This is a genomic window from Chroogloeocystis siderophila 5.2 s.c.1, from assembly GCF_001904655.1.
In the GTDB taxonomy this organism is placed as follows: Bacteria; Cyanobacteriota; Cyanobacteriia; order Cyanobacteriales; family Chroococcidiopsidaceae; genus Chroogloeocystis; species Chroogloeocystis siderophila.
Genome location: NZ_MRCC01000018.1, coordinates 1 through 57671, shown reverse-complemented (window position 1 = coordinate 57671; position 57671 = coordinate 1). Strand labels below are relative to the sequence as shown.

At 42.9% G+C, this 57671-nt stretch carries 54 protein-coding genes (1 of these 54 running past the window's edge); 28 read left to right on the top strand and 26 right to left on the bottom strand.

Going from position 1 to position 57671, the window contains the following annotated elements; all coding sequences use genetic code 11:
- Positions 1 to 234, top strand: partial view of a recombinase RecA gene (gene recA, locus NIES1031_RS19195; RefSeq protein ID WP_015187325.1) — the final stretch only. 834 nt of this gene lie to the left of the window's left edge; 234 of the gene's 1068 nt are visible here — the last part of the coding sequence; its start codon lies off the left edge, out of view; the stop codon is at positions 232 to 234.
- A 143-nt stretch (positions 235 to 377) separates the two neighbouring features.
- Here the strand turns inward: recA and NIES1031_RS19190 are convergent, their stop codons facing one another.
- The 4 genes from NIES1031_RS19190 to NIES1031_RS19175 form a co-directional block, all read right to left on the bottom strand.
- Positions 378 to 722, bottom strand: coding sequence for a DUF1815 family protein (locus tag NIES1031_RS19190; RefSeq protein ID WP_073551084.1), 345 nt, complete (start codon positions 720 to 722; stop codon positions 378 to 380).
- Between the two features lie 347 nt (positions 723 to 1069).
- On the bottom strand, positions 1070 to 1282 hold the full coding sequence (locus NIES1031_RS19185) for a DUF2839 domain-containing protein (RefSeq protein WP_015187327.1): 213 nt from the start codon (positions 1280 to 1282) through the stop codon (positions 1070 to 1072).
- 256 nt (positions 1283 to 1538) lie between these two features.
- Positions 1539 to 3116, bottom strand: a complete 1578-nt coding sequence (locus NIES1031_RS19180) for a helicase C-terminal domain-containing protein (protein ID WP_073551083.1) — start codon at positions 3114 to 3116, stop codon at positions 1539 to 1541.
- 235 nt (positions 3117 to 3351) lie between these two features.
- Positions 3352 to 4692: a cytochrome P450 gene (locus NIES1031_RS19175; protein ID WP_073551082.1), complete on the bottom strand. Its 1341-nt coding sequence runs from the start codon at positions 4690 to 4692 to the stop codon at positions 3352 to 3354.
- A 303-nt stretch (positions 4693 to 4995) separates the two neighbouring features.
- Here NIES1031_RS19175 and lysS point away from each other — a divergent pair, with 303 nt between their 5' ends.
- Together lysS and NIES1031_RS26430 are read left to right on the top strand one after the other, a co-directional pair.
- Complete coding sequence (lysS, locus tag NIES1031_RS19170) at positions 4996 to 6726, top strand: lysine--tRNA ligase (RefSeq protein ID WP_073551081.1); 1731 nt, start codon at positions 4996 to 4998, stop codon at positions 6724 to 6726.
- A 260-nt stretch (positions 6727 to 6986) separates the two neighbouring features.
- A complete protein-coding gene (locus tag NIES1031_RS26430) occupies positions 6987 to 7238 on the top strand; it encodes a GNAT family N-acetyltransferase (RefSeq protein WP_407919511.1) in 252 nt (83 codons plus the stop codon).
- Positions 7239 to 7524: 286 nt separating this feature from the next.
- Here the strand turns inward: NIES1031_RS26430 and NIES1031_RS19160 are convergent, their stop codons facing one another.
- From NIES1031_RS19160 to NIES1031_RS19135, 6 genes are all read right to left on the bottom strand, one after another.
- Entirely contained in the window at positions 7525 to 8094 is a 570-nt protein-coding gene (locus NIES1031_RS19160; RefSeq protein WP_236738914.1) for a glyoxalase-like domain protein, read from the bottom strand.
- A 348-nt stretch (positions 8095 to 8442) separates the two neighbouring features.
- Entirely contained in the window at positions 8443 to 9120 is a 678-nt protein-coding gene (locus NIES1031_RS19155; protein ID WP_073551079.1) for a hypothetical protein, read from the bottom strand.
- Positions 9121 to 9311: 191 nt separating this feature from the next.
- A complete protein-coding gene (locus tag NIES1031_RS19150; RefSeq protein WP_073551078.1) occupies positions 9312 to 10199 on the bottom strand; it encodes a DUF2267 domain-containing protein in 888 nt (295 codons plus the stop codon).
- 358 nt (positions 10200 to 10557) lie between these two features.
- Positions 10558 to 11955 carry a sensor histidine kinase gene (locus NIES1031_RS19145; protein WP_073551077.1) on the bottom strand — a complete coding sequence of 466 codons (1398 nt, stop codon included), beginning with the start codon at positions 11953 to 11955 and terminating at the stop codon, positions 10558 to 10560.
- 178 nt (positions 11956 to 12133) lie between these two features.
- A complete protein-coding gene (locus NIES1031_RS19140; RefSeq protein WP_073551076.1) occupies positions 12134 to 12619 on the bottom strand; it encodes an anthrone oxygenase family protein in 486 nt (161 codons plus the stop codon).
- Between the two features lie 16 nt (positions 12620 to 12635).
- Positions 12636 to 13295: an FMN-dependent NADH-azoreductase gene (locus tag NIES1031_RS19135; RefSeq protein WP_073551075.1), complete on the bottom strand. Its 660-nt coding sequence runs from the start codon at positions 13293 to 13295 to the stop codon at positions 12636 to 12638.
- Between the two features lie 130 nt (positions 13296 to 13425).
- Between NIES1031_RS19135 and NIES1031_RS19130 the strand changes: the two genes are divergently transcribed.
- Together NIES1031_RS19130 and NIES1031_RS19125 are read left to right on the top strand one after the other, a co-directional pair.
- Positions 13426 to 14298, top strand: a complete 873-nt coding sequence (locus tag NIES1031_RS19130) for a helix-turn-helix domain-containing protein (RefSeq protein ID WP_073551074.1) — start codon at positions 13426 to 13428, stop codon at positions 14296 to 14298.
- Positions 14299 to 14408: 110 nt separating this feature from the next.
- Complete coding sequence (locus NIES1031_RS19125) at positions 14409 to 15149, top strand: WecB/TagA/CpsF family glycosyltransferase (protein ID WP_073551073.1); 741 nt, start codon at positions 14409 to 14411, stop codon at positions 15147 to 15149.
- A 54-nt stretch (positions 15150 to 15203) separates the two neighbouring features.
- Here the strand turns inward: NIES1031_RS19125 and NIES1031_RS19120 are convergent, their stop codons facing one another.
- The 3 genes from NIES1031_RS19120 to NIES1031_RS24500 all read right to left on the bottom strand — a co-directional run bounded on the left by NIES1031_RS19120 (position 15204) and on the right by NIES1031_RS24500 (position 17016).
- A complete protein-coding gene (locus NIES1031_RS19120; protein ID WP_073551072.1) occupies positions 15204 to 16070 on the bottom strand; it encodes a phytanoyl-CoA dioxygenase family protein in 867 nt (288 codons plus the stop codon).
- Positions 16071 to 16500: 430 nt separating this feature from the next.
- Entirely contained in the window at positions 16501 to 16635 is a 135-nt protein-coding gene (locus NIES1031_RS26125) for a hypothetical protein (protein WP_269086032.1), read from the bottom strand.
- Between the two features lie 204 nt (positions 16636 to 16839).
- Complete coding sequence (locus NIES1031_RS24500; RefSeq protein ID WP_178378187.1) at positions 16840 to 17016, bottom strand: hypothetical protein; 177 nt, start codon at positions 17014 to 17016, stop codon at positions 16840 to 16842.
- Between the two features lie 332 nt (positions 17017 to 17348).
- On the opposite strand from NIES1031_RS24500, the gene dxs reads away from it, so the two are divergent.
- From dxs to NIES1031_RS19105, 3 genes are all read left to right on the top strand, one after another.
- A complete protein-coding gene (gene dxs / locus NIES1031_RS19115) occupies positions 17349 to 19256 on the top strand; it encodes a 1-deoxy-D-xylulose-5-phosphate synthase (RefSeq protein ID WP_073551071.1) in 1908 nt (635 codons plus the stop codon).
- A gap of 113 nt (positions 19257 to 19369) precedes the next feature.
- Positions 19370 to 20431: an S-methyl-5-thioribose-1-phosphate isomerase gene (gene mtnA, locus NIES1031_RS19110; protein ID WP_073551070.1), complete on the top strand. Its 1062-nt coding sequence runs from the start codon at positions 19370 to 19372 to the stop codon at positions 20429 to 20431.
- A gap of 122 nt (positions 20432 to 20553) precedes the next feature.
- Positions 20554 to 20859 (top strand): hypothetical protein, encoded by a 306-nt coding sequence (locus NIES1031_RS19105; RefSeq protein ID WP_073551069.1) that lies wholly within the window; start codon positions 20554 to 20556, stop codon positions 20857 to 20859.
- A 149-nt stretch (positions 20860 to 21008) separates the two neighbouring features.
- Here the strand turns inward: NIES1031_RS19105 and NIES1031_RS19100 are convergent, their stop codons facing one another.
- Positions 21009 to 22106, bottom strand: coding sequence for an ABC transporter ATP-binding protein (locus NIES1031_RS19100; RefSeq protein ID WP_073551068.1), 1098 nt, complete (start codon positions 22104 to 22106; stop codon positions 21009 to 21011).
- Between the two features lie 888 nt (positions 22107 to 22994).
- On the opposite strand from NIES1031_RS19100, the gene hepA reads away from it, so the two are divergent.
- From hepA to NIES1031_RS19070, 6 genes are all read left to right on the top strand, one after another.
- Positions 22995 to 24845: a heterocyst formation ABC transporter subunit HepA gene (hepA, locus tag NIES1031_RS19095; RefSeq protein ID WP_073551067.1), complete on the top strand. Its 1851-nt coding sequence runs from the start codon at positions 22995 to 22997 to the stop codon at positions 24843 to 24845.
- Positions 24846 to 24923: 78 nt separating this feature from the next.
- Positions 24924 to 26000: a glycosyltransferase family 2 protein gene (locus tag NIES1031_RS19090; RefSeq protein WP_073551066.1), complete on the top strand. Its 1077-nt coding sequence runs from the start codon at positions 24924 to 24926 to the stop codon at positions 25998 to 26000.
- A gap of 50 nt (positions 26001 to 26050) precedes the next feature.
- Positions 26051 to 27253 (top strand): glycosyltransferase family 4 protein, encoded by a 1203-nt coding sequence (locus tag NIES1031_RS19085; protein WP_073551065.1) that lies wholly within the window; start codon positions 26051 to 26053, stop codon positions 27251 to 27253.
- A 26-nt stretch (positions 27254 to 27279) separates the two neighbouring features.
- Complete coding sequence (locus NIES1031_RS19080; protein WP_073551064.1) at positions 27280 to 28506, top strand: glycosyltransferase family 4 protein; 1227 nt, start codon at positions 27280 to 27282, stop codon at positions 28504 to 28506.
- A gap of 16 nt (positions 28507 to 28522) precedes the next feature.
- The gene (locus NIES1031_RS19075) at positions 28523 to 29437 is read left to right on the top strand and encodes a sulfotransferase (RefSeq protein ID WP_073551063.1); all 915 of its coding nucleotides are present in this window, start codon (positions 28523 to 28525) and stop codon (positions 29435 to 29437) included.
- A gap of 300 nt (positions 29438 to 29737) precedes the next feature.
- A complete protein-coding gene (locus tag NIES1031_RS19070; protein ID WP_084544402.1) occupies positions 29738 to 30319 on the top strand; it encodes a hypothetical protein in 582 nt (193 codons plus the stop codon).
- A 25-nt stretch (positions 30320 to 30344) separates the two neighbouring features.
- Here NIES1031_RS19070 and cobO read toward each other — a convergent pair whose 3' ends face one another.
- Positions 30345 to 31022, bottom strand: coding sequence for a cob(I)yrinic acid a,c-diamide adenosyltransferase (gene cobO / locus NIES1031_RS19065; protein WP_073551062.1), 678 nt, complete (start codon positions 31020 to 31022; stop codon positions 30345 to 30347).
- A gap of 361 nt (positions 31023 to 31383) precedes the next feature.
- On the opposite strand from cobO, the gene NIES1031_RS25810 reads away from it, so the two are divergent.
- The 3 genes from NIES1031_RS25810 to NIES1031_RS19050 all read left to right on the top strand — a co-directional run bounded on the left by NIES1031_RS25810 (position 31384) and on the right by NIES1031_RS19050 (position 33894).
- Positions 31384 to 31737: a macro domain-containing protein gene (locus NIES1031_RS25810; protein ID WP_330219976.1), complete on the top strand. Its 354-nt coding sequence runs from the start codon at positions 31384 to 31386 to the stop codon at positions 31735 to 31737.
- Positions 31738 to 31864: 127 nt separating this feature from the next.
- On the top strand, positions 31865 to 32980 hold the full coding sequence (locus NIES1031_RS19055; protein WP_073551061.1) for a homospermidine biosynthesis protein: 1116 nt from the start codon (positions 31865 to 31867) through the stop codon (positions 32978 to 32980).
- A gap of 449 nt (positions 32981 to 33429) precedes the next feature.
- Complete coding sequence (locus tag NIES1031_RS19050) at positions 33430 to 33894, top strand: hypothetical protein (RefSeq protein ID WP_073551060.1); 465 nt, start codon at positions 33430 to 33432, stop codon at positions 33892 to 33894.
- Positions 33895 to 34023: 129 nt separating this feature from the next.
- On the opposite strand, the gene argZ is transcribed toward NIES1031_RS19050, so the two are convergent.
- From argZ to NIES1031_RS25805, 4 genes are all read right to left on the bottom strand, one after another.
- The gene (gene argZ, locus NIES1031_RS19045) at positions 34024 to 36138 is read right to left on the bottom strand and encodes a bifunctional arginine dihydrolase/ornithine cyclodeaminase (protein ID WP_073551059.1); all 2115 of its coding nucleotides are present in this window, start codon (positions 36136 to 36138) and stop codon (positions 34024 to 34026) included.
- 352 nt (positions 36139 to 36490) lie between these two features.
- Positions 36491 to 36787, bottom strand: coding sequence for a hypothetical protein (locus tag NIES1031_RS19040; protein ID WP_073551058.1), 297 nt, complete (start codon positions 36785 to 36787; stop codon positions 36491 to 36493).
- A gap of 2 nt (positions 36788 to 36789) precedes the next feature.
- Positions 36790 to 37275: a calcium-binding protein gene (locus tag NIES1031_RS19035; RefSeq protein WP_073551057.1), complete on the bottom strand. Its 486-nt coding sequence runs from the start codon at positions 37273 to 37275 to the stop codon at positions 36790 to 36792.
- A gap of 158 nt (positions 37276 to 37433) precedes the next feature.
- Positions 37434 to 37568, bottom strand: a complete 135-nt coding sequence (locus tag NIES1031_RS25805; protein ID WP_084544401.1) for a hypothetical protein — start codon at positions 37566 to 37568, stop codon at positions 37434 to 37436.
- 332 nt (positions 37569 to 37900) lie between these two features.
- On the opposite strand from NIES1031_RS25805, the gene NIES1031_RS19020 reads away from it, so the two are divergent.
- Complete coding sequence (locus NIES1031_RS19020; protein ID WP_073551056.1) at positions 37901 to 39712, top strand: aspartate kinase; 1812 nt, start codon at positions 37901 to 37903, stop codon at positions 39710 to 39712.
- A gap of 168 nt (positions 39713 to 39880) precedes the next feature.
- Here the strand turns inward: NIES1031_RS19020 and NIES1031_RS19015 are convergent, their stop codons facing one another.
- The 3 genes from NIES1031_RS19015 to NIES1031_RS19005 form a co-directional block, all read right to left on the bottom strand.
- Entirely contained in the window at positions 39881 to 40240 is a 360-nt protein-coding gene (locus NIES1031_RS19015; RefSeq protein ID WP_015187366.1) for a phage holin family protein, read from the bottom strand.
- 134 nt (positions 40241 to 40374) lie between these two features.
- Positions 40375 to 40953 (bottom strand): ExbD/TolR family protein, encoded by a 579-nt coding sequence (locus tag NIES1031_RS19010; protein ID WP_073551055.1) that lies wholly within the window; start codon positions 40951 to 40953, stop codon positions 40375 to 40377.
- A 110-nt stretch (positions 40954 to 41063) separates the two neighbouring features.
- Positions 41064 to 41804: a MotA/TolQ/ExbB proton channel family protein gene (locus NIES1031_RS19005; protein ID WP_073551054.1), complete on the bottom strand. Its 741-nt coding sequence runs from the start codon at positions 41802 to 41804 to the stop codon at positions 41064 to 41066.
- A gap of 509 nt (positions 41805 to 42313) precedes the next feature.
- Here NIES1031_RS19005 and NIES1031_RS19000 point away from each other — a divergent pair.
- A complete protein-coding gene (locus tag NIES1031_RS19000; protein WP_073551053.1) occupies positions 42314 to 42622 on the top strand; it encodes a YkvA family protein in 309 nt (102 codons plus the stop codon).
- Positions 42623 to 42757: 135 nt separating this feature from the next.
- On the top strand, positions 42758 to 42937 hold the full coding sequence (locus NIES1031_RS18995) for a hypothetical protein (RefSeq protein WP_073551052.1): 180 nt from the start codon (positions 42758 to 42760) through the stop codon (positions 42935 to 42937).
- A 38-nt stretch (positions 42938 to 42975) separates the two neighbouring features.
- On the opposite strand, the gene NIES1031_RS18990 is transcribed toward NIES1031_RS18995, so the two are convergent.
- A complete protein-coding gene (locus NIES1031_RS18990; RefSeq protein ID WP_073551051.1) occupies positions 42976 to 44451 on the bottom strand; it encodes a leucyl aminopeptidase in 1476 nt (491 codons plus the stop codon).
- Between the two features lie 125 nt (positions 44452 to 44576).
- The gene (locus tag NIES1031_RS18985) at positions 44577 to 44972 is read right to left on the bottom strand and encodes a hypothetical protein (protein ID WP_073551050.1); all 396 of its coding nucleotides are present in this window, start codon (positions 44970 to 44972) and stop codon (positions 44577 to 44579) included.
- A 659-nt stretch (positions 44973 to 45631) separates the two neighbouring features.
- Here NIES1031_RS18985 and psbO point away from each other — a divergent pair.
- The 6 genes from psbO to NIES1031_RS18955 all read left to right on the top strand — a co-directional run bounded on the left by psbO (position 45632) and on the right by NIES1031_RS18955 (position 51500).
- Entirely contained in the window at positions 45632 to 46465 is an 834-nt protein-coding gene (gene psbO / locus NIES1031_RS18980; RefSeq protein ID WP_073551049.1) for a photosystem II manganese-stabilizing polypeptide, read from the top strand.
- A gap of 835 nt (positions 46466 to 47300) precedes the next feature.
- Positions 47301 to 48086, top strand: coding sequence for an RNA polymerase sigma factor SigF (locus NIES1031_RS18975; protein ID WP_073551048.1), 786 nt, complete (start codon positions 47301 to 47303; stop codon positions 48084 to 48086).
- Between the two features lie 134 nt (positions 48087 to 48220).
- The gene (locus tag NIES1031_RS18970) at positions 48221 to 49198 is read left to right on the top strand and encodes a hypothetical protein (RefSeq protein ID WP_143167822.1); all 978 of its coding nucleotides are present in this window, start codon (positions 48221 to 48223) and stop codon (positions 49196 to 49198) included.
- Positions 49199 to 49200: 2 nt separating this feature from the next.
- Complete coding sequence (locus NIES1031_RS18965; protein WP_073551046.1) at positions 49201 to 49491, top strand: acyltransferase; 291 nt, start codon at positions 49201 to 49203, stop codon at positions 49489 to 49491.
- A gap of 52 nt (positions 49492 to 49543) precedes the next feature.
- On the top strand, positions 49544 to 50848 hold the full coding sequence (gene hisS, locus NIES1031_RS18960) for a histidine--tRNA ligase (protein ID WP_073551120.1): 1305 nt from the start codon (positions 49544 to 49546) through the stop codon (positions 50846 to 50848).
- Between the two features lie 352 nt (positions 50849 to 51200).
- Positions 51201 to 51500, top strand: coding sequence for a hypothetical protein (locus tag NIES1031_RS18955; protein ID WP_218596867.1), 300 nt, complete (start codon positions 51201 to 51203; stop codon positions 51498 to 51500).
- A gap of 209 nt (positions 51501 to 51709) precedes the next feature.
- On the opposite strand, the gene NIES1031_RS18950 is transcribed toward NIES1031_RS18955, so the two are convergent.
- On the bottom strand, positions 51710 to 52108 hold the full coding sequence (locus tag NIES1031_RS18950) for a response regulator (RefSeq protein ID WP_015187379.1): 399 nt from the start codon (positions 52106 to 52108) through the stop codon (positions 51710 to 51712).
- Positions 52109 to 52368: 260 nt separating this feature from the next.
- Between NIES1031_RS18950 and gyrA the strand changes: the two genes are divergently transcribed.
- Positions 52369 to 54864, top strand: coding sequence for a DNA gyrase subunit A (gene gyrA / locus NIES1031_RS18945; protein ID WP_073551045.1), 2496 nt, complete (start codon positions 52369 to 52371; stop codon positions 54862 to 54864).
- Positions 54865 to 54946: 82 nt separating this feature from the next.
- Here the strand turns inward: gyrA and NIES1031_RS18940 are convergent, their stop codons facing one another.
- Positions 54947 to 56410, bottom strand: coding sequence for a protein adenylyltransferase SelO (locus tag NIES1031_RS18940; protein WP_073551044.1), 1464 nt, complete (start codon positions 56408 to 56410; stop codon positions 54947 to 54949).
- Positions 56411 to 56616: 206 nt separating this feature from the next.
- On the opposite strand from NIES1031_RS18940, the gene NIES1031_RS18935 reads away from it, so the two are divergent.
- A complete protein-coding gene (locus NIES1031_RS18935) occupies positions 56617 to 57498 on the top strand; it encodes a helix-turn-helix transcriptional regulator (protein ID WP_073551043.1) in 882 nt (293 codons plus the stop codon).
- Positions 57499 to 57671: the final 173 nt, after the last annotated feature.

Below are 57671 nucleotides of genomic sequence, written 5' to 3'. Positions count from 1 at the left end.
ATTGACCTTGCTGAGGAAACGGGCGTTGTTGTTCGTAAAGGAGCTTGGTATAGCTACAACGGTGATAACATTGCCCAAGGTCGTGATAATGCGATTAAGTACTTAGAAGAAAACTTTGAACTCGCTGGACAAATTCAACAGCTAGTACGCGAGAAACTCGAAATGGGAGCCGTTGTTTCTGCAAATTCTGTATCCTCATCAACAGAAGATGATGATTTAGAAGCTGATGAATAGTAACCTGGCATAAACTGCTAAGTTTTAAACACTGATATCTATCCCTAGCTGTTCTTGGCTGGGGTTTTTTGCATTTATCGCTACATACTAAAAAATTAGGTGGCGACCGCTCCGCCACCCTGACAAGTGCTAATAAATTAGCTTTAGACGTTTTTGCTGACTAATGTCGGTGATTCACTAGGGGGAACAAAGTTTTTAACTAAATTAGCCAGTTCTTGTAACTGACTAATTGCTTCAGCACCCTCTAACTTCATTAGTTCCCGATCGTCGCGCATCTCGGTCCATGTGATGCCATAATCGGACACGAGAAACCGAATCAAATGGTTATTTCCTAAACTAACCATAAATGAGGCGCTACTCATTTGTCCGCCACAGGTATAACATGATGCGGGATATCCACGTCGCTCTAACACGGTTGCCAAAGCTTGTAGATTCATCACGAGATCCTGGACATATTGTCGGTGTTGTTCTGCTAGTCTGAGAAACACGGTTGTCCTCCAAACACCACACTTAATTGTAAACCTATTTTTAGATTTTCTTTATATTTACCTAATTTGTAGAGATATTTACTCCAAAGGGTAATATTTCGTCTAAATTTCAGATAAATATCTGATATATCCAAGCTAACTGATTATTTAGCAATTGAGTGTATGCAAAAAGTCATATTTGATGTACGTAGCCCTAGACGGACACCAAAATGTTCGGTTTCCAGTGTCTGTGATGGCTGGAAATAAAGAAAGCGTCAGGCTATGTTTACCTAACGCTTGATTGTGAGAAATTGGCAAAACCCAATGTAAATTTTTATGACTTTGATTAAAAAATCATTGATTCAAAATCAAGTTACTTGCCACCAACCAAAAGCTGGACCAATAAACCGAACGGTGATCCACCAAATAACAAGAAAGCCAATGCCAAACCAAGCACCGCGATTGCTCCACTTAGCGAATTGTTGGGCTTGGCTTTTGGTAATAGGAAGCCATGGCAGGATTTGAGCTTCTTTACCGTAGTTCTCTCCTAATGCTGCTTTACGACGCTTTGCTTCGCCCATAGTCTTATTCCATTCGGTATTTTGGATTGAGTAAAGACTCACAAAAACTTATTATTGGACTAGAGATCAAATACTTACTGTGCCTTGATAATAACGCTGTTGCTGGTGTCACAGCAATGGGTAGAAAAGTGATAAGTTTTAAGTTGAGAATTTTTTTTTAATAAATGCCGCCCAACTATGAGCGCGAACAATTCAAAACTTACGTACTAGCCACTCATCACGACTCATTCGCCTCTCATTCCTCACTTCTAGTTTCTCAATTGGCTGGAGTTAGGAGACTAGAATCAAGATAATCAACTCTTGCCATTGGGCTGAGCGCAGCGAGAACTTGAGAGCCATAACTTCGGTGCAATACTCGGCTATCAAGTAAGGCAACAACACCATGACGATCGCGGACTGGGGCGATCGCCCGCGATAATTCATTTAAAGCAGCTGGCAAGAGATACAGCCGAAACCAATCTTGATGCGTGCGCTTGTAGTACGCAACTCGGCCTGCAACTAAGGGGTTTTCTAAGGAAGGTAGAGGTAATGTGGCAACAATTAATAATTGTGGCGTTGGCAATTGACTGAGATGCTGTCGCCAAAAGTTCCAACCAGTCACTAAGATTCCGCGCTGATCTAAAAAAGAAGTTGTTTTCTCTACTTGTACCCTAGAGCCAAATTCTGCGGCTAAAGTTGCGCCGACTTGGGCTTTAAGCGGTACATCACCTACTAGAACGACTGTCAATCCAGGAGATGCCGTAGTTGAACTAAGGAGTGAATGAACTTTTTCAATGAACGCGGTTTGAAATTCTGGGGTATTTGGTAAAGGTAAGCGATCAGGTAGATAAAGTTGAATCAGATTTTCGCGGCGATCGTCAGAAAACTTTAGACAAGTTAACTCACCTAGACCTAAGTTTTTTCGATAAATCGGTGCTTCAGCTTCTTGATCTAAGGCACTACCAACTAAAACAACAGGTTGTCTTGACCAAATTGGTGCAAGCGCCGATGCAACTTCTACAGGGGACGAGTGTAAGGAAAATGACCCCTGAGAACGTGAAACGGTTGCCCAAAGCAGTTGATTGTCACGGGGACTTTGCCAAAACTTACGCCAAGCATTTGGTACACCGAGATTGCGTGTTGATGTAAATTGTTTTAAGCCATTATCGCTATGTTGTGGCGCTATATCTTTGCAACTTATGTTTATGCTTTGGTCGAGACTATGAAGAATGTCCTGCTCTTGTTGCGAGCTTAAATAGCACTCGTAGGGATTAACGGGATGTTGAAAAATTGCTTTTGTCAGTTGGACTCGTGCATTGCGAATGAGTTCTACGTGCTTGGGAAAAGCCAGCATTAATTCCTCCCAATCACTCGGTTGAATCGTTGCGGTGAGTTGAGTGCGAGTCCAAGCTTCGAGGTCATCAACACCATCCAAAATCGTAGGTATATTAGCCGGAAATCCTTTTTCTGCTAACTGTGCTGCTAACCAAGATGCAGGAGAAGTTATCAGTACTCCCTGAAAACCATCGTAAGCCCACGAATCACCTGTGAGAATTTTTTTATTGGTTTGCAGCCACTGTTGTAATGGCGGAATTTCAACACGGAGTAATTGCTGCTGTACTTCCTCAGGGGCGACTATAATTACAGCTTCTTGCCACATTAGTGCGGGAGCAAGATAACTCAGGCGATATCGCCCTTGATAGCCACTACCAGCCCCGACTTGAATTAAAGCACTACGCTTGAGTCGTAATCCGCGTGCAACCAGCCGCGCCATTGTTAGATGATGGTGCCAGGAAGCTTCGCCTTGCGATCGCAAGAAGTTATGCAGTGAGTAGTGGACTTCTGCTTCAATCACGTAGTTTTACTCGTACTATCAACTTAATTTACTCACGCCTGTTTTATTATGAATGCAAACACAAGGCGGCTGAAAGTGGAATCGCCCCGTCGATACAAAAAAGTCCTCCTTATAGGGAAGCTTTATGCAGTGTAGCTAAATTTAAAGCGATCGCGCCTCCCTCAAGTGAAGAGCGTGTGAATATCTACATACTAGAATTTCAAGGGCAGAGCCGAAGCCTGCCCATAATTCAATACTATCTACGCTCTACAACCACTTTGATTCCATACTCTGGGCGCAGCGTAATCGAAGGCTGCGGCACAATCGGAAATTCAGGAACAAGATTGAGGCGAAACTTTTGCGCGATCGTTGCAAGTAACAAAATAGCTTCCATCAGCGCAAAACCCTTGCCAATACAAACGCGCGGTCCATCACCAAAAGGAATGTAAACGCCTCTGGGTAACTGTTTTTCTAGATCGTTTGCCCAGCGTTCGGGTTTGAAAGTTTCCGGATCTTCAAAATAGCGAGGATCGCGGTGCATGACCCACTGACTGATCATAATCGTGCAGCCTTTCGGTACGCTGTAGCCGCCAATTTGACAATCTACCGCAGCTTCTCGCCCAAAAATAGCGACTGGTGGATAAAGTCGCATCGATTCTTTGACAACCATATCAGTATAGCGCAACTGCGGTATATCAGCGACAGTCGGAGAACGTCCATCAAGCACTTGTTGCAACTCGGCTTCAAGTTTAGATAATACTTCGGGGTGTTGAGCAAGTAACATCCACGTCCAGGTCAAAGCATTTGCAGTAGTTTCATGCCCTGCTAGCATCAAAGTTGCCACTTCATCGCGTAACTGGCGATCGCTCATTCCAGTACCATCATCCTCATCGCGCGCTTGCATCAGCATCGAGAGTAAATCGCCAGGATCTTCGCCGCTGGTGCGTCGTTGCTCAATAATGCTGTAAATTGTTGCGTTCATTTGACTAATCGCGTTGCGATAGCGAAGATTTTCTGGTCGCGGAAACCATTCCCAAATCAAGAAATTTTGCTTGCGCTTACTTTCAAACCAATCCATTGCCACATCCAGCGCGTTAGCAACAATTTGCGCGTTTCCTTCATCAATATCCTGGTTAAATAAACACTTCATCACAATGTTCAACGTAAGACGCATCATATCGGCGTGAACGTTGCGCGTTTCTCCATTTTGCCAAGTTGTCAGCATTCGTTCGGCATATTCAACCATAATCGTGGCATAACCAGCAATTCGCTTTTGGTGAAAAACAGGTTGGGCTAAGCGGCGCTGGCGAAACCACGAGTCACCCTCACTCGTTAATAATCCTTCACCTAATAAAGTGCGCAATGCCCGAAAACCCCGACTTTTGATAAAAGAGTCCCGATCTTTGAGAACTTCCTCAATTAAGTCAGGATGCGTGAGAAGACACGTTGGCGTTAATCCTAAGCGCATCGGTACTATATCGCCATACTCCCGCGCGCACTGTGTTAAAAAACCTAACGGATCTTGGCTTAAATCGAGTAAATTACCGACTAAAGCCTTACCTTCTGGTCCTGGTAATTCAAAAATATCTTGTTCCATGATGATCCTGATGATTCCTACTATCATGCAACCTCTATAACTAGTCTATTGAGACTCACAAAATGAACCTCTGGTTACATAGGCTTGCAGGTAGGAGATAAAGTTTTTGAACGTCAATATGATGTGTGGCTGCGTGACAATGCGATCGCAACTGCGTTATTGTTCGCAAGTAAAAGAGGAATTTATCCTAGTGAAGCGATAAGTTGAAGCACTTACACTGCTACAGGAATTACAGCACAAGTTTATAATCAAAAGCATTGCCAGTCTGTATAGTTCCTCAGTGGCTCCTAATTAGTAATTACCATGTCTGCCGATCAGTCTTCAAATTCTCAAAGTACCTCAAGTTTAGAAGAAATCCGTGCTGCGCGTTTAGAAAAAGTCGCTCAACTCAAGCAACTAGGGATGAATCCTTACGCTTACCGCTGGGAAGTGACGCATCATGCTGCACAATTGCAAAAAAAATTTGCTGATTTACCAAGTGGTGAAGAAGTCGATGTAGAAGTGGTGATCGCCGGTCGTATTTTGGCACGTCGCGTCTTTGGTAAACTCGCTTTTTTCAGCTTGCAAGACGAAACTGGTACAATTCAACTGTACCTGGATAAAAAAAGAATCCAGCAAGGCATGGCAAATACCGATCCTGATGCTTTCAATCACTTAAAGCAGCTTACGGATGTGGGAGATATTTTAGGAGCCAAAGGCACAATCAAGAAGACGGAAAAAGGTGAGTTATCCGTCAATGTCAGCGAGTACGCGATTCTGACGAAATCTTTATTACCTTTACCAGACAAATGGCATGGTCTTACAGATACCGAAAAGCGGTATCGTCAGCGGTATGTTGATTTAATTGTGAATCCAGAAGTACAGCAAACATTTCGTCGTCGCGCTCAAATTACTGCGGGAATTCGTCGCTATTTAGAAACACAAGGCTTTATTGAGATTGAAACGCCTGTACTCCAACCAGAGGCAGGAGGTGCGGATGCGCGTCCGTTTATCACCTACCATAATGCGCTAGATATGGAGTTGTATCTGCGAATTGCAACCGAATTACACCTTAAGCGGATGATTGTCGGTGGGTTTGAAAAAGTCTTCGAGTTAGGACGCATTTTTCGTAATGAAGGTGTCTCAACACGCCACAACCCAGAATTTACGTCAGTAGAAGTTTACCAAGCTTATGGTGACTACAATGACATGATGGCGCTGACGGAAGACTTGATTACTACTGTGGCGCAAGAGGTTTTGGGTACGCTGCAAATTACCTACCAAGGTGAGGAGATCGATTTAACCCCTCCCTGGCGACGCGTCACAATGCACGATTTAGTTAAGGAAGTGACCGGCATCGATTTCGCGGTATTTTCTACGCTTGAAGAAGCAAAAACAGCAGCGGCGAGTGCAGGAATTGATGTTGAAGAGTGTGATTCGATTGGTAAAGTTCTTAATGAAGCATTTGAGCAAAAAGCCGAATCGCAACTTATTCAACCAACATACGTTCTCGACTATCCTGTAGAAATTTCACCTTTGGCGAAGCCGCATCGGTCTAAGCCTGGTTTGGTTGAGCGATTTGAATTGTTTATTGTGGGTAGAGAAACAGCGAATGGTTTTTCGGAATTAACCGATCCGATCGACCAACGTCAGCGACTCGAAGCCCAAGCAGCGCGTAAAGCCGCCGGAGATTTGGAAGCGCAGGGTGTTGATGAAGATTTTATCACTGCTTTAGAATACGGAATGCCGCCCACTGTGGGTTTAGGTATTGGAATTGACCGCTTGGTGATGCTGTTGACAGATTGTGCGAGTATTCGCGATGCGATCGCTTTTCCGTTACTCAAATCTGCTAGCAGCTTAATCAAAAAATACGATTACGATCCGCCAAGAAAACTTCTCCAAATTGAATTCAAAAATGGTAGCATCTACAACTATCAAGATGTTCCCGCTGATATCGCACAAGGGCTAGAACAAGAAACTTCTCAAGGACAATACTTTAACGAGTTCATTCGCGGTAAATTTGCTTATGACCAAGTGCGGTTGAAAAGTGAGTGATAGAAGGGGTCAGATGTCTGAGTTTGGGGATCAGGAAAACTCTAGCTGAGAGAAATTACTTAGGCATTTTGCTAAGCACTGTTTCCTCGCTTCTCTTCCCTTATGTGTCTTCCTTTTCGCAATCGCAGAATTATTTTATGACAACCTTTCGTCGAGATACGGAAACTACAACAGAGCGATCAGGAGCTTTTTAGCTTTCGCCATCCAGCTGTTAATACTAGAGGAAGATCGCAGCAGGAAGGTAGCTAGTCCATGCTTATCTGAAGCAAGCCTTAGCTAGTAAACATTGCTACTTTATTTTGTGTGTAATTGCTTCGGCTCCCGTTGGCTATTTGAGTGCTTTTTGTTTTCCTGCTGTAGAGAATACCAGCTTCCAAGTGTATTTGTACGATCTCGTCGTTGATGAAAGGTTCAGGAGAAAGGGAATCGCCACTCGGATGATTGCAGATCTCAAAAGGCTTTGTATAGAAGATAAGCTTAGCCGCATTTGGGTCGGAACTTTGGATAATTGAGCCTGCAAAGAGGACTTTTGAGGTAACAGGTGCGCGGAAAGTTCGAGAGACATACATTGAATACATCTACTATGTTGACAAGGGTGCATAAGGTAAAAGAAGTCATTTTCCTTGGCAAATACTTTTAACTCTCAAGAAGCTGCCTCGCATTCAAGCCGGTAGTGCAGGTGTTAGTGGAAATTGCCGCAACACAGATCAAGTATGTCAAGATTTCTCTAGTACACCAAGGTGGACTTTGTGCTTTTAGCCGCGACTTTAGCCACTAGGCGTCCCGCCGCATCCACCTTTAGTTAGAAACTTCGGCTAACTCGATGACACGTCCTTCGAGATCTTTGACCAAAAAGTTTAATGGCTTTTGACTCAGGATTTTGTGCTTCAATCCACGCACTTCCACACGCATCAAGATTTGTTCTAAACAGTCGCGATCAAAGCAAACATGACGTTGCTGGTTCTTTTTCCCCAACCCAGCGCCAGATACTACGTGCAACTGAGTGTTTTTCTTGAGTTGATACCACAATCCCTCAGGCGCATTTAAAGTGCGAGTTGTGCCAATTCCTGGACTAGCAGACATATATAGTGGGTCAATTCCTGCTGCACCAATTGTTTGCTCGTAGTTGTAGTAATAGTGTAGCGGCACATCGGCAGCTGGTAGGTCGAGCAGCCCTTCATACAACTGTCGAGCAATTTCCATATCAGACACCATAACAGTGTGTACTTTGGGCGCACTCGTCAGAAATAGCCACATCGCGCCTGCATAGGCGGCTAGAAGCATGACCATAATTCCTTGCGTAGAAAACAAGGTGTCGAGTCCTGGAAAAAAAGCACCGAGCGTTAAAGGAGAAAGAAGAAAAAGCATGTTACCAGATAAAAACATTAATTTACAAGTGTTTAAGCAATAATTTGTCTTAAAAACTGCAACTCGTGTCTTGCTTTAAGGCGTGGTTGATTCGCATTGAGCAATCCATTGTTGCTGAGTTAGATATTGTTACGTATACATTTCTAGTTTATCAATGACAAAAAATATAACTTTTGTCCTTCTATTATGAGCTAAGTATTTATGCTGAGGCAAACGATCGAGTGCGCTTGACGACGTTAACTTGGTAAGTGATCGCAGTGGCGACTCAACAATAAATTAAATAGAGTGAGGAGTTGTTATCCTCACTCAGGAAAGTCCTATTTTTGAAACTACGTATATCAATACTGACTAATTTAATAACACCGCCCCATCAGGTTGCACTCTAATTGTCGTTCGATCCTCAGATAAGTCAGTTGTTGCATCTAATGTCACTTCTAACAATCCCATAGAAGTTGCACTTACAGTTGGTCTGAGTAGTCCTCGGTCTTGTCGAGAAAAAGTTAATGATACGGGTGCGGATAAATCGCGGAGCGTTACTTCCGACTTTCCTGCAAGACTTCGTTGCTCAGTATTGCCAATGACTTGATACAACACAACTGCATTGGTTGTATTCGTCAGCCTGATATTGACTCTGCCATTAACAGGTATGACTCTAGCGCTGGGTGTCTGTTGTTGTTCTGGTAATGGAGGCTGAATCACTGATCCTCCAGGTGCGGGGGCAGGTGTTGTTACACCGGTTCCAGTAGGTGGGCAAGGAGAAGGCGGCGTTGTTCCTGGGGTTGTGGGTGATACGGGTAGTGTCCCAGACCCTGGCGAGACTGGAGTTTGGGTACGATTGTAGGGTGGTTCGTTAAAAATACTTGGTCTAGGATTCAGTGATGGACTCGCAGGGGCAGGTTGCGCTTGAGATAACTGATTTTCTCTTGGAATTGCGAAGGCTGTTCCAGATGTTATTGGAACTATGAGGATTGTACTAACAACAGCAAATAGTTGGACTTTTTTATTATGTCGAGCACCGTTAAACATTTCTACCTCTGAGGCAAATATTCAACCTTGTTTCGTTCAGTCAATTTAATTTCAAAGCTGTTTTCTTAATCAAAAGCTATAACGTTGTTAACTCAATTTTGATGCAACTAATATTTTGAATAAATTAAGTTACGAGTTAAATTTTACTTGAATAACTCATAACTTAACTAATTGCAAATATGTAAATTGAATTAAGCTTCTTCCCAAAGTTGACGAACTTTACCCGGCAGATATTGAGCGATTTCTTTAATTCGCTCTTCAGATAATTCGTCTTTAGTTGCGGAAAAGACAGCCGACACGACTCGTTCGCGGTCTATATCGTAACCCGTTGCTGCCATTGGCGATTCATTTTTGACACGGAACAAAAAGCGGTCGTCATCGATATTAAATAGTCCAGGACCTCCATGCTTTTTGAAGGGTGGACGAACTCTACTCAAAAATCCAACAATCGGATTAGTATCTTTCCAAAGGTCGGCAATTTCCATTTGCAGAGCTTTATCTTCTGTTGGTAATGCTTCTTCGTGTAGTTCGCCTTCTACACGCTCGATCGCATCTGTGGGCATCAAATCACGCATTACCCGATATACGACTTCCACGACATCTCGCGTATCGAAAATATCTTCTAAACCACCCTTGATCATCACCTTTTCTAAGAAGGGCATATCTTTTGTTGCGATGGGAACTGATACCCCTTCTTTAAGCGATTTGGGCGGATTGTCTTTCATTTTTTGCAACATTCGCTTACCTTTTTCGGTAAGTTCTGCTGCTTCAAAAGTAATTAAATGAGGTAAAGGACCGTCGTCGGCACCAAAAGTGTTAGCAATTCTAAAGTCAACTTCTTTGGAATCGACAACGCTCGGAACATCTTCTTGGTTAGCGTAAGCATTACCTGAAAATTCTGCTTTAATGTATTGCATCTGATTGAGATAATCAAGATGACCCAATAATTCGGCTCTTGTTATTTGTATTCCAGGAAAGAAATCGCTTTCCTCAAACTTAACTTCGTGCATTCCTTGACCACTGTCGTTAATTTTATTGAGGATGATGTAGACAATATCTTCTCTAATTGGAATTGGCATTGCACTTTCCCTAATTTTTCTAGATTGTTAACAGTAGTTTAGTTAAGTTTCCAGCTTAGTAAACTAACTAAGACCAATTGCGGCAAATGACTACAACTGATGTCAAAAAAGCAATGAGTTCCTAGCGATTAGCTTTTAGTTGAAAGAAAATGGATAAATTTGAATGCTTAAAATTAAAGATACTCCTCATTTTTAATATCCATCAGTAAAGCAAGCGAATGACTCTGCCTATTATTGACTAATCACTAACCGCTAGTAGCTAATTGTGCTCATGACACTGTAAGTTATTAGGAATAATTACCGCTGTGCATCTGCCACAGGAAGCATTTTGGCAATTTTTAGTTTTCAAGGAGAAGACTTAAAACTCAGCACTTGCGGGTAAAGTAACAGTAAAAGTTGTGCCTTGATGTAACGTACTTTCGACATGAATTTGACCGTGGTGGTTTTCAACGATCGCATCGGCGATCGCTAAGCCTAATCCTGAACCTGTTGGTGTAGCGACTAAAGTTGAAGCCGTGTGAGTGCGGGCGGGATCTACGCGATAAAAACGGTCAAACAAGCGCGGTAAGGCAGACTCAGGAATTCCAATACCTGTATCGCTGACTTTTACTTGCAGTAAAGCAGTGCGTGAATTAAGCGGCGAAGCAACTCTTTCTAACTCGACATCTACTTTACCGCCAGGTGGCGTATAGTGAACTGCATTAACGATTAAATTAGTAAACAAACGAACTAGCTGATTCCAATCGCCTTGGAGGGTAAACCAATCGTCGCTTAGTTGCGGATTGTGTGATTCAGGAGCTTCAATGAGATGCAGCGATAAAGCAATATTCTTTTCGGTTGCTGGTAATTTTTGTTCTTCTACAACTTCCATCAGCAAAGCATCCAGAGGACACGCGGCAAAACAGGGTTGTACAATACCACTATCTTGGCGTGCGAGAAAAAGTAAATCGTCAACTAAGCGCCCTAATCGCTGAGTCAACCTTTCGATGACGGTTAACTGTTGGTGGTATTTAGCACTAGCACCGGATGTTTCTAATAGTTCGGGATCTGTTAAGGCGACTTGGACGTTAGTTTGAATGAGTGCGATCGGACTTCTGAGTTCGTGGGAAGCATCCGCAGTAAACTGTTTGAGGCGTTGATACGATTCGCGTACAGGTTCCATTGCTTTTCCGGAAAGAAACCAACCACAAAACGCAACAGAAAGAACCATTAACCCCGTACCCAAACTTAAATCAAAAATTAGCTGGCGGATTGGTTTTGTGACTTCAAACCACGGGTGACTCACGCGCAAATACCCTAATACCTGTCGTCCAATTTCGACTCTTTCGGTAACTTGTCGCAGTAATAGTGGCGTATAATCTTGTCCCTCAATCGCATCTGAATCGCGAATGACTCTTACCGTTTCACCAGTTCGATTCGGATGCACCGGAAGCCCTAAAGGTTCGGATAAAGTTGACCATAGTAGTTCTCCTGTAGGACTAAACCACTCTAAATCGATATGGTCGTCATCAACCGCGTCTGCATTATCGCGAAAAGTTGCTTCGATGTTGATGCGAAATTGCTCAGCATTGGCTGTAGTAGGTTCGATGACAAGCGATCGCTCGACGACTTCAACAACGTGATTGAGCGTATCGTCAATGCGCTCGATGAGCGTACTGCGAACATACAAATAAACTCCACTAGCAAACAGCAGCAATAACACCGCAGTTACGGACGTATACCACAAAGCCAAACGGCGACGAGTAGCTTGAAACATTTTATAGCAGGGGTCAGAGGTCAGAGGACAGGGTTAAACTCTCCTTAGGTAAATCACTACGACCTTCTATCATGTCTTAACTCTATAGACTAGAGCTTTATGACCCTAAAAAGCTTAACCCAACTATGGACGCTGCACAGAATGCCGCTATCTTCAGCGTAAGACACTTCAGGCAATCTCAACTACCGATCGCGAGGGTAAACGCTGCTGCTGCCACCAGTGCTGTAACTGTGCGAATATGATTCCAAAACGTCCAATCGGTGAGGTAGCTAGCCCATAATTCCGCACCAGCAGTGCTGTCAGGCTTAACTGTCGCTAGCGCTTCGTTGAGTGGCACATTAAACACGATTGTAACTAAAATACCAACAAGATAAAAGCAGGTACCAATGAGCAAGTAAGTAGTACCAGGTTGATGCCACTTTAATAGCGAATAAATAGTTAGAAAAAGGCAAGCTGCGGCTGTACCAAATAAGGCTGTCATAAATAATGGATTGATTGCCGTGATGTTAATCGATTGCATGGCGGTAATACCCTGCTGCGGTTGAAGTCGCGCAAGCGCACTCATCACGAAGGTGGAGAAGGCGAAGAAAACTCCAGCTACTAGCCCGCAGCCTAATACCGTCACAAGCTTCAGTACAAAGGGTAAGTGATTGATAGTTGCCATAAAGCCTCCTGAATGACTACCCAACGTTACGAAGCAGATGGTGTTCATTGCTTGCCAGAAGTTGAGCCTGGATACGCGCAGCCGCGAGCGATCGCGCTAAATTTGTACCACCAAATTCGTCATTTTCAATATGGATAAATGTGATATCGGTGATGCCAATAAACCCAAAGACTGTTGTTAAATAAGGGTCTTGATGATTCAGCTTCTCATTGCGTCCACCAGGTTCAAAGCCAGAACCACCCCGCGCGGTGATAATTAACATTTTCTTACCTAAGACGAGTGGCTGATAAGGGTTGGCGGTATCTTCCGGTTCAAACGCGAAGGTTCGCCCCACACGCACAATCTGGTCAATATAAGCCTTGAATGTACTAGGAACGCTGAAATTGTACATGGGTATGCCGATGACGTAGAGATCAGCCGCTAAGAATTCATCAATCAAGCGATCGCTGAGGGAAATTGCTTGCGCTAGTTCGGGAGTGCGTTGTTCTGATGGTGTATAAGCTGCTGCAATCCATAATTCATCCACATGGGGAATATGATGACGACCGATATCTCGATACGTAACAATATCAGATGGATGCGCCTGCATCCTCGCTTCAATAAATTCTTTTGTGATCCGGCGTGAGTGCGATCGTTCTCCTCTAGGACTAGAATCAAGGTGTAGAATGTGTGCCATAGTTTTGCCTGAGTACCTACCTAAAATGTCAGTTTAGGCAAACGATTTGTACTCAGCTATCTGATTTTTGTGCAACTATCAAAATCTTGCGGTTAGTTTTTAGGTTACGAAGACAAATGAGGGTTAGATCGTGAAGACAACCGTCCCACATCAGCAAGAAATAACCTGCGTACCCATTTTGTCAAGTCAAAATCAAGGTTGGGAAAATATTCTAGTTGAGCAATTCCAACATCCTGCGGGTGAGGGATGGTGTCATTTTAGTGATGAACACGCGATTAATTTATCGCTTGCATCGCGTCCTGTCAGCTTGGTGCAAATCCGAGAAGGTAAGACTTATACAGGACTATATGGGAAAGGCGACATTTCCATAACGCCCGCAAAGATGCCGTTTTTTGCCCGCTGGGATCGCGACGATCGCTACTTGCAAATTCGGGTTGCGTCTGGCTTCATGAAGCGCGTTGCTAGCGAAATGCTTGAAAGCAATTTTGATCGGCTAGAGTTACTCGCTGAATTTCAAACTCGCGACCCGCAGCTTGAGGCGATCGCTATGCTGCTACTTGCTGAACTCAAACAAGAAAATTTAGCTAGCAAGCTTTACGTTGAATCACTAGCAAACGTCCTTGCTGTGCATTTACTCAGATTTTACTCTGCTACTCAACCTCGTTTGGTAACTTATGAAGGTGGTTTATCGCAACGTCAACTTCTGCAAGTTTTAGAATACATTAACGAGTATCTCAGTCAAGATATTAAGCTTGCAGACTTAGCCAAATTGCTCGGCATGAGTCAATATCACTTTAGCCATTTGTTCAAGCGATCGCTAGGGATAGCGCCTCATCAATATCTGCTTCAGCAACGAGTCGAACGCGCAAAGCAGTTGTTGAAACAAACTGACCAATCAATTATAGATATTGCCTTTTTGTGTGGGTTCAACAGCCACAGTCATTTGAGCAAACAATTTCGGCAACTTACGGGTATAACTCCGAAAGCATATCGAGCGCAATAAATACAAACCTCAGCGATCGCATTCCCTAATTTCCAAGAGTACGGTAAAATTTTGGCGTCTAGACAAGCTAGCCTTTTGCACATAAGCTTTGTAAGGTAGTGAGGTGCACAATGTCTGAGGCAGCACTTTTAGATTCTGTACTAGGGTTGCCAGTTCATCTGATGGATGACTATATCACTTGGTTGCGATCGCGTTTAGAACAAGGCATTGGCACTCATGTGATTACGCTGAATGCAGAAATGACAATCCAAGCAGAGCAGCATACCGCGCTAGCGCACGCAATTCAACAAGCCGAATTAGTCATTCCTGATGGGGCTGGAATTGTGTTGTATATGCTGCTGCGCGGTAAACGCATCCAGCGCTGTCCAGGAATTGAGCTTGCAGAGCTACTTTTGCACAATTTAGGGCAAACACCAAATTCGTCCCCTGTATTTTTTTATGGAGGTTCACCAGGAGTCGCCACCAAAGCTGCTAAAACTTGGCAACAGCGATCGCCGCATCTCCAAATCGTTGGGGCTGAACATGGCTACTTGTCACCCATCGAATCCGAAAAATTAGCGCAAACGTTACAAAAGCTACAACCAAAATTAATTTTGGTAGGATTGGGAGTCCCGCGTCAAGAATTATGGATTACACAAAATCGCCACCTGTGTCCCCAAGCAACTTGGATTGGAATTGGCGGTAGCTTTGATATTTGGGCAGGTGTCAAATCGAGAGCACCAGCTTGGTTAGGCGATAATCATTTAGAGTGGTTGTATCGCCTGTATCAAGAACCTTGGCGTTGGCGACGTATGTCGGCTTTACCGAAGTTTGCTGGCAAAGCCTTAGTTCATCGGCTAACACAGATATAAGATTACACGCTCTAGAGTAACTAGTGATATGATATTAAATAATGCCACTAGCCACTAACTACTAATAACTTCTACACCTTTCTGCAATGCGGTTCTGCCAAAAGAGAAGCGTTGACCGTGATAATCTTTCGCTGGGATGACGTAGCAAACTAGCGCGTAGCGAGTACTCTTGTCTTGCTGGTGCCATCCTTTGTGTACTATTTGTTGGTTGGATATAATCATTGTTCCTGCTGGTGCCAATAGCGGTACACTTTGGCGATCACTATATAGAAGTTGAATATCTTCTTTGTAGTTACGGCTATGTTTTGAACCGTATAGTACTTGCTTTATCCAACCATAGAAATAATTGATGATTCTTCGGTACGTATGTCGATGCGAACCTGGTATCACCGTATACGGCCCATTGCCACACTCGTTGACATCAGTGAGATAAATAAAGACCTTATATACTGTTTTTGTCACAGTATCAGTATGATATCCGCGTTTGGAGTTTGTATCCGGATTATCTATTTTTATTGAGATATTGCGCAACACAACACGCTCACCAATACGCGCTTCAAAGACGTCTTCAATGATGTGTGAATTGAATAATTGTGCGAGTTGATCGTCAATCTCTTGGGCATTCATAATCTGTTGAACGTCCAAGTCTACATCATGAATATCTTTTCGACAAAGTAAATAGCAATCTCCAGTAATGACATAGCTTTGATTACTGATATAAGAATCCGCAACTTTGATTAAGCGATCGCATTCTTGCTTATCCAAAAAATCCGGAATCACCTCATAGCCTTGCTCAGTAAACAAATTCTGCGGTTGGCGTTGGTATTCTTTGCGGTCATTAATAATTCCTGTTATCTCTGGCTTAAAAACCGCTAATTCTCGCCGAAGACGTTGATTAAATTGCTTAAAGCGTCTAAGCATTGGAGCAGAAGTTGATGAGTTTTTGTAACATTATGCTAAATTTTATACCTATGTAAGTTTTGTGGCAATTATACGTAAGCACGTAGTTTACTTGGGCAGTTTTCAGTAATAACAGCGCAATTGAGTGAAATTGCAGTGTTGATAATTTAATATTTTTACATATAGAGGCGAGGATTATATTATAAAGTGTAGCTATGAACAATTTCTGTATTTATTGCTTTAGCTGATGAATATTAGCTAGCAGTTAAAAGTTATGACGAAAAATCAACTTGTCGAGAATGTGACTGAATGCAAAAAATTATCTACACCCTGCCATTTTGCTCAGAATTACTGAATTGCCTACATTTGCGAGTAGGATATATTACCTTAATTTAAATATTCAATTATTTGCTCAACTTATAGAGTTGGTACCTATAGTTACGAACTAAAACTATTTTTGAGTAGAATTTTGTTCTACAAATTTGAGTGTAGTTGTGGGGTTCGAGCCATTAGGATTACTTAATGGATAGCGCCCATACTTGAAAGTGAATTGACCTCCAGGTCCACGCCCGTCATATCGGGTCACCGGCAGCGTATACTATCCACGGAGAGAAGTAAGGGCGACAATTCGCGGACGAAGTCCATTGAAGTCATCATTTACCCAAAATTGATTATCAGGCGAAATGAGTGCAAGCTCGGTATCCACCTTCTGAGAAGTTACTGCTACTCTTAAACATTCATTACCTGCGCTGAACAATTGTACGTTGAATGGTACGCCTTAGGTAAAAGGTTATTCATATACGTAATTACCCGTAATTGAGGAGCTACCACAGTCTAAAACTGTACACGTAGGTTGCGGAGTTTGTAAAGTAGCTCCTGCCCAAACGAGATTTGACGATGCAAATAAGCTGCAAATAGGAATTGCCAAAGCAATTATTTGCTTTGGGCTATAAATTGTTTGTTTCAAAAGATTGACCTCATAATTAACTTAAGCTGGTTAGTTATGGCTGCTGCTGCCAACTGGAAACTTACTGACTTGCGTAAATTATTTATGTATATTTTTATACATTTTATAAAATGATACAACGCTTAAAAATATACTGACCAAGAACAATAACATTATCCGATCAATTGAAACTTTAACAATGGCTCGATTTGCTCGCTTTTTTGTTGTCATTGCGTTTGTTGTTGCAAACGACTAGCCGATCGCTGACAGCAAAACTACCAGATCCCCGTGAGTTTGGGTAGGATTTTTAATGGGACAATCATTAAAGATCAAAGCCAGAGAGTACCCCGAATATGCACCTGAGTGAAATCACCCATCCTAACCAGTTGCACGGCTTATCGATTCGCCAATTGCAGCAAATCGCCCGTCAAATTCGGGATAAGCATTTGCAGACCGTGGCGGCGAGTGGCGGACACCTTGGACCTGGATTAGGTGTGGTGGAATTAACACTAGCGCTTTACCAAACCCTAGACCTCGACCAAGATAAAGTCATTTGGGATGTAGGTCATCAAGCTTATCCACATAAACTAATTACTGGTCGTTATAGCCAATTTCATACACTGAGGCAAAAGGACGGTGTAGCAGGCTATCTAAAGCGCTGTGAAAGTCCTTTCGATCACTTCGGCGCGGGTCATGCTTCTACAAGCATATCGGCTGCTTTGGGCATGGCACTCGCGCGCGATTTGAAAGGCGAAAAGTTCAAAGTTGTTGCGGTCATTGGTGACGGTGCCTTGACTGGTGGTATGGCATTAGAAGCGATTAACCATGCAGGACACTTGCCAAAGACAAACCTACTCGTGGTGTTAAACGACAATGAAATGTCAATTTCTCCGAATGTAGGTGCAATTTCGCGCCATTTGAATAAAATGCGTTTAAGTCCGCCAGTCCAGTTTCTTTCCGATAATTTAGAAGAACAAGTAAAACAAATTCCTTTTGTTGGTGATTCTTTAGAAACCGAACTCGAACGGTTTAAAGAGGGAATGAAGCGGTTAGCAGTACCTAAAGTAGGAGCCGTTTTTGAAGAATTAGGCTTTACATACATGGGTCCTGTTGATGGGCATAACTTAGAAGAACTGATTACGACCTTCAAGCAAGCACACAAAATTGGCGGACCGGTACTTGTTCATGTCGCAACTGTCAAAGGTAAAGGTTATGCGATCGCCGAACAAGACCAAGTAGGCTATCACGCGCAATCGCCGTTTAACCTGACAACAGGTAAAGCAATTCCTTCGAGTAAACCGAAACCCCCTGGATACTCCAAAGTTTTTGCCCATGCTTTGGTAAAACTTGCGGAAAATAATCCTAAAATTGTGGGAATTACAGCCGCAATGGCTACAGGGACAGGACTCGACAAATTGCAAGCGAAACTTCCCCAACAATACATTGATGTTGGTATTGCAGAACAACACGCCGTCACTTTAGCCGCAGGCTTAGCTTGTGAGGGAATGCGCCCTGTCGTTGCGATTTACTCAACTTTCTTGCAGCGCGGCTACGACCAAATCGTTCACGATGTGTGCATCCAAAACTTACCTGTGTTCTTCTGCATGGATCGTGCAGGAATTGTCGGCGCAGATGGCCCGACGCATCAAGGAATGTATGACATTGCTTACTTGCGTTGCTTACCTAACATGGTGTTGATGGCACCTAAAGACGAAGCCGAGTTACAGCGGATGGTCGTCACTGGTGTAGACTACACTAATGGTCCGATCGCGATGCGCTATCCTCGCGGTAACGGCTACGGTGTTCCTTTAATGGAAGAAGGTTGGGAACCAGTAGAAATCGGCAAAGGCGAAACGCTACGTCATGGCGACGACGTTTTGCTCTTAGGATTTGGTTCAATGGTGTACCCAGCAATGCAGGTAGCTGAAATTCTCAGCGAACATGGCATTCAAGCAACAGTCGTCAACGCGCGGTTTGCTAAGCCACTTGATACCGAATTGATTCTACCATTGGCACAACGCATCGGACGTGTTGTCACTTTAGAAGAAGGTTGTCTGATGGGTGGCTTTGGTTCGGCAGTAGCAGAAGCACTACTCGACGCAGATGTTGTCATACCTGTCAAGCGATTTGGTGTACCCGATGTCTTAGTAGACCATGCTTCCCCCGACGAGTCTAAGGCTGAATTAGGTTTAACCAGTCCCCAAATTGCCCAAGAAGTGTTAAAAGCCTTTTTTAACAAAACACTTTCGTCGGTAAGCTAAAGGAAATTTATGGGCGTACACTTGTGCGCCCGTACACACATCAAAGCTGAGATCCATCTTTTAATTAAACTGAAGAAAATTCTCTTGCTTAGCGCACTTTTGAGCCTCGAACTATGTCCTCTTGCCCCTCTCAAGTTTTTCCCGTTGTTTGGTATGAAAACTCAGTTTTACTAATCGATCAGACGCGGCTACCCCACGAGTATGGATTTGTAGAAATTCATCGCTGTGAAGATATGGCGCAGGCGATCAAAACAATGATTGTCCGAGGTGCGCCTGCAATTGGAGTTGCAGCAGCTTATGGCATGTATTTAGGGGGGCGCGCTATCCAGACTCAAAATCGCGACGAATTTTTGCATCAGCTAGAAGAAGTCGCCGTGATGCTACGCGCAACGCGCCCGACGGCGGTTAACTTATTTTGGGCGATCGCCCGAATGTTAAAAACAGCTTATGAAACATTGGGTTCAGTTGCAGAAATTCAACAAGCGTTGCTGCAAACCGCACAAACAATCAATGCCGAAGACTTACACACGTGTCAAGCAATCGGCGATCGCGGTTTAGAAGTTTTACCCTCTACTCCAGAAAAACTGAATATCCTCACACACTGCAACGCGGGTGCTTTAGCAACAGCAGGCTATGGTACAGCTTTAGGCGTCGTGCGTTGTGCTTGGGCTAAAGGGAGATTAGCGCGAGTTTATGCTGATGAGACACGTCCGCGCTTACAAGGCGCAAAACTAACGGCGTGGGAATGCGTTCAAGACGGAATTCCCGTTACATTGATTACCGATAGTATGGCAGCACATTGTATGCAACGCGGATTAATTCATGCTGTTGTTGTCGGTGCGGATCGAATTGCGGCGAATGGCGACACCGCGAATAAAATTGGTACTTACAGCTTAGCAATTGTTGCTCAAGCGCATAATATCCCGTTTTTTGTTGCGGCTCCGCGTTCAACGATTGATTTTTCTTTAGCAAGTGGTAGCGAAATTCCGATTGAAGAACGCGACGCAAGCGAAATATATGCAATTGGTGACACGACAATTACTCCCGAAGGAGTTGAGTTTTACAATCCAGCATTCGATGTTACTCCCGCAGATTTGATTACCGCAATTATTACTGAATACGGTGCTTTTGCGCCGAATCAATTACAGGAAAAGTTACAAGCAAATCTGGTTTGAGGAATAATAAGAATTTACGCAAAAGTATGAAAAAATGAACCACAGAGGACACAAAGCACGCAAAGGATAAGAGTTTCAGCGCGTTCTTGTGTAAGTTTTAGAGTATGTAAGAGGCGATCGCAATGCTTGCAAACTCCTTAGATTTACAACTTACCTTTACTCCTTGTAATCCCCAAGTGCATGGCGCGTTCATCCGGTCATTAACTAGAGAAAATTTTTATTTGGTAGTAAGTCGTACCCTTGGTTGGGATGAAGAACTTCACCAACAAGAACCGCATCCAGAAATGGACACGATGGTGTATGGCAACTGTAAACTCATTGGCTTTTTTCAATTCGAGAAGCAAGCAATTTCTCTATATCCATACTATTCAGCTTGTAGCATCATTTCGCGGTCAGGGAGATGGTACAATGTTGCTACAACACATTGAGAACACATCGCGAGGAAAAAGAACCTACAGCGCATCCAGTTGAGTGTATTTAAAGAAAATCCTGCCCAACGACTATATCAAAGACTAGGTTACAAGCCCATAGCAGCGGATGAGTACCTCATCCGTATGGACAAGTTCTTGGAAGTTAACTAACACGGATATAAGCGATCGCCTGTATTTGAGTCAAAGATAAATAGCTGGTTTACGTCAAGCCCTAGTGATAAGCGATCGCCCAAGCGTAAACGGATTGCGCCCGCCTGTTGAATATTGACTTGCACGCTCGAACTTAGTAGACTCGCACGAATTAAAGTTTCTCTCCCCAACGGTTCTACTACCTTAACTTCAACTGTTAAAGCAATCACCTCTTCGTTTTTTTGTGGTTCGTTAATAAATAAATCTTCTGGACGAATTCCTAAATCTACTGCTTGTCCCTCAACTAAGTGCAAGGCATTGCGAACGTGCACTGAACAAGGAATAATTTGATTTTCGACTACAAAGTTTCCATTTTTGTACTTCGCGGGTAGGATATTCATCGGTGGATTGCCCAAAAAAGTTGCAACCATGCGATTTGCCGGTTGAGCGTAAACGCTTTGGGGTTCTCCAATTTGTTGAATTCTACCTTGATTGAGGACAACAATGCGATCAGCTAAAGTCATTGCTTCAACTTGATCGTGCGTGACATAAACTGTCGTAATGCCCAAATTTTGATGCAACTGTTTTAATTCTGCACGAGTATCGTCGCGTAGCTGCGCATCTAAATTAGACAAAGGTTCATCGAATAAAAATACTTGCGCTTCGCGGGCGATCGCGCGTCCTAGTGCGACGCGTTGCTGTTGTCCCCCGGATAATTGCTTGGGTTTTCGTTCTAAAAGATGTTCGAGGGAAAGCGATCGCGCGACGGTTTCTACCCTTTGGCGAATCACATTCGCGTCAACTTTTCGCATCCGTAAGCCGAAAGCCATGTTTTCTGCTACCGTCATATGCGGGTACAGTGCGTAATTTTGAAATACCATCGCGACATCGCGCTGACGCGCAGGAATAGTGTTGACAAGTACATCCCCAATGTATAAGTTCCCGCTTGTTGCTGTTTCTAGTCCGGCGATTGTCCTTAATATTGTAGACTTACCACATCCTGAGGGTCCGACAAGTACCCAAAATTCTCCATCAGGAACTTCAAACGTAATATCCTCGATTGCAGTGACGTTGTTGAACTTGCGTTTAATATCCTCTAGACGAACTTTCACCATTACACAATCCCTGAACCACAATAAGCTGCATGTCATGTTTTTGGGAACAGAGAAACCCTGTTTTATCTCTAAATTGTAGGTTGGTACAGTGTTTTCTAAGCCCTGCTTCGACACAAAGCCCTTTTTTTGTCGCCGCTACAACTTTCTGAGTTTGAACTTAGTTAATGAACTATCAGAAATCGTCGTTTGCTAAATTTGTACTTACAATTAATAGGCATGGATGTCGTCTGTATTAAGATCCTTGGGTTGAAATTAACTTGTGATGCATTTAAAAAACAACTCAGCGCTTGACAGCATTATCATTAACTCGCAGTTTTTTTTCAAAAATATTCTACTTTGACTTGTAGTCATACAACAAACTGTCACACAGCTTTCAGCGAAGACCTATGCAGTCCAGCTATTTTAACTATGCAATCCTTAAGTTCGTTGAGTTTTTCAGACTATGTACTTACTTTTTTTTTGTGTCATCTTACGCAAGAGTGACCGCTGAGATACTTAAAAATCGCTTTCCTCAATTTTTGAGGAGCGGAGGATGTAGTACCAACTTTGTCAACTAAGCTGCGATTGGTAACAGCAAAAATACTTTGATGTAATTATTTGTATATTATAATACGTTGCACCGTGTATTAAACGGTGATATATTGTCTGTAATTAAAAAAATGTTAACAATAGCGGCAAACGGAGTGTTTTCACAAGTAGTTATGTCCAACCCTCCAACTAAAGCTTCACAATGCCAGCTAAAGTATCTATGTGATTTTTTGGGTAGCACTACTCATAACAGAAGAGATAAGCTCAATAAAAAAATGTTATTGTAGTGCTCATTTCTATTCAACTTGTGCTGATATCAGCATCGGCTATAAATTTACTCCTACTGCAAATCTATAAGTAATGAACTCCAGAATTTCGCAACCATTCCGCAATTTGTTAAGTGCTACAAAATTTTGGCAAGAGAACTACTTTTTAATTAGAGAATTCCGCAATTTTCGGAGTATTGCAGTCTTAGCAATCGTCTTTACTATAGTTGCTGCACTATTTGAAGGCATTGGAGTAGGATTTATTCTGTCGTTTTTGCAAAATCTAACGAATCCAAACGCTCAACCAATTCGCACCGGAATCGAGTGGTTTGATATATGGTTTTTGGGTGTTAATATGCCTGCTTCTGAGCGTGTCTATCGAGTATGTGGCTTAATTTTATTGACAACTCTTTTGCGATCGCTTTTTACTTATTTGGGTCGCCTCTACACGCAAATTGCCCAATTTAAGTTAGTTTATTTCCTGCGCAAGCGAGTATTTGAATTATTTCAATCATTAAGCTTACGGTACTTTGCCAAAACAAGGTCTGGTGGTTTGGTACACAGCATTACGACTGAAATCATGCAGCTAATGCAGGCATTTAATTTCGTATCGGTAATCCTGACAAAATTTACGATATTATTCGTCTACATTATTTCGATGCTCTTGCTGTCTTGGCAACTGACAATTGTTACTGTCCTACTCTTTAGTTTAGTATCCGTAGGCATGACAGCACTTTTGGGGCGCGTACGCGAGGCAAGTTTTGAAAGAACAAGAGCCGCAAAGTGGTATACTTCGATTTCACTCGAATACATTCATGGCATTCGTACAGTGCAAGCTTTTGCAGCGTACAACTTTGAAAGAAAAAGATTTGATGAAGCGAATTCTAACTTTCTCAAAGCTACGACTAAAGCTGTATCAGTTTCATCAGTCATTGAGCCGCTTTCTGAAGGTGTTGCAACAGCAATTTTGGTTGGGATGCTGCTATTAGCATTTTCAGTTTTAATTCCTAGTGGTCAACTGCAAGTATCCTCGCTATTAACTTTTCTGTTTGTACTATTGCGAATTATGCCAGTGCGCCGCCAAATTGATGGTGCCAGAGTACAGCTTAGCAATTGTCAAGGATCGTTCAATAATATTAGAGAATTACTGCAAACGGAAGATAAGCCATTCTTTCATAATGGCAACAAAAAATTTGTGGGGTTGAAGCGCGCAATCGAGTTTGTCAAAGTAGATTTTGGTTACGACGCCGATGAAATTGTCTTACACAACATTAATTTGACAATTGAAAAAGGCAAGATGACAGCGCTTGTTGGAGCATCCGGCGCGGGTAAAAGTACTTTAGCCGATTTGATTCCTCGATTTTACGATCCTACGCATGGTCAAGTGTTAATCGATGGCGTTGATTTGCGAGAATTCAATGTTTACACTATCCGCAACAAATTAGCTGTTGTCAGTCAAGACACTTATATCTTCAACACATCAGTACGTGAGAATATTGCGTATGCCTTAGAAAATGTAGACGACGCAGCCGTTGTTGAAGCAGCAAAGCTAGCTAATGCGCTGGAGTTTATTCAGGAGTTGCCGCAAGGATTTGAAACACAGTTAGGCGATCGCGGCGTTCGTTTATCAGGAGGTCAACGCCAGCGAATTGCGATCGCGCGGGCCCTGCTGCGCAACCCAGAAATTTTAATTCTGGATGAAGCAACAAGTGCCTTAGACTCGGTATCGGAAAGATTGATTCAACAATCACTAGAAAAACTCGCAGTCGGGAGAACCGTGATTGCGATCGCGCACCGTCTATCGACAATTGTTCGTGCAGACAAAGTTGTTGTTTTAGAACAAGGTCGGATCGTTGAACAAGGAGGATATCAGGAGTTACTCGACCAACGTGGTGAACTTTGGAAGTACCATCAAATGCAGCATGAATATAGCCAAGCAGGATGAGTGCAGCGCACTTTAAAAGATATTCCGGACAGTACTATTTAGACTCCAATTCTATTCACGACTACAGCAGTTAATTACATGAGTCTTCATGGGAACACTCAAATAGAACAAAATCAAAGTTCGTCGCAGGTTTCGATTGTTATTCCTACCAAGAACCGCTACTTACTTTTATTAGAAACAATTGAATCAATCCGCAAACAAACTTATGCCAACTGGGAAGCGCTAGTCGTTGACGATGGTTCAACCGACGAAACCGAAGCGCAAATGTTGGCACTATCAAAGCAAGAACCGCGTATCCGCTTTATCAGACGCATTCAAGGTAATGCAGGTGCGCCCGCCTCGCGTAATTTAGGAGTTTCTCACGCGACAGGAGACTATATCATCTTTCTAGATTCGGATGATTGCCTAGCGCCACACTGCTTAGAAAAACGCGTTGCTATTATGGATAATCACCCCGATTTAGACTTTGGGGTATTTGCTTGTCAGGTGTTTTGCGATCGCCCAGGAGATCGCGCCTTGTTGTGGAATCGAGAAACCCAAGACCAAGAAAATGACCTCGATCGTTTTTTATCTTTAGATGTTCCTTGGCAAACAACGAGTCCCATTTGGAAAAAAGAAGCATTACAACGCTTAGGATCGTGGGATGAAAGCCTGATCATTTGGCAAGACTGGGAATTTCATTTACGAGCGTTAGTTAAAGGATTAAAGTACAAACGATTTGCTCAACTCGATTGTTTTTGGCGAATGCCTGTAAAAGAGCGGGATTCCATTGGTAAAAAAGGAATTACGGCGGAATATCTGCTTTCTAACGAACAACTGATCGCGGATGTTTATGCGATGCTTTCCAAAGCACAATTGCTCAATTCGTACCGCCGCTATCTTGTCGCCGGACTTTATTTTTGGCTGGCAACGCAATGGTCAACTTATGTAAAGTCTACGTCTGAAGCTGTCAGAGTTTGGTCGATTTGTCGGGAGAAGAATTTAGTTAACGATCTAGAGTACTGGGAAGGTTTAGTTTATTTCAAAGTGCGGCGTACTCGTTATATACGACGCCTAGCGCGAGAATACCTCAGTTTTCGTTGGCCTGCATATCTCATGCGCCAAAGGCATCCTGCAACATTACAAAATACACCCATGTCTACTCAATTAGCTTAATTAAGCTCAATACTTCACTCTATCTTTCCTGCCTTTTGACCGAGTAATGTATGAAAATTCTCTTTACTATTTCACATTTAATGACCGGAGGTGCGCAAACCTTTGTGATTCGATTAGCAAGTGGTCTAGCTAAAAATCACTCTGTCTATGTTTATAACTGTAATTTCTTCCCAATTACAGATAATTCTTTAGTCGATAGATTTCCTGATACTGTTGAAGTTATTTCATTCTTTCCTCCTTCATCGCGCACGCTACTTAATCGAGCTTTATCAAAAGTAGAGCGCTGGACATCAAAAATCGGTAGAAAAATAAAATTTCGGGAGGATTTACGGAAATTACACTTCAATTATATTCTCAAAAAACTCAATATTGACTTAGTGAATAGTCATCTCTATCACGCCGATAACTTCGTTGTAGAAACTTTAGAAAAAGCATCTATTCCTATTATTGTTACCGATCATGGTGATTATAAATATGTTATAGAACAACAACTGAGCGATCGCAGTAGTACTGAGAAAATTTTTAATCGAATTAACGGAATCGTTGTGCTGTCTGAAGATAATGCTACAGCAATTTCGCGGTATGTAGCAAATCACTTGCCCATAAAAAAAATCTATAACGGTGTAGCACAACCTCAGACGGTTCAATATCCTGTTTCTGGACGAGAGAAACTAAAGATACCAAAAGATGCGCTTGTCTTTGGTATGGTAGCTAGAGGAATTCCTGAAAAAGGCTGGTTGGAGTTAATTCAAGCATTTGAACAAGTGATGCATACAACTCAGCAAGCAGCGCATTTAATTCTTGTCGGTGATAGCGAGTATCTACAAAATTTAAAAGCATCAATCGCTAGCAAAGCCGCTACAGTACACTTTGTCGGCTACTCTTCTGATCCTAATTATTGGATCGAGTGTTTTGATGTTGGGGTGTTACCCACTTATTTTGACGGTGAAAGCCTTCCCTACTCGATTATTGAATATTTGTCTTTTGGGAAACCAGCGATCGCTACTGATATGGGAGGAATCCCTGAAATGATCAAGCACAACGATCAAACAGCAGGCTTTATCATTAATTGCCAAGCGGGTAAAGCCGATGTCTCTTCTCTCGCTGATGCTATGCTGGCATACATTAATAATCCATCGCTCCGTGAAGAACACTCTCAAATTGCCAAACAAGCTTTTGATAAGTTTAATATTGAAAACTGTATTAAGAGCTATGAATTATTTTTTCAAGAAGCATTAAACAAACAGCATTAATTGAAATAATATATCCTCTGACAGCAATGAATATATTACATATCAATCAATCTGATATAAGTGGAGGCGCAGCAATTGCAGGATATCGATTACATCAAGGTTTGCTAGCTCAAGGAATAGATTCTCAACTTTTAGTTAAACAAGCGCAAACAACGAGCGATCGCGTCACTGTTATTCCTGAAAAAAACTATATAGAAAGCTTACTATATCGCCGTATATCTAAACCTTCAGGCTTGAATTATATCCACTTTTTAAATACATTCAATATTCCTAAATATAAAATTTATCAAGATGCTGATATTCTTAACTTTCATAACTTACATACAGGATATTTTAATTATTTAGCAATATCGCGATTGACAAATCACAAACCAGCAGTTTGGACGCTTCATGATATGTGGAGTTTTACGGGACATTGCTCATACAGCTATGACTGCGATCGCTGGAAAACAGGTTGCGGAAAATGCCCATATCCGAATATTTATCCAGAAATTGAAAAAGATAACACTCACGTAGAATGGAAACTGAAAAACTGGGTTTATCGTCAGTCAAATTTAAATATAGTTGCGCCGAGTCGATGGCTGTACGAACAAGCCAAGCAAAGTATCCTCAGCCGCTTTCCGATTCATCATATCCCCTATGGTATCGATACCCAAACCTATCAATCCCGCGATCCCGAACAGTGTAAAGCACACTTAGGAATACCAAAAGGTAAAAAAGTACTGATGTTCGCTGCGGATAGCGTAACTGAACGTCGCAAGGGAGGAGATTTATTAGCGCAAGCATTGCAAAATTTACCGAGTAGCTTAAAAGCTGAAACTGTATTGCTCATCTTTGGTAGTAGTGGTGCTGCAATTGCTCAAACTGTAGGAATGCCAACAATTGACCTGGGCTATCTTACCACTGACGAATCAAAAGTAGCTGCTTATTCAGCTGCTGACTTATTTGTTTTTCCTACGCGCGCAGATAATTTACCATTAACCTTACAAGAGAGTATTGCTTGCGGTACGCCGATGGTTTCCTGCAAAATTGGTGGTGTTCCCGATCTCGTGCGCCCTGGGATTACAGGTTACTTAGCCGAACCCGAAAATGCTCAAGATCTGTGCAAAGGCATAATAGAGCTTTTAGAAGATCGGAACCTGCGGGAACAGATGCGCCAGAATTGTCGGGCGATCGCACTTCAAGAATATCCTCTAGAATTACAAGCTAAGCGTTATGTAGAACTTTATTCGCAACTAACCAAGAGTATATAAGATACGCATCATAAAAATGATAAAAAATACGCGTTGGTCAAATTTTTTTTTAGAGTTAAATTCAGATTATAAACAGGCAATTTTTCTAGCAGGAACTGGAAGAAGTGGAACAACTTGGGTTTCTTCTATAATTAACTACAATAATGATTATCGAGATATTTTTGAACCTTTCCACCCTTACAAAGTTAGTAAGGTTGAGCATTTTAGATACCGACAATACTTAAGACCAGATAATAAACAACAAGAATTTATTCAACCAACAAAAGACATCTTATCCGGCAAAATCAGAAATAGATGGACAGATCAATTTAATCAAAAAAGATTCTGTCATAAACGGATGGTTAAGGATATTCGAGCAAACTTCTTATTAAAATGGCTAAATCATCACTTTCCTGAAGTTCCGATTATTCTATTATTCCGACATCCATGTGCTGTCGTTAACTCAAAACTTCACTTAGGATGGGGCGATCATCTCGACGAGTTATTAGCACAACCCGAATTAGTCGAAGACTTTTTACAGCCGTTTAGACACGAAATTGAAGCATCTAAAACTGATTTTGAAAAGCAGATTTTTCTATGGTGCTTAGAAAATTATGTTCCTTTGCGACAGTTTGCGCCAGGAGAAATTCATCTAGCATTCTACGAAAATTTTTGTAAAGATCCTAAAGTAGAAATTGAAAGCTTATTTAAATTTTTAGGCAAGAAATTTGACGATACGGTCTTTGCAACTCTTAACAAACCTTCGGCTACAAGTAGAAAAGAAAGTGCGATTATTACTATAGGGAATGTAGTAGATAGCTGGAAAAAATATATTACCAACGAACAACTGCAAAGAGCGATGGAGATTCTTAGTCTTTTTGGATTAGACGCGATCTATTCGCAAGATCCTCTACCAAATGCCAAGGGTGCGTATACTTTAATGGCAAAATAATCGTGCAGTATCACTACTAGCTTCAGTGCTTCGTGTCATTTGTTGTATATTGGCAGCTATTATCAATTGCTGCTAAATCATTTCTTGACTATGACATAACATTTCTGGAAACTGCTGAATCGCTTTTGTAGACAAAACTATTCCCTTATTGTTCTAGTTTTGTCTATTTACCTAAAAGAAGATTCTCTTTATTTAGTGTTTAAGTTCTGTTGAAGATAAAGTCCAACTTTTGAAGGAATAATTATATATAACCAATTAGCTATGCTTTAAGTAACGCTGAATAGTGCCCCTATTTTATCAATGAAAGTTTATAAGTTGTTATCATTATGTCGTTTATCGCTGCAAGTTCCACTGGCTAGCTTACTCTTAGGAATGGGCATGTTTACGAGTGAGGTGACATCAGGAACATACTTGGCGATCGCCACTTTATCGCCAAATCATTCTCTCACTAAAGTGTTAGACAAAGATACCTTTCAAGCTTTACGCGGAAAATTACCACAAAAAGACGGCGTGTATTTGTATGGTAGAGCACCGCAGCCACAACAACTAGGGCAAGAATATATGGTGTTTGAATTACACCAAGGTAAGGTGACAGGGGCATTTTATTTACCTTACTCAGAATTTAGTTGCTTCGCTGGTAATATCGATTCGGGTGAACTAGCGCTGATGGTTGCGAATGCGCCCAGCGTCGAAGAAGAATCTGTAACACCGCACAGCCCACAACAAATCGCCGCCGCAGGAAATAAACCGCAAATAGGGGAAGAAGTGAATGCGATCGCCTACCCGTATGCCGTCGCTTTGCAAGAATACTACCAACTTCCTGAAGTTAGTGACAGCGATCACCAAATATTACAAGCTTGTAAAAATCACTATCCAAACTAACTATTACTAAAGACACAGCTCATAATTAAAATTCAATTCCTGGTTGTGCTTTTACGCCTTGTTCGCGAAACGGATGCTTGACTAAAGTCATTTCAGTTACTAAGTCTGCACATTCAATTAAAGCTGCGGGTGCGCCCCTTCCTGTCAAAATAACGTGTGAATTGCTTGATTTTTGCGCTATCCCAGCTAAAACTTTATCAACGTTTAAAAAACCTAATTTGATGGCGACATTGACTTCATCTAACAGTACTAATCTAAAGTCAGGATTACGAATGTAGTTTAACGCCGTTTCCCAAGCTTCATTAGCTTTTTGGATATCGCGATCGCGGTTTTGCGTTTCCCAGGTAAATCCTTCACCCATTGCATGAAACGTTAGTTGATCTTTCCAATGACTGAGAACTGCTTTTTCGGCGGGTTCCCAAGCGCCTTTGATAAACTGAATAACAGCTACTTTATATCCATGACCCAGCGATCGCAATACCATTCCAAGCGCTGCGGTCGTTTTTCCCTTACCATTACCAGTGTTAACAATAATTAAGCCTTTCTCTTGTGATGCTTGCGCGACACGCTTTTGTTGTACTTCTTTACGCCGCTGCATTTTGTGCTGATACTGTTCTTCTGTCAGTGATGAAGCCGTTGCTTCTTGATTCAAGTGTTCCGCTTCTATATCTGGATTTAAGTTTGTGGGAGTGTTTGCTGTCATTGGTTAAATAATTGCATTTATAACTTATTGTTAATTTCATTAATAATAAAGATATCATAACTACTGAACTTCGATAACGCAAACTATCATTATTTATATTTAATTTTACTTTTTATTATAACTGGGAAAACAATTTATACTAAGCGTGTATCTTTTTAATTTACTAAACAGATTTTGTTATATTTTTAAATATCAATCTCATCATAACAAAAGAGTGTTGAAGTTCATTTTTTATGAGTGTAAATAGTACGATTAAACATTTTTTATAGTAAAAAAATAATATGAGTCAACGAATCAACCTCGTTATCGGCGATATTACGCAACAAAATGTCGATGCGATTGTCAACGCTGCCAACACTCGCTGTTAGGTGGCGGTGGTGTAGACGGGGCAATTCACCGCGCTGCGGGACCTGAATTACTCAAAGAATGTGGTCAACTTCAAGGTTGTGCAACAGGAGAAGCAAAAATTACCAAAGGCTACAATCTTCCAGCCAAATGGGTGATTCACACTGTAGGTTCCGTGTGGCGGGGCGGACGTCAAGGCGAAGATGAACTACTTGCGCGATGTTACCGTAGTAGCTTGGCACTCACTTTAGAATATCAAACTCAAACAATTGCGTTTCCCGCAATTAGCACGGGAGTTTATAGATTTCCTGTAGATCGCGCTTTCCGAATCGCAATGAGTGAGATTCAGCAATTGCTCACCGAGAATTAGACTCTTGAACAAGTGATTTTAGTTTGCTTTAGTCAAGATGCAGGCGATCGCTACCTAAGTGCCCTCCAACAAATTGCCAAAACCTAGCTACATTAGATCGGGGCGATCCATCAATAGGAGTGAATTCATGGCAATACCTAGCAAAAAAATTGCACCAGTACCAATAGCATCGGATATCGGTGTCGTGGAATTAATTGATAACTACTTCACCGCATACAATTCAGCACGACTACGCGAAATTTGTCAATTACTCAGCCGCGAAGTGCTGCGCGAAGGAGTCACAGTAGGCATGAGTATATCAGGCGCGATGACTCCCGCAGGTTTTGGCGTTTCAGCACTTGCACCACTCATTCGTCATGGTTTTATTGACTGGATTATTAGTACAGGCGCTAATCTCTACCACGATCTGCATTACGGCTTGGGCATGAAGCTATATAGCAGTAGTCCCTTTTTAGATGATGTCAAACTCCGCGAGCAAGGAACAATCCGCATCTATGATATTATTTTTGGTTATGATGTCCTGCTCGAAACCGACGCTTTCATCCGCAAAATTCTCCAAGCCGAACCGTTTCAAAAACGTATGGGAACCGCTGAGTTCCACAACTTGCTAGGTAAATACGTCCGAGAAATCGAAAAACAAGTTGGCGTGCAGCATTCCTGTTTATTAGCAACAGCTTACGAATGTGGCGTTCCGATCTACACATCTTCTCCTGGCGATAGTTCGATTGGTATGAACGTCGCAGCATTGTCTTTATCAGGCTCTAAAATGGTAATCGATCCATCCATCGATGTCAATGAAACTGCGGCGATCGCCTACTGCGCGCGCGAATCTGGTAATCCTGATGTCGAAGGAAAAAGCGCTGCTGTGATTATTGGTGGTGGTAGCCCGAAAAACTTCCTGTTGCAAACGCAACCGCAACTTCATGAAGTCTTAGGTTTAGAAGAACGCGGACACGACTATTTTATTCAAGTTACTGATGCGCGCCCTGATACCGGTGGACTTTCCGGCGCAACTCCGAGTGAAGCCGTTAGCTGGGGTAAAGTTGACCCTGAGGAGTTACCAAGTACGCTCGTTTGCTATACTGACAGTACGATCGCCTTACCTATCATCACCGCCTACGTGATGAATCAATGTCAGCCCCGTCCATTGAAGCGCTTGTACGACCGCCGCGAGGAAATGTATAGTAAACTCCAGCACGATTATCAGCAAGCACAATTAGTCGGAGCGAATCGTAATGACTAGTAAATAACGAATGATTCAAGTAGGTATTAGCCCAGCTTGCTTGCCAAGGATAAAAAGACTGCAGGATAATATTTAATGTGCTGAAGTTAGCGCAGTACTCTTCTTGCTTTCAAGGAGTAGCCGAGTTATGCTGCTCCTACTTTGTTCATATATCAGTTTAGTTTGGTTGATAACAGAGTATTTAACTGAACTATATTGTCATTTTTTCTGTAGCAACTGTTAGGAAAAGCATACTTAAATGTGCGTTCATCTATGAATTAATAACTAGATTCTAACGCTTACGATTGCCAAATGATTAGGAAATGCTTAGAGTTCCTGACTTTCTGCAGAAATTATATCAAGAAGATATCTCAATAATATGTCAACCGTGTTTTTTTACCATTCTTAAGATAAACAAAACATAAATAATGAACAAGTCTATATATTATTAATCATATTTATGTTTTTTTATGTTGAATCATCCCAAGTATTGTAGAGATAAAGCTAGAGAAGATTTACCAAAAATGATTGCTTCAGGTGCAGTTTCAGGTACTGTACCTGTTCCAGGTGCTTTTACAGCAGGAACAACCGTTGTTCAATTGTATGTAGTGAAACGCCTTGCTGAAATATATGGAGTTAATGTTGAAGAAATGTCTGGAGGTATTAAAGCAATTGCCACAGCTATTACTGCGTTAGGCATCGGCAGCACAGTCGGTAAGGTTGCTGGAGAAGTTGCAAGTTTTGTTCCTGTAGTAGGTTGGCTAGCAAAACCTGCAATTGGCGCAGCAACAACTAAAGCATTTGGAGAGGCTACTATTGCTTATTTCGAGAACATTTATCCAGATAGAGTTTACATCCCCAAAGATGTAGAGCAAGGCATAGAAGTCCCTCTCTTACGTGCTAATGGTGTTATCCTGACTCCTACAGCACTTTAAAATTGGCTTATGATAGATAATTTTTAGTTTTCAAAGATAAGTCAATCGAAACAAACAAAAGTTGAGTTTACAAGTAGTTACTCACCTAAAGAAAAAGGTGAACGTACTGCCCACCTTGTATAATCTCTATTAAACCATTTGTGCTACGTGGTACGGACTTGTTAATCGATCGAGTTGTTGTACTAACAAACTGAGGAATAAGCCGACATCGGTAACGACACCAACTGATTCTACGGAACCGCGATCGCTTAACTTTGTCACCACCGCCGGATTAATATCAACACACACCATCTTCACACCTGCGGGTGTCATATTACCGACACCAATCGAATGCAGCATTGAAGACAGCATCAAAATCATATCTGCGCCTTCTAGTAATTGCGCGTATTCTTGCTGTGCTTTAATTAAGTCCATCTGTGTATCTGGTAATGGTCCATCATCGCGGATAGAACCTGCAAGCGAAAATGGTACACCTGCACGAACGCACTCGTACATCACACCACTTTGCAGCACACCTTGCTCAACAGCCTTTGCAATACTACCATAGCGACGGATGGTGTTAATTACCTTCAAATGATGGCGGTGTCCGCCGCGCACTGCAACTCCGCGTTGCATATCAACACCCAACGACGTCCCCATCATGTTTTGTTCCATGTCGTGGACAGCGATCGCATTGCCACCGAGTAATGCTTGCACATAACCTTCACGAATCAATCTTGAAAGATGTTCGCCACCACCTGTATGAATCACCACAGGACCCGCTGTGACAACAACCTTACCACCTTGGTCGCGGATTTTCCGCAGTTCCCACGCGACTTGTTCAACAACTAATTCTACGCGACGTTCGCTAGAAACACCTGCTGACATAAAGCTGAATTCTTGGGCGTTGCGTTGTTCGCGTGATTCAGCTTTGCGAATTGTACGGATACCTTGAACATCAACAACAACATGTTCGCCTACTTCTAGGTCACGTAGCAGTTTACACCTTGCCCAAATACCATCAGCCGTTTGCTTGATTGCGATCGCGCCATCCATCCGCTGATTTTGCACGCGTACCCACTCACCATTAATCCGTACTTCGGTGGGGTAAATTGTAGTGACATAAAAGTCGTCGGGTGCAACTCCTGCTTGCAAGACAGGCTCTAATTTAGCATCGCGTTCATCTTGTGGTAAATCGACTGCACCCAAGTCAATCAGTTGCGATATGATACTTTCCATCACATCGTGCGAAGGTGCAGAAACTTTTACTTCGGCGGTTGAGGTACTTTGTCGTTGTTCTCCTAGATTAAACTTGAGAACTTGGAAGCTACCGCTATTTTCGACAATCAAATCTAACGCGCGGTTGATTAAACCTGTATCGAGTAAGTGTCCTTCCAAACGAATTGTACGGCTTTCAACAGAAACATTCGCCGTTACCTCAGTGCGTACTGGTTCAGTGACTCGCAATGTTAAGCATTTAGCTGCACCACCTGCTTTGAGAAATTCGGTTAATGGTGTTTCAATTACTTGAAATCCGACTTTGGCGAGGCGTTGTTTGAGATTGTCACTCGCCTTATTCATAATCACAACCGAGTCGATATTGACCGCATTACACGCAAAATTCACGGCATCGGCTTCAGCGATCGCTATTCGCTTTTCGGGTGCAACGCGCATTTCAATCATCCGGTTAGAATACGAATCAAACGCGGGTGGATAGTATAGCAGATAACCACCCGAAAGCGGACAAAAACACGTATCTAAGTGATAAAAGCGTTCATCCATCAACCGCAATGATATCACTTCGATGTCGAGCCATTTGGCAATATAAGGATGCGAATCAAGTTCCGAACGGAAGCCGTAACCCGCCCACAGCCAACGACCTTCGCGATCTAGTAGTGCATCTCCCGCGCCTTCAAATGGCAAATCTTTCGGCAATTCATACACTGTGTAACCTTGTGACTCAAACCACGCTTTGAAGTATGGTTCCTCGCCTTGTCGTTCTTTGTGGTAGAAACGACTGAGAACGACATTATCTCCCAACACGAGTCCTGCATTAGCGGTAAACACCATATCAGGTACACCTTTTTGGGGTTGTACGAGGTCTACAATTGCATGGTCTTTGATAATATGATGCAGCTTTTGCCACTGATCGACCGCGCGATCGCGTGAAGACTTATGGATATTTCCTTCCATCCAAGGATTAATGACATAGTCTACGTCATAGTGGTCAGGAGGACACATGAGGAAGCGGATCGAAGAAGTCATAAAGTAATGTCAGTGTGAATAAAATCCCAAGCTTCTATTGGATACAGATTTTTGCTGCCCCAATTCTGTAGAACTCGCTACGATTTTGCCTCGCATACAACACCAAGGCTAGATTACCATTTTATACCCAGGGCAACTTGATATAACATTAGTGACTAGTAACTAGCGATGAGAAGTAATACCCTGCAACCAATACCAAAATGCCAGTAATAGGCAAAGAACCAACCACCAGCACGGTCGATTGCAGGGATGGTTTATCGCAGTCAATCATACGGTTAGTGCATCGCGATCAATCTCAGGGTTTGGCATGGCCAAACCCTGACACGATATATGATCGTCGCATCACATCGGTTTAAGAAATCGTCAGCGTGATATCAGCATCCACCAACAGTGTCGCCACGCCAGAAGTGAATTGATTGTAGGCAATGCCGTTGAGTATCGTTGAACCACCACTCAGCCATCCTTGAGTAGTTGAGCGCAATGAATCGCCCACATTACCATTCACAATCAAAAGATTGGTTGTATCTGATAAGTTGAGCAAATCCAAGCGTGTCAGAATCAGACTGTTGTTGCCTGTACCTGCGAGATCGATAATTTCAATATCTCGAATTTGATTGTTGCGTAGCGCTGTCAAATCGATTGTGATCACCGCTAGTATTCTACTGTGAGAGTATCCGTACCGCTACTGCCATCGAGACGGCGATCAATTACTCCAAAGCTGAGCGTATCATCTCCTGCACCACCGTTGAGTGAATCATTACCGGCTTGACCTTGCAAAACATTTCTTTTTGAATTACCAACAATTCTATTGTTCAGACCGTTACCTGTAATCCGGAAATTACCACTGCTGTATTGAGGCTCAGCCAAGGTCAGATTTTCTAAATTGTTCCCTAAAGTATAGCTACGGTGAGCAATAACCGGATCAATGCCACCGTTAACTGTTTCATTAATTACATCTCTTGATTCAGCAATGATGTAAGTATCATTGCCATCACCGCCGTATAAGATATCTGAACTGAAATCGCCGCCGTCGTAAGGGTCATCATCACCGAAAATAGCAGATACTGCACTGCTGCTGAGTATGTCACTTCCATCGCCTCCATTCAGGTTATCATTCCCCACTGCGCCGCGTAGCACATTTTTATTGTTATTGCCTGTGATAACGTTATTTAAGCTATTACCTGTGCCATTAATTGCCGCATTTCCTGTCAGGATTAGCTGCTCTAAATTATTACCTAAAGTATAGTTTCTCGAAGCGAAAACGGTATCTATTCCACTATTTATGGCTTCGTTGATTATGTCATTTGTATTATCAATTTCATAGTATCATTACCCGCCCCACCATCAAGTGTATCAATACCTAATTCACCATTGAGCGAATCATTTCCTGCACCTGCATTCAGAACATCGTTACTACCGCGACCTAACAATAAGTCATTTCCCGCAAAACCAAAGAGAGTGTCTGCAAATTGTGTTCCGGTTAAAGTAAAGTATCATTACCAAAAGTTCCCTTGATGACTGCCATTACTTTTGTTGAACGATTGTAAGTAGCAGCAATTAATTCAAGTGGCCATGACGCAAGTTGAAAACAATGCTGATTGCGCTAAAAATATAGACACAGAAATTAACATAAAGGTGCGATCGCACGCTCTGAGTCTGCTAAGTTAGTTAAGCTGGTTAACATAATTGTGCTGCTTGGCCTTGGCACAGGTAAATTTAAGTTATTCGCACTTTAGTAGGCAGGATTAATCGCAGAAAAGCTATGGCACTCATTGTCCAGAAATATGGTGGTACCTCGGTTGGTTCAGCAGAACGCATTATTGCAGTTGCTCAGCGCGTGATGCAAACCGTGAAAGCAGGAAACTCACTTGTTGTTGTTGTTTCCGCAATGGGTAAAACTACCGATGGACTAGTCAAATTAGCTAATGCAATTTCTTCTAATCCGTGTCGCCGCGAAATGGATATGTTGCTTTCGACAGGAGAACAAGTATCCATCGCACTACTAAGTATGGCATTACAAGAATTAGGACAACCTGCGATTTCACTAACTGGCGCACAAGTAGGAATTGTCACTGAAGCCGAACATACCCGCGCGCGCATTCTCAATATTAGTTCAGAACGTATTGAGCGACATCTCAAAGATGGCAAAGTTGTTGTTGTCGCCGGATTTCAAGGTATTAGTAGTACCACAGATTGGGAAATTACAACGCTAGGGCGTGGTGGTTCGGATACTTCTGCGGTTGCTTTAGCCGCTGCACTCAAAGCAAATTGCTGTGAAATCTATACTGATGTACCAGGGATTTTAACAACAGATCCGCGCATCGTACCCGAAGCGCAGCTGATGAGCGAAATCACCTGCGATGAAATGTTAGAACTCGCGAGTTTGGGTGCAAAAGTACTACACCCGCGTGCAGTGGAAATTGCGCGAAATTATGGTGTAGAGTTAGTCGTACGTTCGAGTTGGACAGACGATCCTGGAACCAGAGTTGTTTCTCCTCCACCACAACCGCGATCGCTTGTTGGTTTAGAAATCACCAAACCAGTAGATGGCGTAGAATACGACACCGATCAAGCAAAAGTTGCTTTACTACGCGTTCCCGATCGCCCTGGTGTTGCGGCGCGCTTGTTTGGAGAAATTGCGCGGCAACATTTAAATGTCGATTTAATTATTCAATCGATTCACGAAGGTAACACGAACGATATTGCATTTACTGTAACAACACCGATTCTCAAACGCGCGGAAGCTGTCGCACAAGCGATCGCCCCTGTACTGCGATCACACAATAACGCCCAAGAAGAAGCGGAAGTGATGGTACAGCAACAAATTGCCAAAGTAAGCATTGTCGGTGCTGGAATGATTGGGCGTCCTGGTGTCGCCGCCCAAATGTTTGCGACGCTTTCCGATGCCAGAATCAATATTCAAATGATTTCTACTTCCGAAGTCAAGGTGAGTTGCGTTATTGATGCAGAAGATTGCGATCGCGCGATTGATGTTTTATGCAAAGCTTTTGAAATTGATCGCGTTCACAAGTCAGAATCACAATCAGTAATTTCCAATTCAATATCACCACCTGTTCGAGGTGTTGCGTTAGACCTCAAGCAAGCCCAACTTGCCATTCGTCAAGTAGCTGATCGCCCAGGAACCGCCGCGAAGTTATTTGGACTTTTAGCAGAGCGTAATATCAGCGTTGATATGATTATTCAATCACAGCGCTGTCGTGTCATTGACGGCATACCCAAGCGCGATATTGCTTTTACTGTGGCACAAATTGATGCGGAAGAAGCACGTCAAGTGTTAGAAGCCGCAGCTAGCAAGTTTGGTTGGGGTGAAGTTGTTGTTGATAGTGCGATCGCCAAAGTCAGTGTTGTTGGTGCAGGAATGGTTGGACAACCAGGCGTCGCTGCCAGGATGTTTGAAGCACTTGCGCAACACCAAATTAACATTCAGATGATTACTACCTCTGAAATTAAAATTAGCTGTGTTGTTGCCCAAGAACAAGGCACTACTGCGTTAAAAGCAATTCATGCAGCTTTTGAACTAGGAAGCAATCAGCAAATTGAAGTTCCCGCTTAGCAATAACTCTCTAGCAACAAGACTCAGTGAATAAATTCGCCGCTAAATAAACAAAGTTCACCTCAGTGAACTTCAAACATAACTTACCCTTCATATTTCTTACCAACAGTGTGCGGAGGCACACTTGACTTGGATAACCCCGACTTCAGTCGCAGGGCAATTCATTTTCTACAGAGAGACAAAACCATATATTAGATTGCTCACAACTGAGAGTGCTAATGCTCCGATTAAAGCACTCCAAATTCCTGCACGTAAGCGAAATCCACTTACTAAAGAAGCTGCAACAGCTAAACTAATAGCACCAATAATGAAGGTGAAAACACCAGATAATAAACCAAATGTTACTACATTAGGAATAAAAAATACGGCTTTTAAAATAGGATTAACTACAGCCGCTACAATTCCCAAAACTGCTGCTGAAATAAAGGCCTTAGGAGTACTATCGACTTCAACTCCTACAGGTAATTTGGTCACTAGTAGTAAGCTTGATGCGCTTACCAACCATGCGATTAAAAGCTCTACCAACATAAGTATATCCTCAGCTTAAAAATTGATGATTTATCTAAAGTTCATTGTTGACAATAAACTACCTTAAGCAAAAGCAATTATACATCTACAAATTGGCAGAAATTCAGTGCTTCTAGTGCGGACTAAATTATTCCTTATGGAACCGCAGGTGTTGTCGGAGAAATTGGGGATTGATTAGGAGCAGGTACAGGAGGAATTGTTGGAATCGGGGCGTTAAGATTGTCTTGTGGGATAGTTGGCGTTGTGCCTGGTGAAGGGACAACTCCAGGAACAACGGGAACTGTAGGGCTGACACCAGGATTAGTATCGCCTGGTAGCGTTGCTAGAGCAACGCGATCACCGCCAACTGCGCGGAGAAGATCGAGGACTTGAATGACTTCGTTGTAACTCGCAGTCCGTGAAGCATTTAACACCATGATGCCTTCTGGATTTGCCTGGCGATACGCCTGCAATCGCTGCGTGAGTTGATCGCGCGATACTGGCTCTTGCTCAACATACGTTTGTCCGATCGCATCCAATGTCACAATTAAAGTTTGGCGAATCTCCGGCGGTGTCCCTGTAGTGGCTCTAGGTAAGTCTACATTAATCGCTTGCTGCCGAGTAAATTGTAATGCCGCCAACAAGAAAAACGTCAAGATACAAAAAATGACATCGATCAGCGGAATAATTTGAACTTGAACTTCTTCAATTGGAGAATGTAAATTGATTTTCATGTTGGAACATTGAAAAAGATTTTAGATCCAGAAAGTTGACTTTTGTTGTCAACTCGCAATTAACGTGTGAGGAGAAAACTTGTTAACATAAGCTACTCAGATGAAGAAGCTTACAGCGGTGAAGTATCAGGACCTTTCTTTTCCGAACGTGGGGGAATACGATAACCTTCGGTGGTATCACGCTGAACAATATTTGTGCGCGGTGTAGCGCTTTGAATATCAGCACTACTATCACCCCAAGTTTGGCGATACAAAACTTCTAACTCACTTCCTGCTTTCCGAAAAACTTTGACTTGGTTAACAACAAAAGCTTGGAACAATCGATAAAATGCTAAGCTCACGATCGCGACCACAAGACCAGCCGCTGTACTAATCAGTGATTCACCGATACCCAAGGTAACGCCCGCCGCCGAAGCAGTTCCAAGATCGCCAAGACGAATATTTCGCAAAGACCGAATTAAGCCGAGTACAGTTCCCAGCAAACCAAGTAAGGGGGCTAGTGCAATCACTGCTTCGAGGATTTTTTCTCCTTGGCGCATTGCTGCTAACTCGTCTTCTGCCGTTGATTCTAACGCCAGGCGAAAGAGTTCTGGATCAGGTCGAGATAAGCGCAAAGGCGCATAAAGAAATCTCCCAATAGGTTGATCTGTTGCTCTTTTGGCAAGCTGCGTCGCGCCAGCCCAATTATCGCGCGCTGCATAAAGAATGCGGTTGACGATTTCGCGTTCCTGGTTCAGAATCCTAAACCAAAACCACAAGCGCTCGATAATTACACTCAAAGACAAAATCGATAGCGCCAGCAAGGGTAACATTGCTGGTCCACCATTTCTAAATATTTCTATAACATCCACCGTTTCCGCGTGCCTCCGTTCACTAGACTTTTTGCAAAGTACCTCATTATGCAAGTCACGTCGTCAATAGTTATGCTCGACGCACCAGATTACTTGTCATCCTGCTTCAGCGATATCGATCAGAGCCTTTACACCTCGGATTTAGAATAGATCAAGATTGTCTTCAAAGCATATCTGATTTTTTAGAGAGACAAACTACGATCGCGTCTAACGAAGTCGCAGAATTGCCGTTGGTTAGATGCAGGCAATACCGTTTCATCTTCAGCACCATAGTTTATATTTGTCTATCTTATAAACAGCTAGCTCAATAACATCATCTCGCCAGTAGTTTAAAGCAATTAATTGTAGAAACTAGCAAATAACTTCAATTTCAGCCACACCTATCTGGAGGAAGGTCTTGCGAAATGTTGCAGGTAGCATTTCCCAAACAAAAAGCAGACGGTTATTTCTACCATAAATTTGCTGTCACGTCTGTCAGGATAAAAGTAACTGTAAGGTAATTATGTTTTATGAACTTTAGCATCCAAGCGGTTTATAATTGGTATCGGAATCTCCTGCGCAATCCTAAATATCGCTGGTGGGTAATCTTAGGGACAGCGTTTTATTTTCTGCTACCGTTTGATATTGCACCAGATTTTCTGCCAGTTGTCGGGCAAGTGGATGATGTCTTTTTGCTATCACTCTTAGTTGCAGAAGTTTCTCAGATGTTGATGGAAGGTGTCAAAGCACGTAAAGCTAACACTCAACAACAGGCCGCTGATGCAAATACGGGTACAACAGCAAGCACTATTGACGTTGATGCGGTATCGGTCAAATAGCGACTCAGTTTCCCTCCTTTATCACCAGCGATCGCACAAGATAACAGGAGGGACTTTTAGCTAGTACAAGTGTTAAGCTTAATTGTCGATAAAATTCGCTAGAATTTTTCTAAAGGCGAGTTCAGCAAGGAACGTATGTATTCAGATCGCCCATCTCCACCTCCAGAAGACCAGTTTGATTCTGAAGCTATACCAACACTACAAAGAAAAACTATTCATCCAGATAGCCTTAAGTTTATGGATATGGCGAAAGACCTCCTCGATAAGCCAGAAATCAAACAGGCGATTACTGACGAACAACAAAAGCAAAAATAAGGCAGGAGTTATCATCATACTCGCTGCCCTATAGCTGTCTAATTGCTAAGAACCCAATGAACTAATGTGCGTACGCCATAACCCGTAGCACCAGGGTTGCTACATCCATTTTCTTTGTCAGTCCAAACAGGACCTGCAATATCCAAATGCGCCCAAGGCGTTTCCTTAACAAACTGTTTCAAGAACAACGCAGCGGTAATCGAGCCACCCCCACGCGGTCCTGTATTCTTAAAGTCAGCAATTCCAGATTTTAGCCCTTCAAAGTATTTCTCCTCAAACGGCATCCGCCAAAGTTTTTCGCCAGCCACTTCCGCAGCTTGGGTCAGTTGTTGTGCTAGTTCATCATCAGGCGAGAACAAGCCTGCAATTTCATCGCCCAAGGCAATAATACACGCACCCGTGAGTGTTGCTAAATCAACAATCGCATCAACGCCCAACTTCTCTGCAAAGACAAGCGCATCAGCTAAAGTTAATCGACCTTCCGCATCGGTGTTGTTGACTTCGATCGTTTTGCCGTTAGAAGCCTTGAGAATGTCGCCAGGATGCATCGCGCGACCGCTAATCATATTCTCGGTTGCCGCACTAATAAAATGAACTTCGACATCCGGCTTAAGTTGCGCGATCGCTTTTGCCGCGCCTAACGTCGCACCAGCCCCGCCCATGTCCATTTTCATCATCTCAATGCTGCTACCTGGACCTGCTTTGATGTTTAAGCCGCCAGAATCAAACGTTAAACCTTTACCAATAATCGCTAGTTTACGCTTTGGCGTCCCTTCGGGTTTGTAAGTCAGGTGAATAAACTTAGGTGGTAAATCAGAAGCTTGGGCAACGCCTAAAAAAGCTCCCATACCCAGTTTTTCACATTCCTCGCGTTCGAGAATTTCAACCTGTAATCCGTGTTCATCGGCAATTCTCTGCGCAGTTTCAGCGAGTGTAATTGGCGTCACTTCGTTGGCTGGCGCGGCGACTAATTCGCGTGCCAAGTTGACTCCCGCACAAATCGAATTTGCACGGGCGATCGCCGCTTCTTGTCCTGCAAATCCCAGTAAATCAACGCGTTCAACTACAACTTTCTCTTCGGGTTCAGACTTAAAGCGATTGTCTTGATAGGAAGCAAGTTGTAAGCCTTCGGCGATCGCTTGTACGGTTGCGGCAGGAGCGTTATCTACTGTCGGTAAATCCACGCCTACCATTTTACACTTCTCTTTTTTGGCTAATCGAGCCACTGTAGCACCAGCGCGGCGCAAACTGTCTAATTTCAGCGTTTCTTGATTTCCCAACCCGATCAAGAATACTTTCCGCACTGGGCTTGCGCCACCAATTCGCGTTACCGCACTACTCCCTTCTTTACCTTTGAATTCAGTTTCCTCAATAATTTCCTTCAGCGCCCCAGCAAACTTATCGTTGAGTTGAGCTACATCACCCTGTAACTCCTCCGTTTCCTCAAATAAGCCAATAGCAAGACAATCCCCAGTCCAATCTAGAAGCGGGGTATCAATTGCTCGAATTTCCATTTCTGTTCTGTATTAAAGCTTCTTGTACCAGTATCGCTCAAATTATAGGGATCAGGGGTCGGAGGTCAGGGGTCAGAGTAAGGAATTCTTATCGTCACTAATCCCTAGCCACTAACCACTCGCTCTTAGTCCCAAATTGTTACTTCACCATTGTGCGATTCTAAAGTCTTAGTAACATCAGTTTTCGTCTCATCCGCGATGTGATTGCTTTGTGTCGCTGCTTCCCAGTTCGCGAACAAGGCTTGTAGTCTCATGCGCTCAATATAAGGCCAGCCACCTTGCGATTCAATATCTCTAAGTAACGCGTATAGCGCTTGACGATTATCTGGCAAAGATGCTTGAAATATGCCATCGCGAATTTCTCGGTGTAGTTCCTCTAACTGCCGCAGTACAGCTAAAAGAGCAATATTATTACCTTGACAGTTCGCTGCCAAAGTACGTACAGCACCGACGATCGCTTGCAGTTCAGCCTGCTGATTGTCCTGACTCAAAATTAGGGTTCCTTCTTCAATCTGTTGCACTACTTGTTACGCAATCCTGCCCTGCGGTTTCAAGCAAAACAATAAAATAATTTAGAGCAAATGAATCAGGCAAATGGTCAAATTCTGTACAATCATGTTCTCCAGTGGAAAGTATCAATCACATCCATCATGCCCACTTCTATCGTGCGCTCCTCTTTTTTGCAAATATGTTACACATTTTGGGCATTTCGTCAACTTAAATTAACCGTAACTTGGGCAAATTGATAAAATAATTTACAAAAAAAATGCCTACCTTTGTGTGGTTGAATTTTCTTTAATATCGACAGTATTACGTCAACTTGACAACAGTATTGTCTTAGTTTGTGTAATGTTCAATGTATTGGCGACATCGCCGTGTAAAATTTTGTATTGGGATCTGGGCTGATCCATTCTGCAAACCGTCAGACCTGAGCTAAATCCCAGCGGTTCAATGAATCTCTAAAGGTAAGTTCTATAGGTACAAGTAAAATGCCATTTACCCCCTATATTTTTCCACCGAGTACGAGCGTTGAAGCGCGACTGTCTATCGTCGTCGTAAGGACTGTCATGCCGTTGTGCTATAGCTCTTGGTAAAACAAGTTGATATGCGCCTAATATTCAATTCCCTTGGCAGATTATGTTTGCAGGTTAAATACAAAGTTAAAAGATTGAGGTTGACCATGAGGTATCGCGCTCTAATTGTTGCATTTTTGGCAATGTGCCTGGGTGTACTAACCGCTTGTAGTGAGGGTCCTGCCTCTGCTAGCAGTAGAGATGTACTCACCTATGACCAGATCAGAGGTACAGGTCTAGCTAACAAATGTCCACAACTATCAGAAACAACGCGTGGTTCCATTGCCATAGATTCTAATCAGTCATACAGAATAGTTGAGCTATGCTTGGAACCAACCACCTTTTTTGTGAAAGAAGAACCCACGAATAAACGCCAAAAACCAGAATATATTGCTGGAAAATTGTTGACTCGTTACACTTCTACAATTGACCAAGTACAAGGCAAGCTCAATGTAAATAGTGATGGCAGTCTAACATTTGTTGAAGAAGACGGGCTTGACTTCCAAGCAATTACTGTGCAGCTTCCTGGAGGCGAACGAGTTCCTTTTCTATTCACGATTAAGGATCTAGTTGCCCAAACCCAACCAGGATTGACTAGCATCAACACTTCTACCGATTTTGAAGGTGAATTCAAAGTGCCTTCGTATCGTTCTGGTGCATTCCTCGATCCTAAAGGTCGTGGTGTTGTAACAGGTTACGATAATGCAGTTGCGCTTCCCGCGCAAGCCGACAGTGAAGAACTCATTCGGGCAAACCGCAAGCAAACTCCAAACTTAAAGGGCAGGATTTCCTTGCAAGTTGCTAAAGTAGATAGCAGCACCGGTGAAATTGCAGGTACATTTGAGAGCGAACAGCCATCAGATACTGACTTAGGAGCGCGTGAAGCTCTAGATGTCAAGATTCGTGGTCTGTTTTATGCTCGAATTGAACCAACAACCTAGAACCTCGCTGTTAACGTAACGTTATAGGAGATACGGAAGGATTCAAAAAGATGTCTCAGTCCTTTCCATCTCCTCCATGTGGGGTCGCAAATTAAAGTGGCTTTAGCGTAATTATAGATTTTGTAAAGAGGGTGTTTAGTCTCTCTTTTTTATTGACCGCTGCTGTTGTAAAGTGGCTACTGACTGAGTATTAGCAATAGCCGTTCTCGTTGTTTATCACTATAAAAATTCATAATATCAAACCAGCTATTAACCATCCATATAGGTTATTCATGAAGACAAATTGTAAAAAAGCGAGCTTTTAGCAAAATTCCAGGATTAAAAGTCATAAATATAAATAAAGACGCTCTGCGTTTTCCTTCCTATAAGTTCATGTACAGGTGAACTCTTACGCAGCCTTGCTTATTGCTAACAACCAACAGCTAAATGCTAATGGCTTTATAGTCATAGTTTAGTTGTTTATTTTTTTGTAGCCTGATACAAATTCAACCTCATATCTCAAGTCACCAATTTCAGCAAAAAGTACGTATCTTACGGGTTTTTGAGGAGAATCTAAATCAGTACAGAGAAACTTCAGTGTTATTTCGGTGGTATCAAAACAGAAAAAATTAATACTCTAAATTAGTCAGCAGCGAACAATCTAAGCTGAAGATAGTCAACCTTCTTTAGATGCTGTTATTGGCTAATTTAAGCGTTGAATAATTATTTTTAGCTTATTTAGGCTGGCTAGCGTGCTACTTAGCTTTAATGCTATCAATTGTTTCAGCAGACAAGAGCAATTAGTGGCGCGACGCAGTAGTAACGCCTTTATTGTTATTCAATTATTACTGTAATTATGGTGCTAAGTTATACCGCGAATCACAACGAATTGAAGCAAAAAAGTGCAACTCTACTGCGAGATTACGAGCAAGGTCGCTCTCAAACGATCCGCAACCAGCTTGTTACCCTCAATTTAGGGTTAGTACGAAAAGAGGCACACTACTGGAGCAATCAATGCACAGAAAGTTATGAAGATTTACTACAAGTGGGCTGCATTGGCTTAATTCGCGCTGTTGAGCGCTTTGAATTGTCTAAAGGTCATGCGTTTAGTTCCTTCGCGGTTCCATATATTCGCGGCGAGATTCAGCATTACTTACGCGATAAAGGCGTGATGGTGCGCATTCCGCGCCGCTGGTTAGCCTTACAGCAGCAAGCTGTAGGTGTCGCCCGCGAGTTACGTCAGAAATATAACCGTCAACCATCAGATACCGAAATCGCTGAAGCATTGAATATTTCTATTGAGGAGTGGCAAGAGGTCAAACTTGCGTGGGCAAATCGCGCTCCTTTAAGCTTAGATATGCCTGTCCAAGAATCTGACGAAGGAACAACCTGCTTAGGAGAAATCGTTCCGGATTCCGACTATCGTAGCTTTCAACTCGCACAAGAAGACCGACTTCGTTTACAACAATCGTTGTATCAATTAGAGAAACGCACGCACGAAATTTTGAAATTTGTGTTTTTATATGATTTGACGCAGAAAGAAGTGGCAGAACACTTAGGTATTAGCGTTGTCACCGTTTCGCGTCGCGTAAAAAAAGGACTTGATTCTTTAAAGCAATTAATGGTAGGAGCAGAAGATTAAAATATCTTCGGACAACTCAAGTACTGTAGCTTAACTAATCTAAGGTATAAAAGTACCAGAAGTCTGGATTTGAGATGTTGAAAGGTAGCGGGTTGGAAGGAAATTTTGATAATCAATGTGTTGGAGTAAGGGCAATGCGTCAACTTTCCGCGCTCGCCGCATTCGGAATGATAGTACTGCCGATCGCAAGTTGTGGCAACAACAGCGAAGATATTAGCTCAACACCGCCGCCGGAAGCACAAAGCGCACCAACTGCGGAGCCATTTCCGCCGCCGACAATCGCTCAATCACCTACCGTCGCCGTTTCTCCGAGCCTCATTCAACCAACTAACGGTAGTCAACGCGCCAAGCAAGTACAAACTGGTCGCCAAGATCCTTTTGCGGGGCTGTTTATTCAGACAAGATCTAGGGAAACTTCCTCACAAGTCGCCTCACAATCAGCTAGCCCAAGTAACACCCCAGCATCGCCATCAACAACCACTCCACAAGCAACAGGGAATCGTAATGGTCAGGGTGCAGATGTGATCGCTACACGTCCTCCTAGTTCGCCTGCAAACGGAGGCACACCTGTCAATACTCCGCCAGTAGCGCCAGATAACGGTATTCCCTTCCCACCACCGGATGAGGGTGCTTTCCCGCCCGCTTTACCGTCAATTCCTGAGCCTGAATTAGCTCGAAAAGTCGCGGTTTCTGGTGTCGTTCAAATTGGCGAACAGTTACAGGCGATCGTGCAAGTTCCCAACGAGGGAACAAGTCGCTACGTCCGTGTTGGACAACGGCTTTCTAACGGGGAAATTCTCGTTAAACGAATTGAGATGACTCCTGGGATTGAACCTGTGGTAATTTTAGAACAGTATGGCGTTGAGGTTGCCAAGGCGATTGGCGAGCAAGCTGTCGAATCAGATACTCCAGATGCAACGGCACCAACTCCCACACCAACTCCATCGCCATCGGAAGAAGCTGAACCTGATGTACCACCAGAAGTAACGTCACCTGCACCGCCAGCAAGTATCCCTACCCCTGTACCTGTTCCCATTAATCCGCCTACAGTTCCTAATGCAACTCCAATTCCATCACCTCCACCTGTTACGCCTGGTCCAGGAGAGTTTTAATCATGCAAGTGAATCAAAATCAATTAAAGGATGAAATTGAATTTCCTGGGTTGCCGTTAGCCGTTTATCGAGAAATTGCCGCGCATTTGCAGCAGGTTGATGGAGTCGAAACGGGGCTGTATCCAGCAGCTTATCAGCAATTCGATTACAACCATAGTCAAATTGGGGGGTTGTGGATTCAGTACAACCAACACGCTAACTCGGTAAGTCACCAACGAGTCGCGCAAATTTTGGCATACTATCAGAATCGTTACGGTGCATTTAGAAAACTCAACTCTGCAATTGCGCAGTAAGATTTTTTTCTTGCGATCCGTAACTGAAAAACGCAATTTAGATAAACAGTTGATGGGCGAAATTCAGGCATTACGCGGAACGCGGGATATATTGCCAGAGGAAGTAGGGTACTGGCAAAAGGTGGAAGCGACAGCACGAGATATTCTTCTCAAAGCAGCATATCGCGAAATTCGCACCCCAATTTTTGAGCAAACTGAGTTATTTGAGCGGGGTATTGGCGAAGCAACCGATGTGGTAGGTAAAGAAATGTATACGTTTCGCGATCGCGGCGATCGCTCGATTACGTTACGCCCCGAAGGAACAGCAGGTGTGGTGCGATCGCTGATCGAACACAGTTTGTATACTCAAGGCGGCGTGCAACGGTTGTGGTATACAGGTCCCATGTTTCGCTACGAACGTCCGCAAGCAGGACGTCAGCGGCAATTTCATCAATTAGGTGTGGAAGTGTTGGGAAGTGCCGATCCGCGAGCCGATGTTGAGGTGATTGTGATCGCAACACACATCTTACAAAGTTTGGGATTAAAAAACCTTCACCTCGATATCAACTCGGTGGGTAATCTCGAAGATCGCAACGCCTATCGCCAAGCACTAGTAGATTACTTAACACCGTACAAAGATGAATTAGATCCTGATTCGCAAGAGCGTTTGAGTCGCAATCCGTTGCGGATTCTCGATAGTAAAGACAAACGCACGCAAGAAATCGCCCAAAATGCACCTAGTATTTTAGATCACCTAGGTACGTACTCGCGGCAGCACTTCGACAAGGTACAGCAGCTACTCACTAATTTAGGAATCAGCTATCAACTCAACCCGCGCTTGGTACGCGGACTCGATTACTATACACATACGGCGTTTGAAATTCAGTCGGATGACTTGGGTGCGCAAGCAACAGTTTGTGGCGGTGGGCGTTACGATGGTTTAGTTGCGCAGTTGGGTGGTCCTGAAACGCCTGCGGTTGGTTGGGCAATTGGTTTAGAGCGCCTAATTTTGTTACTCCAAAAACTACAGGAACCTGCTCTACCAAGCATGGATTTTTACATTGTTTCGCGCGGGGATGCGGCTGAAGCACAGGCACTTGTTTTAGCACAGCAGTTACGTCAAGCAGGGTTTAGCGTAGATCTCGATTTGAGTGGGAGTGCTTTTAAGAAACAATTTGCCAGGGCAGATCGTAGTGGAGCGATCGCTTGTCTCATTTTAGGAGACGAAGAAGCCGCAAACCACACAGTGAAACTCAAGTGGATGGCATCAAAAGAACAAAGTGCGATTTCACAAGCTGAATTACTTGCCAACATTGAAGAACTGCGAAGCCAGCTAAGCAGGGGTTGGGAGCGAGGAGCGAGGGGTGATCGCAGATAATATGAGTTATAAAAATGGGTCATCATGAATGAACAAACGTTGAACTAGCAGGTCCAACCGAGGACTTTAGTCAACTATTTGAGCAATTTCAAATTGAGTAACACGCTCATGAAGTGAAATCCACCAAAACTATGATAGAAACTCATTTGAATGTCGGTTTTAAGAAGGTTCAGTAGCTTCATTGCTTGGAAATCTTAAACATTAAACCACCTGCATGAAAAGAATTGCGAATAAATTCGCTACTAAACAAATAAAGTCCACGGAAGTGGGCTTACTCATAAATCTATGACTTAATAGAGTGCTGCCTTGCACACTTAGTTTGAGTAGCTCCGACTTCAGTTGAAGGACATCTATGATTCATGCAGGAAGTCTATTAACTGAAGTTCATATAGAAGTACGGATTGAACCTTACAACGTGCAGCAACTTGATGAAGTCATTCGCCTTTCGCTGCGAGCATGGACACCAGTTTTTGATTCAATTGAGAAAATGATGGATTTTGACGTTTATCGAGAACTTTATCCCGATTGGCGTGTGAGTCAACAAAAGGCTGTTGAGGATGTTTGCGCAGCAGTCGCACCTATGACAAGCTCGGCTTTAGGAATTACCACTTGCCCAGTACTACAAGAAGCTCTAGATAGGGTATTAGGGTAGTTGAGTTGTAGAGTAGGTGGGTTGTAAAAAATCATAATTAAATCTCTCCCACACCTCCCACACCCCGCACACTCCCACTCGCTCCTCCAGAATAGTATTTTTGATAGTATTTTTGTACTAAACTAGAATCGTTCTGGTTAATAACTGTGGTAAGGGTAGCATCAGACTCCTTACGGTAGAGGAATTAAGTGAAAACAACGCAGGTATTGTTAGTCTTTTGGCAGCAATGCCAAAATTTGCTCGATAAACTGTTGATGGTCAACAACAGGTTTGGAAATGTACCCGTCAGCGCCACTTTGCTTGAGAAAACTTTCGCGATCGCCTTCCATCGCGTGGGCTGTCACCAGAATAATCGGCAATTTGGCAGTTTGTGCATTGGCTTTCAACATTTGGGTAATCTTAATACCATCAACGGCTCGACCTTGGTAAACGCTACGCGAGAGCGAAACATCCATCAAAATGATGTCGGCTTCTCCCGCTGCGGCTATTTTCATCACTTCTTCGACATTTTCGGTATGCTTGACACCCAAGCCACCACGTTTAGTCAAAATTTTGGAAAAAACCCGTGCATTAATTAAATCGTCTTCCACAATCAATACAGTTTTCATGAGAGTAGTTGCTTCAAGTTTATTGAATATTCATAAATGAACAGATTATTAATATGGCAAAGACTACCATCTTAATTAAAAACATTAAGAGGTATTTTAAGTTATAAAATAGTTGCCTCTAATCTAAGGATAATACTACTGCTAATTGCTCAACGACTACCGCTGAAATACTGGCAAAAGCAATTTATCCTTTATGCTATTGTTCATTGTTTATAAATTACACGACGCTTTTTGTTGTTAGGAATCAGGGAACAGAATTCATGGCGAAACAGTTAAACCTTCTCTCGCAGGGACAGGTCATTCCCACAGCTTTGCATACAGAAATGCAAAGGTCATACCTTGAATACGCCATGAGTGTGATTGTCGGGCGGGCATTACCCGACGTGCGTGATGGGTTAAAGCCAGTTCACCGCCGGATTTTGTACGCGATGCACGAACTAGGGCTAACTCCTGATCGCCCTTATCGCAAGTGCGCCCGTGTTGTTGGAGACGTGCTTGGTAAATATCACCCTCACGGCGATCAAGCAGTGTACGATGCCCTAGTGCGATTAGTACAAGACTTTTCGAGTCGCTATCCTTTACTTGCAGGTCATGGTAACTTTGGTTCGGTCGATAACGATCCACCAGCCGCGATGCGTTACACCGAAACGCGCTTAGCACCGATTAGCCACGAGGCGTTGTTAGCGGAGATCGGCGAAGAAACGATTGAATTTATCAGCAACTTTGACAATTCACAGCAAGAACCTGTGGTTCTACCCGCGCAGTTACCTGTGCTGCTGTTGAATGGTTGTGCAGGAATTGCAGTAGGGATGGCAACAAATATTCCGCCGCATAACTTGGGAGAATTGGTTGATGGTTTGATTGCGCTGATCGATCAACCAGAATTATCAGATGAAAAGTTATTTGAACTGATTCCTGGACCTGACTTTCCCACTGGTGGCGAAATCATCGGAACAGCGGGCATTCGCGAAGCCTACAGCACTGGACGCGGCAGCATGACGCTACGAGGAGTCGCGCAAGTCGAAGAAGTTCCTGGAGGACGTGGCAGTAAGCGACGTACAGCGATTGTAATTACTGAGTTGCCGTTTCAAGTAAATAAAGCGGGTTGGATTGAAAAAGTTGCAGAATTAGTTAACCAAGGACGCTTAGAGGGTATTGCCGATATTCGCGACGAAAGCGATCGCACGGGAATGCGCGTTGTCATTGAACTCAAGCGCGACAATAATCCGCAAGACGTATTACAGCATCTATATCATCAAACCGCGCTACAAGTGAACTTTGGGGCGATTCTATTAGCACTTGTTGATGGACAACCGCGTCAGTTAAGTTTACGCGAACTCTTACGTGAATTCCTCAAGTTCCGCGAAGAAACATTGAATCGCCGCTATACGCATCAGTTACATCAAGCCGAAAGCCGCGTTCATATTGTTTCAGGTTTACTGCGGGCGCTATCACATCTTGATGACGTGATTGCGATTTTACGTCAGGCGAGTGATGGTAGTACTGCCAAAATGACCTTGCAAAGTCGGTTTGATTTAACCGAAACCCAAGCAGATGCTATTTTAGCAATGCCACTGCGTCGCCTGACAAATTTAGAACAGGAGAATCTCAAAAAAGAATTTGAAGCTTTAAACACACAAATTCAAGACTTAAAAAAGTTACTCAATGATCGCCGCGAGTTACTCAAAGCCCTCAAAAAAGATTTGCGATCGCTTAAGCGGAAGTTTGGCGATGCGCGGCGCACAAAGTTAGCGCATAATGTGCAACCCATCCCAGAGAAAAAGGTAGGAGAAAAACAAACTCAATCAAAACCTCAAGCCTTACCACTCGATGTACAGCCTGTGGAAGAAGTGGTTTTAGAGTTTACGCAGCGGGGATACGTCAAGCGATCGCCAAACGGTCAACGTGGAAGCCGAAAATCAAAAGCGGAAAATGGTAATTCTGAGTATGATTGTGTGATTCAAACTCAAAGTGCCAAAACTGACCAAACGTTGCTTGTATTAACTAGTAGCGGTAAGGTGTTTCCGGTACAAGTTGGTGAAATTCCGACATCAGGACGCGGAGAAAAGCGTGGTAGTCCATTAATTGGCTTGCTTCCTAACTCGGCGGCTGCGGAAACTGTTGCAGCGCAATTCTTGTTACCCGATGATCCAGAAACTACACAACTTGTCTTATTGACGAAATTAGGAAAAATCAAGCGGTTGGCGATGACTGAGTTTCTGAGTATTACCAATCGCGGTTTAACGATCATTAAGTTTAAAGATGATGATGAGTTACTAGCAGCGCTTGTCGTACAACCTGAACAAAATTTGGTTCTCGCTACAATTGGTGGGAGACTGTTGCGTTTTCCTGTAAATGATGAGCAACTGCCGATTATGGGGCGTACTGCTGTAGGTTTACAAGCATTGCGGCTCCGCAAGCAAGAAAAGTTAGTCGGTGGTGTGGCGCTCGATAACTTGGGCGATAATGTGCTGTTGGTGTCACAATCAGGATTGGCGAAACGAGTATCAGCAAGCACGCTACGTCAGGGAAATCGTGGTGATATTGGGACGCAGGCAATACAGTTTACTTCTAAATCAGATGCTTTAGCAGGAATGGTGTTGGCTACTGATGAGGTGGCTTTGGTGACAAATACGCAAAGAGTTGTGCGGATACCTGTCGCTCAAGTGACGATTCGGGGTAAAGATGGTGTAGGCGATCGCATTGCTGAACTCAATCCTGGGGAGAAAGTTATTGAGGTAGTAGCAATTGACTAAATGTTAGTTTGAACTTTGTGAGGTTGGTAAGAAGTAATGGTTCATAGGATTAAAGTAGCTTGTATTAGTGATGCTTAACGATTCAGATAATGTTGCTAGATCTCGTGAGTTGTCCTAATAAATCGTAAAATGGTAGCCAGTTGTCTTCTTGAGCGATTGGTTCCCAAACTGATTCAATGACTGGTCGAAGTAGGGCAATTTGAGGATTACTTTGCTGAAGTTGTCTTGCTATACTTGTTTCTTCAAACTGAGTTATTTCTGTCGAATATTTATGATATAAATTACGCCATTTTTTTAGTAATTCAGCAGAGGTATCCCAAGGTAAATCTGATGTGTCTAAAATTGAATTAGCATCTTCTTGCCATTTTGGTGAAAAGTCTTGTGTTAGTTTTTTAAAAAAGTCGTGATAACCTACTTGTGTTTCTTGTAGAAGTTGAATAGTAGTTTGTACAAGTTCCTCTCCTTCAGTAACAGGTAACTGAGAAAAGCCTAATTTCTTCAACATTAATTTGCTGTATTTTATATGGTAATGCTCGTCAAACATTGACAAACCTACTTCCATATCTTCAGGGGAAATGACAGCTTGTAAGGGTTCTTGCAAAAGCTCTAAATTTAATTTACAAACACTCGGTTGTCTGCCGTAACAGTAGCGACGATAGTAATCAAAATACGCAGCAGTAAATAGCGGATCGTAGGAGGGAATGAAAGCATAAGGACCATAATCGAAGCTTTCACCCGTAATTGACATATTATCGGTGTTTAGCACTCCATGACAGAAGCCTGCTGCCATCCACTGGGCTGTGAGTTCGGCGACACGTTTGACGAGTTCTGCATAGAAGAGTGCGTATTGGTCAGCTTTGCCTCTAATTGAGGGATAGTAGTATTCGATAACGTGGTTGAGGAGTTTTTGAATTAAGTCGGGACGCTCGATGTAGTGTAGGCGCTCGAAAGTTCCAAAGCGAATGTGCGATCGGCTAAAACGGATCATTACAGAAGATCGCGTCGGGGAAGGTTCATCACCGCGCCATAATGCTTCTCCCGTTTCAATCAGGCTAAGACAGCGACTAGTGCGAACACCCATTTGATGCAAAGCTTCAGCAGCTAAAATCTCGCGTACACCACCTTTGAGAGTTAATCGACCATCAGCGCTACGCGAGTAGGGTGTTGTTCCTGAACCTTTTGTACCAAAATCATAAAGTTCGCCATCAGTAGCCCGTACTTGTCCGTAGAGAAAACCTCTACCATCTCCTAAATACGGGTTGTATTGACCGAACTGGTAGCCGTGATAGCGTAGGGCTAATAACGGTTCGCGTCCTTGGAATTTACCAAAAGCTTCAATGAAGTGTGTGTCTGTAACCGCTCGCGGAACGAGCTTTAATAGTGGGAGTAGCGCATCATTGCGAAAGCGGAGAATATGTGTCGGAAATTCTGCTGCGACAACTGGATCAAAGTAATCGTCGCCTAAAGATTCTATAGCAGGTTCGTAGTTAAGCGCGAGAAGTGGGTTAGAAGAATTTCGGCTTGTGGGTGTTTCAGCGAGACTCATATTAGCTAAGGCAGTGTTCAACCTTTACTCTAGCTTTTGTCCTCTACTTACTGAAGTTGTCCCAAATCTTTAAATTTTAGCAACAGGTGCAAATGCCTAGACTAATAACGTTTATCACTTTAGGGTTACTAGACATATATAAGATTATTAGACAGAGAAAGTAAAAAAGAATAGACAATTATGATTAATAGACAGGATTCAAGATAATGCCACATGAGAACCCGTTAGTTCTGGATCGAGAAGATAAAGTTTTACAGATTTTCCCACGTCCACCAATTCTCACAAGTTTTCAGGCGGGTTGGGATGGCATTATGCTGGGCTATATGTGTCAGCCAGCGGATGAAGTTCCTGAGATGTATAGTCCACGTTGGCACTCAATTGCTATTTTCACGCACGGTAATTATGCTATTCATGCAGATCGCAAATTAGATGGACGCTTTCATCAAGACGCAGTATTTGGTGGAGATATTGTTATTGCTCCTGCAAATGTTTCGACTCAAGCAAGTTGGAATGCTGAAGGCGACTTCATTCTCTTAGCACTTGAGAAAGATACGTTTGCTCGCGCTGTTGATGATACCTCTGAAGAGGTCGATATTATACCACACTTTGCAACACCTGATCCACTTGTTTTTCAAATCGGTTTAGCACTAAAGACAGTACTTGCAAGCGATCAAAACAGTCGTCTCTATGCGGAGACAATGGCAAACGCCTTAAGCGTTCATCTATTACAGCACTATTCAGCACGAAAACCAATACGCGAATATGCAGGTGGTTTATCAAAACGCAAATTGCAGCAAGTTGTTGATTATATTAATGACTATTTAGACCGAGATTTGGGCTTAGCTGAACTTGCAGCCGTGGTGCAGATGAGTCCGCATTATTTTTGTCACTTGTTTAAACAGTCAATCGGGTTAACTCCGCATCAGTACGTAATTCGCACTCGAGTGGAACGTGCTAAAGTGTTACTTCTTCAAGGTGCAGCGATCGCAGATACTGCCTACAAAGTCGGTTTTGCTAACCAAAGCCATCTTAATCGACACTTTAAACGTATAGTAGGCGTGACCCCCAAACAACTCCTACAAAAATAGCAAAAATATACAAAAAATCGGACGAAGTTACAAGACAGTTAGGCAATAGGTCATGGGTAATAGTTAATAGCTACTAGTTTGTTTATTTTTACCCACTTAAACTTATGTCTTACGTTAAAAGAATTGAAACGAGAACGGAACCTATGGTGCTGAACATGGGTCCGCACCATCCT

What these genes read in the sequence shown, in the direction of transcription:
- NIES1031_RS19050 (WP_073551060.1), top strand. Translation starts at nt 33,430, where the DNA reads ATGTTGAATCATCCCAAGTATTGTAGAGATAAAGCTAGAGAAGATTTA.
- cobO (WP_073551062.1), bottom strand. Translation starts at nt 31,022, where the DNA reads ATGACAGCAAACACTCCCACAAACTTAAATCCAGATATAGAAGCGGAA.
- NIES1031_RS19155 (WP_073551079.1), bottom strand. Translation starts at nt 9,120, where the DNA reads ATGTTTAACGGTGCTCGACATAATAAAAAAGTCCAACTATTTGCTGTT.
- NIES1031_RS19140 (WP_073551076.1), bottom strand. Translation starts at nt 12,619, where the DNA reads ATGGCAACTATCAATCACTTACCCTTTGTACTGAAGCTTGTGACGGTA.
- argZ (WP_073551059.1), bottom strand. Translation starts at nt 36,138, where the DNA reads ATGACTTCTTCGATCCGCTTCCTCATGTGTCCTCCTGACCACTATGAC.
- NIES1031_RS19010 (WP_073551055.1), bottom strand. Translation starts at nt 40,953, where the DNA reads ATGAAAATCAATTTACATTCTCCAATTGAAGAAGTTCAAGTTCAAATT.
- NIES1031_RS19015 (WP_015187366.1), bottom strand. Translation starts at nt 40,240, where the DNA reads ATGTTGGTAGAGCTTTTAATCGCATGGTTGGTAAGCGCATCAAGCTTA.
- NIES1031_RS19090 (WP_073551066.1), top strand. Translation starts at nt 24,924, where the DNA reads ATGAGTCTTCATGGGAACACTCAAATAGAACAAAATCAAAGTTCGTCG.
- mtnA (WP_073551070.1), top strand. Translation starts at nt 19,370, where the DNA reads ATGTCCTCTTGCCCCTCTCAAGTTTTTCCCGTTGTTTGGTATGAAAAC.
- NIES1031_RS18995 (WP_073551052.1), top strand. Translation starts at nt 42,758, where the DNA reads ATGTATTCAGATCGCCCATCTCCACCTCCAGAAGACCAGTTTGATTCT.
- NIES1031_RS18935 (WP_073551043.1), top strand. Translation starts at nt 56,617, where the DNA reads ATGCCACATGAGAACCCGTTAGTTCTGGATCGAGAAGATAAAGTTTTA.
- NIES1031_RS18975 (WP_073551048.1), top strand. Translation starts at nt 47,301, where the DNA reads ATGGTGCTAAGTTATACCGCGAATCACAACGAATTGAAGCAAAAAAGT.
- NIES1031_RS19150 (WP_073551078.1), bottom strand. Translation starts at nt 10,199, where the DNA reads ATGCCAATTCCAATTAGAGAAGATATTGTCTACATCATCCTCAATAAA.
- NIES1031_RS19145 (WP_073551077.1), bottom strand. Translation starts at nt 11,955, where the DNA reads ATGTTTCAAGCTACTCGTCGCCGTTTGGCTTTGTGGTATACGTCCGTA.
- NIES1031_RS19085 (WP_073551065.1), top strand. Translation starts at nt 26,051, where the DNA reads ATGAAAATTCTCTTTACTATTTCACATTTAATGACCGGAGGTGCGCAA.
- NIES1031_RS18955 (WP_218596867.1), top strand. Translation starts at nt 51,201, where the DNA reads ATGATTCATGCAGGAAGTCTATTAACTGAAGTTCATATAGAAGTACGG.
- NIES1031_RS19105 (WP_073551069.1), top strand. Translation starts at nt 20,554, where the DNA reads ATGCTTGCAAACTCCTTAGATTTACAACTTACCTTTACTCCTTGTAAT.
- NIES1031_RS18950 (WP_015187379.1), bottom strand. Translation starts at nt 52,108, where the DNA reads ATGAAAACTGTATTGATTGTGGAAGACGATTTAATTAATGCACGGGTT.
- NIES1031_RS18940 (WP_073551044.1), bottom strand. Translation starts at nt 56,410, where the DNA reads ATGAGTCTCGCTGAAACACCCACAAGCCGAAATTCTTCTAACCCACTT.
- hisS (WP_073551120.1), top strand. Translation starts at nt 49,544, where the DNA reads ATGGGCGAAATTCAGGCATTACGCGGAACGCGGGATATATTGCCAGAG.
- NIES1031_RS19135 (WP_073551075.1), bottom strand. Translation starts at nt 13,295, where the DNA reads ATGGCACACATTCTACACCTTGATTCTAGTCCTAGAGGAGAACGATCG.
- NIES1031_RS19185 (WP_015187327.1), bottom strand. Translation starts at nt 1,282, where the DNA reads ATGGGCGAAGCAAAGCGTCGTAAAGCAGCATTAGGAGAGAACTACGGT.
- lysS (WP_073551081.1), top strand. Translation starts at nt 4,996, where the DNA reads ATGTCTGCCGATCAGTCTTCAAATTCTCAAAGTACCTCAAGTTTAGAA.
- gyrA (WP_073551045.1), top strand. Translation starts at nt 52,369, where the DNA reads ATGGCGAAACAGTTAAACCTTCTCTCGCAGGGACAGGTCATTCCCACA.
- NIES1031_RS18990 (WP_073551051.1), bottom strand. Translation starts at nt 44,451, where the DNA reads ATGGAAATTCGAGCAATTGATACCCCGCTTCTAGATTGGACTGGGGAT.
- dxs (WP_073551071.1), top strand. Translation starts at nt 17,349, where the DNA reads ATGCACCTGAGTGAAATCACCCATCCTAACCAGTTGCACGGCTTATCG.
- NIES1031_RS19000 (WP_073551053.1), top strand. Translation starts at nt 42,314, where the DNA reads ATGAACTTTAGCATCCAAGCGGTTTATAATTGGTATCGGAATCTCCTG.
- NIES1031_RS19160 (WP_236738914.1), bottom strand. Translation starts at nt 8,094, where the DNA reads ATGCTTTTTCTTCTTTCTCCTTTAACGCTCGGTGCTTTTTTTCCAGGA.
- NIES1031_RS19080 (WP_073551064.1), top strand. Translation starts at nt 27,280, where the DNA reads ATGAATATATTACATATCAATCAATCTGATATAAGTGGAGGCGCAGCA.
- NIES1031_RS19055 (WP_073551061.1), top strand. Translation starts at nt 31,865, where the DNA reads ATGGCAATACCTAGCAAAAAAATTGCACCAGTACCAATAGCATCGGAT.
- NIES1031_RS19070 (WP_084544402.1), top strand. Translation starts at nt 29,738, where the DNA reads ATGAAAGTTTATAAGTTGTTATCATTATGTCGTTTATCGCTGCAAGTT.
- NIES1031_RS19100 (WP_073551068.1), bottom strand. Translation starts at nt 22,106, where the DNA reads ATGGTGAAAGTTCGTCTAGAGGATATTAAACGCAAGTTCAACAACGTC.
- NIES1031_RS19020 (WP_073551056.1), top strand. Translation starts at nt 37,901, where the DNA reads ATGGCACTCATTGTCCAGAAATATGGTGGTACCTCGGTTGGTTCAGCA.
- hepA (WP_073551067.1), top strand. Translation starts at nt 22,995, where the DNA reads ATGAACTCCAGAATTTCGCAACCATTCCGCAATTTGTTAAGTGCTACA.
- psbO (WP_073551049.1), top strand. Translation starts at nt 45,632, where the DNA reads ATGAGGTATCGCGCTCTAATTGTTGCATTTTTGGCAATGTGCCTGGGT.
- NIES1031_RS19175 (WP_073551082.1), bottom strand. Translation starts at nt 4,692, where the DNA reads ATGGAACAAGATATTTTTGAATTACCAGGACCAGAAGGTAAGGCTTTA.
- NIES1031_RS18970 (WP_143167822.1), top strand. Translation starts at nt 48,221, where the DNA reads ATGCGTCAACTTTCCGCGCTCGCCGCATTCGGAATGATAGTACTGCCG.
- NIES1031_RS18965 (WP_073551046.1), top strand. Translation starts at nt 49,201, where the DNA reads ATGCAAGTGAATCAAAATCAATTAAAGGATGAAATTGAATTTCCTGGG.
- NIES1031_RS19125 (WP_073551073.1), top strand. Translation starts at nt 14,409, where the DNA reads ATGTCTGAGGCAGCACTTTTAGATTCTGTACTAGGGTTGCCAGTTCAT.
- NIES1031_RS19120 (WP_073551072.1), bottom strand. Translation starts at nt 16,070, where the DNA reads ATGCTTAGACGCTTTAAGCAATTTAATCAACGTCTTCGGCGAGAATTA.
- NIES1031_RS19075 (WP_073551063.1), top strand. Translation starts at nt 28,523, where the DNA reads ATGATAAAAAATACGCGTTGGTCAAATTTTTTTTTAGAGTTAAATTCA.